This window comes from Streptomyces sp. CNQ085 (assembly GCF_022614595.1).
Lineage (GTDB): Bacteria > Actinomycetota > Actinomycetes > Streptomycetales > Streptomycetaceae > Streptomyces.
Window position 1 is genome coordinate 7054 of sequence record NZ_JAJFAU010000002.1, and the last position, 40500, is coordinate 47553.

Here is a 40500-nt window from a genome sequence, read left to right on the forward strand (position 1 = left end):
CCCCCCCCCCCCCCCCCCCCCCCCCCCCCCCCCCCCCCCCCCCCCCCCCCCGTTCCGTCCCCGGCAGTCCGGGTGGGTCAGTCGCGATAGGCGCCCTCGGGCGCTTCGCGCAGCAGACAGGTGAGCCGGGCGCTGCACACGCGGCGCTCCCGTTCGTCGGTGACGGCGATCTCGTAGGTGGTGGTGGACCGGCCGCGGTGGACGGGGGTGGCGGTGCCGGTGACGGTGCCGGAGGTCAGCCCGCGGTGGTGGGTGCAGTTGAGGTCCACGCCGACGGCGATCTTGGTGGGGCCGCCGTGCAGCATGGCGCCGACGGAGCCGAGGGTCTCGGCCAGCACGGCCGAGGCGCCGCCGTGCAGCAGTCCGTAGGGCTGGGTGTTGCCCTCGACGGGGAGGGTGCCGACGACCTTCCCGGGGGCGGCGTGGGTGATGACCAGGCCCATGCGCTCGCCGAGGCGTCCGGCGGAGAACAGGGCGGGCAGGTCTATGCCGAGCCCGGCCCACTGGTCGAGGATCCCCTGGGGGAAGACGGTGCTGGTCGGCTCGCCCATGGGCGTGTGGCTCCGATCGTCGTGCCGGGGCCGGTGGGGCACGGCCGTGCGGCGGGTGATGGGTGTGCTCTACATCGTCTTACTTATCAGAGGATCCGTCGGGCTCCGGGGCGGGAGTGAGGCGGATCACCACGGACTTGCTGGCGGGGGTGTTGCTGGTCTCGGCGGTGGCGTCGAGGGGGACCAGGACGTTGGTCTCGGGGAAGTAGGCGGCGGCGCAGCCGCGGGCGGTGGGGTAGTGGACGACGCGGAAGCCGGGGGCGGTGCGCTCGCGGCCGTCGTCCCATTCGCTGGTCAGGTCGGCGCAGGAGCCGTCGGGCAGGCCCAGGTCCGCGGCGTCGCCGGGGTGGACGAGGACCACGCGGCGGCCCCCCTCGATGCCGCGGTAGTGGTCGTCGAGGCCGTAGACGGTGGTGTTGTACTGGTCGTGGGAGCGCAGGGTCTGCAGCAGCAGACGGCCGGGCGGCAGGTGCGGCCAGGCCAGCGGCGCGGCGGTGAAGTTGGCCCTGCCGGTGGCGGTGGGGAAGCGGCGCTCGTCGCGCGGGGCGTGGGGCAGAGTGAAGCCGCCGGGGCGGGTGACGCGGGCGTTGAAATCGGCGAAGCCGGGGACGGTGCGGGCGATGCGGTCGCGGATCGCGGCATAGTCGGCCTCGAACTCCTCCCAGGGCACGGGGTGGGCGGGGCCCAGGACGCGGCGGGCCAGCCGGCAGACGACGGCGGGCTCGGACAGCAGGTGCTCGCTCGCGGGGGCGAGGCGTCCGCGGGAGGCGTGGACGACGCCCATGGAGTCCTCGACGGTGACGAACTGCTCCCCGGAGGCCCGCACGTCGCGCTCGGTGCGGCCGAGGACGGGCAGGATCAGGGCGCGGGTGCCGGTGACGCAGTGGGAGCGGTTGAGCTTGGTGGACACGTGCACGGTCAGCCGGGCCCGCCGCATCGCGGCCTCGGTCACCTCGGTGTCGGGGGAGGCGGCGACGAAGTTGCCGCCGAGGGCGAAGAACACCTTCGCCCTCCCGTCGCGCAGGGCGCGGACGGCGTTCACCACGTCCAGGCCGTGCTCGCGCGGCATGGGGACGCCGAACTCCCCCTCCATCGCGTCCAGCAGGGCCTTGGAGGGCTTCTCGACGATGCCCATGGTGCGGTCGCCCTGGACGTTGCTGTGGCCGCGCACCGGGCAGACCCCGGCGCCGGGGCGGCCGACGGCGCCGCGCAGCAGCAGGAGGTTGACGATCTCGCGGATGGTGGGCACGGCGTGCCGGTGCTGGGTCAGGCCCATGGCCCAGCACACCACGGTGCGCTCCGAGGCCAGCACCAGTTCGGCGGCGCGGTCGATGTCGGCCGGGGCGAGCCCGGTGGCGCGCAGCACGTCGGCGGGGTCGGTGGCTCGGGCCGCGGCGGCGAACTCCTCGTAACCGTGGGTGTGTTCGCGGACGAAGGACTGGTCCACCCCGTCCTCGGCCTCCAGCACCCGGCGGCACAGCTCGCGGAAGAGCACCTGGTCGCCGCCGATGCGGATCTGCAGGAACAGGTCGGTCAGCGGCGTGCCGGGGCCGGTCAGGCCGCGCAGGGTCTGCGGGTTGTCGAACCGCTCCAGACCGGCCTCGGGCAGCGGGTTGACGGTGATGATCCGTGCGCCGCCCCGCTTGGCCCTCTCCAGCGCGGAGAGCATGCGCGGGTGGTTGGTGCCCGGGTTCTGCCCGGCGACGATGATCAGATCGGCGCGGTGGAGGTCCTCCAGGAGCACGCTGCCCTTGCCGACGCCGAGGGTCTCGGTCAGGGCGGCGCCGGAGGACTCGTGGCACAGGTTGGAGCAGTCGGGCAGGTTGTTGGTGCCCAGGCAGCGGGCGAGGAGCTGGTAGAGGAAGGCGGCCTCGTTGCTCGTGCGGCCGGAGGTGTAGAAGACGGCCTCGTCGGGCGAGTCCAGGGCGCGCAGTTCGCCGGCGACGATGTCGAGGGCCTCGTCCCAGCCGATCGGCTCGTAGTGGCCGGATCCCTCGGCCAGGTACATCGGACGGGTGAGGCGGCCCTGCTGCCCCAGCCAGTACCCGGAGCGCGCCGCCAGGTCGGCCACGGGGTGCTCGGCGAAGAACGCGGGGGTCACCCGCCGCAGCGTGGCCTCCTCGGCGACGGCCTTGGCGCCGTTCTCGCAGAACTCCGCGGTGTGCCGCCGCTCCGGCTCGGGCCAGGCGCAGCCGGGGCAGTCGAAGCCGTCCTCCTGGTTGACCCTCAGCAGGGTCAGCGCGGTGCGCCGCACCCCCATCTGCTCCCCGGCCGCGCGCAGGGACCGGGCGACGGCGGGCAGCCCGGCGGCACGGCGGCGCGGGGGACCGGTCCGGGGGGCGTCCTGGACGGGGTCGACGGCAGGCGGCTTGCGCTTCATGGCCGCAGATCCTGCCACGCTCCACCGGGACGCGACAGTGGCTCCAGGACGGCCCGTGAACCGGTGTCGGTGGTGCGTGGCAGGATCGGTGCGTGGCCAAGAATGCATCGAAAGCGACCGCAGCGAACTCCTCCGATCCGCCCGAGCCCCAGGACAGGCGTCTGCTCCTGCTGGACGGGCACTCCCTCGCCTACCGAGCGTTCTTCGCTCTGCCCGAGGAGAACTTCTCCACCACCACCGGGCAGCCGACGAATGCGATCTACGGGTTCGCCTCGATGCTGGCGAACACGCTGCGTGACGAGGACCCCACCCATCTGGCGGTCGCCTTCGACGTGTCGCGCACGACCTGGCGCACCGAGGAGTTCACCGAGTACAAGGCGAACCGTTCCAAGTCGCCGGAGGGCTTCAAGGGGCAGGTGGAGCTGATCGGCGAACTGCTGGACGCGATGGGCGTGCGGCGGTTCGCGGTGGAGGGCTTCGAGGCGGACGACGTCATCGCCACCCTGGCCACGCAGGCGGTGGCCGAGGGGTTCCACGTCTCGATCGTCACCGGCGACCGCGACTCCTTCCAGCTCGTCAACGACGCGACGACGGTTCTGTACCCCACGCGGGGTGTGTCGGAGCTGACCCGTTTCACCCCCGGGAAGGTGGAGGAGAAGTACGGCCTGACCCCCGAGCAGTACCCGGACTTCGCGGCCCTGCGCGGCGACCCGTCGGACAACCTGCCCGGTATTCCCGGGGTGGGCGAGAAGACGGCCGCGAAGTGGATCAGGCAGTTCGGCTCCCTGGCCGAGCTGCTGGAGCGCGCCGACGAGGTCAAGGGCAAGGTCGGGGAGAAGCTGCGCGACCATCTGGACAGCGTCCGGCTCAACCGGCGGCTGACGGCGCTGGTGTGCGACGTGGAGCTGCCGGCCGGCCCGTCGGACCTGGTGCGGGCGCCGTACGACCGGGGGGCGCTGGATGTGGTGCTGGACGCCCTGGAGTTCCGCAACACCGGCTTCCGCGACCGGTTGTACGCGGTCGACCCGGGCGCGTCCGGCCGGGAGGAGGCGGCCCCGGCGGACGGCGTGGAGGTCGACGGTGTGGTCGCCGGCGCGGGGGAGCTGGCACCCTGGCTGGCCGAGCACGCCGCCTTTGGAGCCGATCCGCTGGGCGTGACCACCGTCGACAGCTGGAAGCTGGGCTCGGGCGGCGTCGCCGAGATCGCCCTGGCCACCGGGCGGGGCCCGGCCGTGTGGTTCGACCCGGCCCGGCTGGACGAGGCCGACGAGCGGGCGTTCGCGGCGTGGATCGCCGACCGGGACCGGCCGAAGGTGATGCACGACGCCAAGGCGGTGATGCGGGTCTTCGCCGAGCACGGCTGGAGTGTCGCCGGTGTCACGATGGACACCGCGCTGGCCGCCTACCTGGTGCAGCCGGGCCGCCGCTCGTTCGCCCTGGAGGCGTTGTCGGTGGAGTTCCTGGGCCGGGAGCCGGCCCGGCCCGCCGAGAGCAGCGGGCAGCTGGCGCTGGGTGCGGACGAGGAGGCCGAGGCGGACGCGCTGATGGCCCGTGCCCGCACCGTCGTGGACCTGGGCGGAGCGCTGACCGGGCGGCTGGCGGAGGTCGGCGCGTCCGGTCTGCTCCAGGACATCGAACTGCCGACCTCGGGCCTGCTGGCGCGGATGGAGCGGGCAGGCATCGCCGCGGACCGCGAGTGGCTGGGCCGTATGGAGCAGCAGTTCGCCGCGGCGGTCCAGCAGGCGGTGCGCGAGGCGCACGCCGCGGTGGGACACGAGTTCAACCTCGGTTCGCCCAAGCAGCTGCAGGAGGTGCTCTTCGGCGAGCTGGGCCTGCCGAAGACGAAGCGGACCAAGACCGGCTACACCACGGACGCCGACGCGCTGACCTGGCTGGCGACGCAGACCGAGCACGAGCTGCCGGTGGTCATGCTGCGCTACCGCGAGCAGTCCAGGCTGCGCACCACCGTCGAGGGTCTGATCAAGACGATCGCCGCCGACGGCCGCATCCACACCACGTTCAACCAGACGGTCGCCGCCACCGGCCGGCTGTCCTCGACCGACCCCAACCTGCAGAACATCCCGGTGCGCACCGACGAGGGCCGGGCCATCCGGCGGGGCTTCGTGGTCGGCGAGGGTTACGAGTCGCTGCTGACGGCCGACTACAGCCAGATCGAACTGCGGGTCATGGCCCACCTGTCGGAGGACGAGGGCCTGATCGAGGCTTTCACCTCCGGCGAGGACCTGCACACCACCGCCGCCTCCCAGGTCTTCGAGGTCCCCAAGGAGCGGGTGGACCCGGAGATGCGCCGCAAGATCAAGGCCATGTCCTACGGGCTGGCCTACGGGCTGTCGGCCTTCGGCCTGTCGCAGCAGCTCGGCATCACCGCCGACGAGGCGCGCAGGCTGATGGACGCCTACTTCGAGCGTTTCGGCGGGGTGCGCGACTACCTGCACCGGGTGGTGGAGGACGCCCGGGCCACCGGTTACACCTCCACCATCCTGGGCCGCCGCCGCTACCTGCCCGACCTCAACAGCGACAACCGCCAGCGCCGCGAGATGGCCGAGCGGATGGCGCTCAACGCCCCGATCCAGGGCACCGCCGCGGACATCGTGAAGATCGCGATGCTGAAGGTGGACCGGGCGCTGGGCGAGGCGGAGCTGCGCTCGCGCATGCTGCTCCAGGTGCACGACGAGATCGTGCTGGAGGTCGCTCCGGGCGAACGGCAGGTGGTGGAGGAAATGGTGCGCCGTGAGATGGCCGGGGCCGTCCGGCTGAGGGCGCCGCTGGACGTCTCCGTGGGCTCCGGCGAGAACTGGGAGGACGCCGCCCACTGAGGCGGCCGCGGCCGACGGACACCGGAGGCGTTCGCGGGGCGGCCTGCCGCGAGGAAGGGTGGACGGCGGTGAACGTCCGGTGGAACGGTCGTGTGCGTTGCCGCTTCGTCCTCGGGTGTGGTGGATCGGGTGCCGAACTTGCCGTAGTGTCCCGCTCGTCAACCCCTCGCGGGGAGGCGGTGCGGCCGAAGCGTGGACACGCGGCGGGTGCCGGGCGAACCGGACGGGCACAGGACGTACGCAACCGTACAGAGCGCCCGAGGGGCGCCGCACGCGGAAGGTGCGGCGAGGCGGCGCGGGACAACAGCGTGGAGGGTCTGGCAGATGACGGCTCGGCGGCTCGTGGGCAGGGTCCGAAGGGGCGTTACCAGCACCGCGGTGGCGGCGGCGGCGATGGCCGCGCTCACCGCCTCGCAGGGGCCCGGCCTGGAACTGGTGCAGCCTGGTGGCAGGGAGACGGCCGGTTCCCCGGAGAATCCCGACCTCCCCGCGGACGGTGACTCCCCCTACCACACCGATCTTCCGCCGCTGGTCAAGCCGGACAAGCCCGGTTCCTCCAGCGACCTGCCGGACGTCACCGGCCCCGCCGAGTCCGGCATACCCGCCACCGTTCTGGCCGCCTACAAGCGGGCGGAGCGGAGCCTGGGGGAGGAGCGGCCCGGCTGTAATCTTCCCTGGCAACTCCTGGCCGCGATAGGTAAAGTCGAGTCCGGGCAGGCACGTGGCGGAGCCGTGGACGCCCAGGGCACCACCCACAAGCCGATTCTGGGGCCGGCGCTCAACGGTGTGGGCTTCGCGCACATCTCGGACACCGACGGTGGCGCGTACGACGGCGACACCCGTTACGACCGGGCCGTCGGGCCGATGCAGTTCATCCCGTCCACCTGGGCCGGCTGGGGCGCGGACGGCAACGGAGACGGCCGCAAGGACCCGAACAACATCTACGACGCGGCCCTCGCCGCCGGGCGCTATCTGTGTGCGGGCGGCAGGGACCTGTCGGACCCGGCCGACCTGGAACGGGCCATCCTCAGCTACAACCGGTCGCGGGAGTACCTGCGGACGGTGCTGTCCTGGCTGGACTTCTACCGCAAGGGTGTCCACCAGGTTCCCGACGGCGAGGGGGAGCTGCCCGACAGCCCCGGCGCGGGCAACGAGTCGCGGCCGGTCGGCGAGCCTGCGGATGACTCCAACGGATATCCGGGCGACAAGGGTGGCGACGGCGGCGGTGAGAAGGGCGAGGACGAGAAGCCCTCGCCGAAGCCGCCCGTCTCCGAGGAAGGTACGGTCACCCCTCTCCCGCCCGGGGACTCCGAGGAGCCGGGCGACCCGGAGGAGCCGGAGGAGCCGGAGGAGCCCGAGGAGCCGGGCGACCCGGAGGAGCCGGAGGAGCCCGAGGAGCCGGGCGACCCGGAGGAGCCGGAGGAGCCGGAGGAGCCCGAGGAGCCGGGCGACCCCGAGGAACCCGAGGAGCCGGGCGACCCGGAGGAGCCGGAGTGCCCGGTGGACCCGGAGGAGCCCGGCGAGAGCACCGAGGAGCCCGCGGGCTCACCTTCCCAGGCCCCGACCGGGGAGCCGGGCGAGGATCCCGAGGACTCGGAGGAGCCCGAGGACCCCGAGGACCCCGAGGATCCCGAGGACTCGGAGGAGCCCGGAGAGGACGAGGAGAACCCCTGCGGGGACGAGGCCCCCGATGGCTCGGAGAACCCGGACGAGCCCGGGGAGGGTGAGGACGGCAGCGGACAGCGGGACGAGGACCGGCAGGCCCCCGCTCCGACCGCCGACGCCACCGTCCAGGCCCGCCAGGAGGACTGAACCGGCGGCCGCGGCACCGCGGCCGCCGCTCAGCGCCCCCGTCCGGAGGTCCTCCGTACCGCGGCGGTCGTACGCCCGGTCGGTTCCGCGGTCGCCGGATCCTCCGGCCAGGGGTGCTTGGGGTAGCGGCCGCGCAGTTCGGCCCGAACCGACCGGTAGCCGTCGCGCCAGAACGACGCCAGGTCCGCGGTCACGGCCGCCGGCCGCCCCGCGGGCGACAGCAGATGCACCAGCAGCGGCACCCGGCCGCCCGCCAGCCGGGGCGCCTCCCGCCAGCCGAACAACTCCTGGAGCTTGACCGCGAGTACCGGCCGCTCACCGCCGTAGTCCACCCGTATCCTCGAGCCCGAGGGCACCTCGATCCGTTCCGGCGCCAGTTCGTCCAGCCGGGCCGCGTCCCCGGAGGCCCAGGGCAGCAGCGCGTTCAGCAGCCGTCCGGCGTCCGCGCGCTCCAGATCGGCCCGTTGCCGCGCCGGCCCCAGCACCCCGTCCAGCCACTCGTCCGCCCGGCCCAGCAGCGCCTCGTCCGACACATCCGGCCACGGGTCGCCCAGCTCCCGGTGGAGGAACGCCAGCCGCCGCCGCAGTGACCCGGCCTCCCCGGTCCAGCGCAGCAGCCCCAGGCCCTCGCGCCGCAGCCCCTCCAGCAGGGCCGCCCGCACCGGCGCGGGGCCGGGGTCGCGCAGCGGGCGGGAGGACAGTTCGATCGAGCCCAGCCGTTCCACGCGCCGGGCCACCACATCGCGCCGCCCGGCGGACCAGCCAACCTCCTCGGCCTCCGAGTGCAGCGCCCCGGCAGCCTCCCGCGCCGTGCCCTCGTCGACCGCCGCGGCCAGCCGTATCCGCGCGGAGGCGGCTCCCACAGGCCGGTCCGCGACGGCGACCGCCAGCCAGGAGGCGTCGCGCAACGCTGAGCCGGGGGTGAGTTCGGCGCGGGTGCCGGAGGCCATCAGATACGCCCGATCGCCGCGTGAGCGCGCCACCCGTTCGGGGAAGGCCAGCGCCACCACCAGCCCGGCGGCCGTGTCGTCGGCCGCCTCGGCGGAGCCCGCTCCGCCCCGCCCGCCGGGCAGGGAATCCTCCAGCCGGCGCGCCTCCCGGCGCCAGCGGGCGGCGTACGCGTCCCGGCCCCGGCGCGCCACACCGCCGCCACCTCGTCGCCGTACTCCCGCGGCGGCTCCTCGCTCAGCAGCGCCACCACCGCGGCGGCCCGCCGCTTTCCCACCAGGGGGGCGGCGTCCAGGAGGGCGCGCGCCAGCCGGGGGTGCAGGCCCAGCGCGGCCATGGCCTTCCCGCGTTCCGTGGCCCGCCCCCGCGCGTCCACGGCACCGATGGCCCGCAGCACCTCGCGGGCCGCCGCCATCGCGCCCTGCGGAGGCGCGTCGGGCAGCGCCAGCCCGCGTGCGTCCGGGTCACCCCAGCAGGCCGCCCGCAGTGCGAAGGCGGTGAGGTCGGCGACGGCGATCTCGGGGGAGGGGAAGCGCGGCAGCCGCTCGTGCTCGGCCTGAGGCCAGCAGCGGTAGACCACTCCCGGCGCCTCGCGACCGGCCCGCCCGGCGCGCTGCCGGGCCGAGGCCCGCGAGACCCGCACCGTCGCCAGCGCGCTCAGCCCCCGGGCGTGGTCGGTACGCGGTTCGCGGGACAGCCCCGCGTCCACCACCGTCCGCACCCCCGGCACCGTCAGGCTGGACTCGGCCACCGCCGTGGCCAGTACCACCCGCCGCCGCCCGGCCGGACCCGCCAGCACCGCGTCCTGGACGGCGGCCGGAGCCCGACCGTGCACCTGGAGCACCTCGGCGGCGGTCCCGCCGCCCAGCAGGGCGGCCACCCGGGCGATCTCCCCGGTCCCCGGCAGGAAGCACAGCACGTCGCCCTCCTCCTCCCGCAGTGCCCGGCGCACCGTGTCCGCGACGTGCTCCAGCAGGGCCGGGTCCACCCGTGTGCCGTGCGCGGGCCGCACCGGGCGGGCTGGGGGCGCCCACACCACCCGCACCGGATGGGAGGCGCCGGACGCCTCCACCACGGGCGCGTCCAGCAGCCGGGCCCAGGCCCCGGTGTCGGTGGTGGCCGAGGCGGCGACCAGACGCAGCCGTGGCCGCAGCGCGGCGCGTACGTCCAGCAGGAAGGCCGCGGCGGTGTCCGCGTCCAGGTGCCGCTCGTGGCACTCGTCCAGCACCACCGTGTCCACCCCGGGCAGCTCCGGGTCCCGCTGGAGCCGCTGGAGCAGCACACCGGTGGTCACCACCTCCACCAGGCACCCGGAGCCGACCGCCCGCTCCCCGCGCACGGTGAACCCGACCCGCTCACCGACGGCCTCACCCAGCAGCCAGGCCATCCGCCGCGCCGCGGCCCGCACCGCGATCCGGCGCGGTTCGGCGACGAGTACGCGCCGTGCCGGAGCCCCTTCCCCCGGACCGGCGAGCCCGGCCAGGGCGAGCGGCACCAAGGTGGTCTTGCCCGTGCCCGGAGGGGCGCACAGTACGGCCGCCCCGCGCGTGTCGAGGGCCGCCTCCAGCGCGGGCAGGACGGTTCGTACGGGCAGTTGGCGCAGGGTATCGGTCCGCGGGGGCATGCCCCCATCCTCGCAGCGCCCGGAAGACGCCCGGGGAGCCCTGATGGATCACCGGTCCCGTTCGCAGACGAAGATCGCGGTGCCCGGGATCAGCCGGCCGCGCAGCGGCGACCAGCCTCCCCACTCCCGGCGGTTCCACCCGGGCCACTCCGGCTCCACCAGGTCCACCAGGCGGAAGCCGGCGGCGACGAGGTCGCGCACGCGGTCGCCGAGGGTGCGATGGTGCTCGACGTAGACGGCGCGCCCCCGCTCGTCCTGCTCCACGTAGGGGGTGCGGTCGAAGTAGGAGGCGGCGGCCGTCAGCCCCCCCGCCCCCGGTTCGTCGGGGAACGCCCAGCGGATCGGGTGCGTCACGGAGAACACCCACCGGCCGCCCGGCCGCAGGACGCGGCGCACCTCGCGCAGCACCCGCACCGGATCGGCGACGAAGGGCAGCGCACCGTAGGCGGAGCAGGCCAGGTCGAAGGAGCCGTCGGCGAAGGGCAGCGCACCGGCGTCGGCCTGCACCAGGGGGAACGCCGGGGCGGCGCCGTCGATGCGCAGCGCGTGCCGCAACTGCCGGTGCGAGATGTCCAGTGCCACCGGGCGCGCTCCGCGCGCCGCCAGCCAGCGCGAGCACTGCGCCGCCCCCGCGCCGACCTCCAGCACCGTGCGGTCGGCCAGCCGCTCGGCCGGGCCCAGCAGACCGGCCTCCTCCTCGTCCAGGCCTTCCGGGCCCCACACGAAGCGGTCGTCGCCGAGGAAGCCGCCGTGCTCGCGCTGGTACTCGTCGGCGTTCCGGTCCCACCAGCCGCGGCTGGCCCGGCTGCTCTCGGCGGCGTCCGCGTCGCGGCGGGCCGCCTCCGGCTCTGGTTCGCTCTCTCGGTTCATCTCGCCCGTCGTCGTAGCCTTCGGTTCCGGTGCGCGGCCGGAGCGGACCGGAGTGTGAGGAGCCGGAGAGCGCCGGCGGGCCTCCGGGGGAGGCGGAACCGGCCGCGGAACCGGCGACTTGTGCCGGATATGGGGTTAATGCCCCGTGTGTCCTCTTTCGCGCATTGACCCTGCCCGACCGCCCCCGTATGCTACAAGTTGCGCTGCGGGCCTGCGCGCCTCAGACGGAGCAGGTCGCGCTCGCATCTGTTGTATGTCCCCTCGGTTGTCGAGGTGCTCATGGTTTCCTCGGAGATCTTCGGTGGAGCACCTCTCAGGCTGTCCGGCTTCGGCAGTGCGATACGGGCTCTCGGCGTAGCAGTACCTACGACTTCAATGTCCGTACCGGAGCCCTTTTCCACATGACGAGCAGCACCGAGACCACCGTGACCACCCCGCAGGTTGCGGTTAACGACATCGGTTCCGAGGAAGCCTTCCTCGCCGCGATCGACGAGACGATCAAGTACTTCAACGACGGCGACATCGTCGACGGCGTCATCGTGAAGGTCGACCGGGACGAGGTCCTGCTCGACATCGGCTACAAGACCGAAGGCGTCATCCCTTCCCGAGAGCTGTCGATCAAGCACGACGTCGACCCGAACGAGGTCGTCGCCGTCGGTGACGAGATCGAGGCCCTGGTCCTCCAGAAGGAGGACAAGGAGGGCCGCCTGATCCTCTCGAAGAAGCGTGCCCAGTACGAGCGGGCCTGGGGCACCATCGAGAAGATCAAGGAAGAGGACGGCATCGTCACCGGTACCGTCATCGAGGTCGTCAAGGGTGGTCTCATCCTCGACATCGGCCTCCGCGGCTTCCTGCCGGCCTCCCTGGTCGAGATGCGCCGTGTCCGCGACCTCCAGCCGTACGTCGGCAAGGAGCTCGAGGCCAAGATCATCGAGCTGGACAAGAACCGCAACAACGTGGTTCTCTCCCGCCGTGCCTGGCTGGAGCAGACCCAGTCCGAGGTCCGCCAGACCTTCCTCACCACCCTCCAGAAGGGCCAGGTGCGGTCCGGCGTCGTCTCCTCGATCGTCAACTTCGGCGCCTTCGTGGACCTGGGCGGCGTGGACGGTCTGGTCCACGTCTCCGAGCTGTCCTGGAAGCACATCGACCACCCGTCCGAGGTCGTCGAGGTCGGCCAGGAGGTCACGGTCGAGGTCCTGGACGTCGACATGGACCGCGAGCGGGTCTCCCTGTCGCTCAAGGCGACCCAGGAAGACCCGTGGCAGCAGTTCGCCCGGACTCACCAGATCGGCCAGGTCGTGCCCGGCAAGGTCACCAAGCTGGTGCCGTTCGGTGCGTTCGTCCGCGTCGACGAGGGCATCGAGGGCCTGGTCCACATCTCCGAGCTGGCCGAGCGCCACGTGGAGATCCCGGAGCAGGTCGTCCAGGTCAACGACGAGATCTTCGTCAAGGTCATCGACATCGACCTGGAGCGCCGCCGGATCAGCCTCTCGCTGAAGCAGGCCAACGAGTCCTTCGGCGCCGACCCGATGGCGGTCGAGTTCGACCCGACCCTGTACGGCATGGCCGCGTCCTACGACGACCAGGGCAACTACATCTACCCCGAGGGCTTCGACCCGGAGGCCAACGACTGGCTGCCGGGTTACGAGAAGCAGCGCGAGGAGTGGGAGCGCCAGTACGCCGAGGCGCAGCAGCGCTTCGAGCAGCACCAGGCGCAGGTCCTCAAGTCCCGCGAGGCCGACGCCCAGGCCGAGGCCGAGGGTGCCGGCGGCGGTGCCCCGCAGGGTGGCGGCGGCGGCACCGGTGGTGGCGGCGGCTCGTACTCCTCGGAGTCGGGCGACAACTCCGGCGCCCTGGCGTCGGACGAGGCCCTGGCGGCCCTCCGTGAGAAGCTCGCGGGCGGCCAGAGCTGAACCGCAGGCCCACCGCGGTCGGCAGGCCGGCGCGTGGAAACCCGCGGTAGCGCGTGAAGCAGGGCCCCCTCCCCTCCCGGGGAGGGGGCCCTGCGGCATCCTCCCCGGGAGGGGGCGGCCCGGCGCCGGGGAGCCGGCCGAGGACGGCACGATGCGTTGCCGAAGAGGTCTTCTGGTCGCCCGGTCGGGGGAATGCGCATGAGGCTGTGAATGTTGCCGACAGACGGAAGCGACACGGAGGAGCGACGAAAGTGCTGGACCCGCAGGGTTTGTACGCATGGGATCCGACCGGCCTGACGGAGGCCCAGGAGGTCGTCGGCGAGCCGGGCGGCGCCGGGCTCGTCATGCTCTACCACTTCGAGGGCTTCATAGACGCCGGCGAGACAGGCGGGCAGATCGTCGAGGCACTGCTGGACCACGGCCCGCGCACGACCGTCGCCCGCTTCGACGCGGACCGTCTCATCGACTACCGCGCCCGCCGCCCGGTGATGACCTTCCGGCGCGACCACTGGGCGTCCTACGACACCCCCCGGCTGGAGCTGCGGCTCCTGCGGGACGACACCGGCACCCCCTTCCTGCTGCTGGCGGGCCCCGAGCCGGACGTCGAGTGGGAGCGGTTCACGGCCGCCGTACTCGAGATCGTCGAGCGGCTCGGTGTGCGGCTGTCCGTCGGCTTCCACGGCATCCCCATGGGGGTGCCCCACACCCGTCCCGTCGGCCTCACCCCGCACGGCAACCGCCTCGACCTCACCCCCGTACGGGACACCCCCTTCGACGAGGCGCAGGTCCCCGGCAGCGCCGCCTCGCTGCTGGAACTGCGGCTGGCCGAGTCCGGCCACGACGTACTGGGTTTCGCCGCGCACGTCCCGCACTACGTGGCCCGCTCCACCTACCCCGACGCCGCGCTGACCGTGATCGATTCGATCACCGCGGCCACCGGACTGGTGCTGCCGGAGACCACCCGGGCGTTGCGCAAGGACGCGCACCGCGTACAGGAGGAGATCGAGCGGCAGCTCGCGGAGGGGGACGGTGAGCTGATCGCGGTCGTCCGCGGGCTGGAACAGCAGTACGACGCCGTGGCCGGGGCCGAGACACGTGGCAGCCTGGTCGCCGAGCCCGCCGAACTGCCCTCGGCGGAGGAGCTGGGAGAGGTCTTCGAACGTTTCCTGGCCGAGCGCGAGAGCGGGGACGGAGGCGCCGACGACGCGGGAGGCTCCCGGCCCTGACCGGGCCCCGCCCGCGCTCGGATAGGCTGGCGGCAGCCGCCGCGGACGATCCCGCGCGCGGCACACGGCCCCGCCGTCCGGCGCGGGGCGTGGCGCGGGCACGGACACATGTGGAGGCGCGGCCATGCTCTCCGTGGGGCTGACGGGCGGGATCGGCGCGGGCAAGAGCGAGGTCTCGCGGCTGCTCGGCACGTGTGGTGCCGTGATCGTCGACGCCGACCGGATCGCCCGTGAGGTCGTCGAGCCGGGCACCGAGGGGCTGGCCGCGGTGGTCGCCGAGTTCGGCGAGGAGGTCCTCGCCCCGGACGGCACCCTGGACCGGCCCCGGCTCGGCTCGATCGTCTTCAACGACCCGGAGAGGCTGAAGGCGCTCAACGCGATCGTCCATCCTCTGGTCGGGGCGCGCTCGGCCGAACTCCAGCGCGCCGCCGGCGAGGACGCGGTGGTCGTCCACGACGTGCCGCTGCTGACGGAGAACGGTCTCGCGCCCCTGTACGACCTGGTGGTCGTCGTCGACGCCTCCCCGGCCACCCAGCTCGACCGGCTGGTGCGGCTGCGCGGCATGGAGGAGGCCGACGCCCGCGGCCGGATGGCCGCCCAGGCGACGCGCGAGGAGCGGCTGGCGGTCGCGGATGTCGTCATCGACAATGACGGCCCCCTGGAGAAGCTGGAGCCCCGGGTCGCCGAGGTCTGGCGGCGGCTGAGGGAGCGCGCCGGCGGGCGCGCCTGAGGGGGGTGGGCGTCCCGCGGCCGTGGCGCCGTGCTTGGCCGCCTCCCGCTCCGGGAAGAATCCCAGTACCAGGGCGGCAGGGAATACGCCCGTGCGGCGGCGCGTTGCCGTGGCGGTACACCAGGACGTCCCACGGGTGTCCTCGGACGTCCCGTAACGTCCCGGAACAACCCCCGTACCCCGAAGAACCCGTGATCCCGCGGTCAGCACGACGCGGCCGATCCCGGTCGAGGAGGCGTCGACGTGCCCGAGACCACGCCCGAGACCCATGTCATCCAGTACCGCGCCGCGGAGCAGTTGCTGGCCGCCCGCGATCCCAGGGGCGCGCTGAAGCTCCTGGAGTCCGTCGTCACGGCCTTCCCGGAGAAGACGTCCGTCCGCTTGCTGCGCGCCCGTGCTTTCTTCCTCAGCGCCCAGCTGCGCGCCGCCGAGGAGGAGTTCCAGGTCGTTCTGGAGCGCGAGCCGGACAACTCCTTCGCGCACTTCGCCCTCGGTCGCACCCTGGAGCGCGCGGGCCGCGACGAGGAGGCGCTGCGCCACTTCCGCCTGGCGGCGGCGCTGGACCCCCGGCCGGACTTCTGGGAGGCGGCCCGCTTCGGCGACCGCGCCGCCTGACCGCCGTCCTCCGCCCGCCGGGGGAGGGCAGTCGGATGCCGCCCCGGGCGCCGGGGAAGAATGGGCGGTGGGCCCGGCTCCGTCCACAGCGCCGGGCCCACCGCCCACACCCGCCCCGACCCTGGACAGCCCGTGCCGATATCAACCCTCCGCCCGGTCTCCGCCTCCGTTCTCGCGCTGGGCGCCGCCCTGTTCCTGACGGGCTGTGAGTCGGTCGACCTCGAAGTCCCGTCCCCGGGGCCGGAGTCCGGACCGTCCGCCGGACGTGCCGTCAGCCCGCTGGAGAACGAGGAGGGCACCGATCCGGGACTGGCGCCGGTCTCCTCCGCACAGGGCCGTGAGAGGGCCCGCGAGATCGTGTCGGAGCTGGCGACCAAGGGGCGCGGGCCCAGGACGGGCTACAACCGCGACGAGTTCGGCTACGCCTGGATGGACACCGCCGATGGAGTGCCGCTGGCGCGCAACGGCTGCGACACTCGCAACGACCTCCTCGCCCGCGACGGCGAGGAGCTGCGATTCCGCTCCGGCTCCGACTGCGTGGTCATCGCCATGACGCTGGCCGACCCGTACACGGGCAAGGAGATCGCCTGGAGGAAGCAGGACGCCGCCGAGGTGCAGATCGACCATGTGGTGCCGCTGTCGTACGCCTGGCAGATGGGCGCCGCGCGCTGGCCGGAGGACAAGCGCGAGCGGCTCGCCAACGACCCGCTGAACCTGCTGCCGGTCGAGGGCCGCGCCAACTCGGTCAAGGGTGACTCCGGTCCGGCCTCCTGGCTGCCGCCGAACAAGCCGGTCCGCTGCGCCTACGCGGTGCGCTTCGCGCAGGTGGCCCTGGAGTACGAGATGCCGGTGACGGCCGCGGACAAGGAGACGATGCTGCGGCAGTGCGGGGGCTGAGGCCCGCGGCGCGGGAAGGGGGGCCGTGGCGGGCGGTCTGGCGGAGAGGGCCGGTTTTCCCCAGCATGAGGGTGTACCCGACAGCACCCACCGGCACCGTCCCCACCGGGAGGAACCATGAGACGCCCGCCCGTCCCCACGACCGTCCTGGCGTTACTGGCGGCCTTGGCCACCGTGCTCCTGGGCGCCCCCACCGCTTCGGCGGCGCCGACCGCCGTGCGCGGCGGCGACGTACTGTACGACGACCGGGGCCGTTACTGCGTGGTGGCCTTCAACGCCCGCCGCGGTAGTGAGTACCATGGCATTCTCGCGGGCCACTGCATGGGGGCGACGGCCGCCACCTGGTACGCCGACGCGGCGCGGACCGTACCGGTCGGCACCACCGGGGCCGGGAGCTTCCCCGGTGACACCTACGGGGTCATCCGCTACACCAACACTTTGCTGGCCTACCCCGGAGAGGTGAGTCTGGGCGGCGGGGCCGCCCGGGACATCACCGGGGCCGCCTCTCCCCGCGTGGGCCAGTCCGTCTGCCACATGGGCCGGGTCAGCGGGCTGCGCTGCGGCACGGTCAACGCGGTCAACGTCACGGTCAACCACCCCGGCGGCACTCTCCACGGGCTGTTCAGATCCAACGCCTGCTCGGAGGTGGGCGACGAAGGAGGCCCCGCCTTCTCTGGCACCACGGCCCTCGGCATCATCGTGGGTGGCAGCGGCAACTGCGCCTTCGGCGGCGTCACGTACTACCAGCCCGTCACCCAGATCCTGGCCGCGCACGGGCTGACTCTCTACTGAAGCCCTCGGACGCGGCCGTGACCGTCGTACACCGGCAGGCAACCGGCCGGGGGCGAACCGGCCGGCCTTCTCGCAGGAGACCGTCGTCCGCGCGGACGACGCCGCGGGCGGGCGGTGTGCGCGGACGGGTCAGCGGGTCGCGGGCGGCGGCAGGTGACCGCACAGCCGCGGGCAGACGACCATCCGCCCGGCCGCGGTTCCGGACCGCGGGCGTCCGGTGTGTTCCCTCCCGGCAGCCGGACGGCACCGCGTCCGGAGGGGGCGCCGGTGGAGAAGTCCGTTGAGACGGCAGAGCCGGTGCGGGGATCGGGACGGGGAACGAGGGGAAGGCGACACCCTCACACCGTATCGGCCCCGGCCCGCCTCCGGGCGCGCCGGGTGGGGACCCGCGCACCGGCCGAGCGGAGTGCGGGACTTCCGCCGTGCCGGCGGACCGCGTCGGCCGACACGTGGCCGCCCGGAAGAGGCTCGCCGGGACGCACGGTCACGAGACCCTCGCCGTCCACCACGTACCGGAACGACTGCCGGGTCCGCAGGGGCATGCCGGGGGAGGTGGTCTGCCGGACAGTGTTCCCGGAGGCGAAGTTCCCGGAGGCGGAGGGGGCGCTGCGCACGGGCGTGTGCTCCCCGGAATCCGCCGGCCGTGCCGAGGCGCCATGTTCGGCCCGGCCGATCGGACGGTCTGGTGCGAAGGGCCGGTTCCCCTCAGAATCGGGGCACCGGCAATACCTGCCGGTGCCGTCCCATCGGGAGGAATCATGAGACGTCCGTCCGTACCCCCGACCGTTCTGGCGTTACTGGCGCTCCTCGCCGCCGTGCTCCTCGGCGCTCCCGCGGCCTCCGCCGCACCCGCGCCGGCTTCGACCACCGTGGGCAGCGGCAGCCTGCTGTACAGCAGCGACGGCCACCGCTGCAGGGTGTCCCTCAACGCCCGCGGGGGCAGCGAGTACTACGGGCTCGTCCTGGGGCACTGCATGGGGGCGACGGCCTCCACCTGGTACGCCGACGCGGCGTGGACCGTGCCGGTCGGCACCACCGAGGCCAGGAGCTTCCCCGGTGACGACTACGGGATCATTCGTTACACCAACACCTCGCTGTCCTACCCGGGCGGGACGGGGTTCACGGGAGTCTCCAGCCCCTCGGTCGGCCGGAACATCTGCCATCAGGGCTCGGCCACCGGGCCCCGGTGCGGCCGGGTCACCGCGGTCGGCATCACGATCGACTACGGAGGCGGCCCCGTTGACGGACTGTTCGTCTCGAACGTCTGCTCGGATTATTTCGACAGAGGTACCCTCGGGTTCTCGAACACCAGGATCCTCGGCATCATCGTGAGTGGCAGCGGTAGCTGCGACTTCGGCGGCGTCACGTACTACCAGCCCGTCCTCCCGGTCCTGGCCGCGTACGGGCTGAATCTGTACTGAGGCCGGTGGTCCACCGGGAGGAGCGGCTCGGGGCATCCCGTCCGGGCGGGAGCCCCTGGCCCCGGGGCCTGTCCGGACGCACGGGACTTACGCCGCGTCGGCCGGGAGCGGTGCCGGTATCCTGCCTCCGTGGCTGAGGAAGAGGCGGGGGCGGCCGGCGGGCCCGGGGACGTCCCGGGGAACGGGGGGCCGGCCGCGACGACACAGGCGCGGGCGGACGAGGTGGGCGCCGTGCGGACGGCCTACGAGCCCGACCCGGACGGCGACCCCGACCCCGGAGAGATCGTCTGGACCTGGGTGCCGTACGAGGAGATGGACGGACGGGGCAAGGACCGGCCCGTTCTGGTGGTGGCGCGTGAAGCGGCCGGCACCCTGCTCGCCGTCCAGCTCTCCAGCAGACGGCGGGACGGCGAGCACGACTGGGTACCGCTGGGCTCCGGCCCCTGGGACCGCTCCGGGCGGGACTCGTGGGTGGACCTGGACCGGGTGCTGCGTGTTCACCCGCAGGGCATGCGGCGCGAGGCGTGCGCACTGGACAGGGCGAGGTTCAACCGGGTCGTGCACAGCCTCCAGCGGCGGTACGGCTGGCGCTGACCCGGGCGCATACTGGCCCGATACGGCACGACCGACCCACAGTACTGCCGGTGGATCTTCACCGACCCGGCCCGGCAGGGGCCGGAGCCGTGGGACGGCGTGCGCCGGGTGGTGGTCGCGGGGTCGCCACGCCCGCTTGGTCTCCAGCCCGCCGCCGCTCTCCACCGCCCGGTGGCACGGAACCACGATCGGCAGCGGGTTGGACCCCATGGCGGCACCCACAGCGCGGGCCGTGCCCGGCTCACCGACGCGGTCGGCCAGGGCCCTGGTGGCCGCCTCCGTGCCGTACGGCACGGAGGCGCCGGGATCCCGCGGCGGGGCGGGCTGCGGGGCGGTCAGGAGGCGGAGGAGGGGAGCCCCGCCTCCCGGGCCTCTTCCGGCGCTGTCTCCTCCACGCCGTCCCGGACGACGTCCGGGTAGTTGGAGATGATCCCGTCCACGCCCATGGCGGCGACCCGGCGGGCCGCCTCCGCGCTGTTCACCGTCCAGGTGAAGACCTCCAGCGGCTTGCCGTGGGGACCCTTGAGCGCGTGGACCTGCCGTACGTACTCCTCGGTCAGGGTGGTGTGGGGCGGGTTGATCTGGTCGCTGAACCGCGCGTACCGCGGCAGTTCGCCGACGGCGGGGGTGCCCAGGAAGCCGGTTCTGACGGCCGGCGCCTGATCGTGCACGGCCCGCACCGAGTCGGCCCCGAAGCTCTGGATGACCAGCCTGCTCCGTACGTGCCGCTGGTCCAGCCAGCCCTCGCCGCGCAGCTCGCCCAGGATGTCGGCCTCGATGCCCGGGTAGAGCTCGGGCCGCTTGATCTCCAGCAGCAGGTTCTGGCCGGTGCGGTCCAGATGCCGCAGGTACTGCTCCAGGGTGGGCACCCGCTCGCCGGCGTACAGCGGGTCGAACCAGCTTCCCGCGTCCAGCCGGGCGATCTCGGCGGCGGTGAAGTCCGCGACTCTCCAGGGCGCGCGGCCGGGGAAGACCTCCTCGACATCGGTGGTGCGGCTCAGAGTGGCGTCGTGCATCACGACGAGTTCGCCGTCCCTGGTGCGCTGCACGTCGTTCTCCACCCACGTGACGCCCAGGGCGCGGGCGGCGTCGACGGCGGCCAGGGTGTTCTCGGGCGCGTAGCCGGAGGCCCCGCGGTGCGCGACCGGGACGGGGGGCTGCGCCGCCGGAGCGGCGGCCCGCGGGGTGTCCTCCGGTTCGGCCCGGGGAGCGGACTGGGCGGAGGCGGCGGACAGGACGAGCGCGCAGAGGCCGGCGAGTGAACCGGTGACGATGGCAGCGGGGCGCAGGGACACGGGGGACTCCTCACGTCTTCGGTGCGCTGGTCCCAGAAGCATTCCGGCATCGGCGGCCGGTTACATGGGCGGGGAGTGGACAGAACCTGAACGCTTCACGGAAAGTCCCCGCCGGCGGCCGTACGGCCGGGAATCACACACCACCACCGATGTCGGTGGAGGGACGTAACGTGGGGGACATGCGGCCCCAGACCCAGATCGAACGCAGGACGGCGCCCTTCGAGGTCGTCAGCCCCTACCAGCCCAGCGGCGACCAGCCGGCGGCCATCGACGAGCTGGCCGGGCGCGTCACGGCCGGCGAGAAGGACATCGTCCTGCTGGGCGCGACCGGCACCGGCAAGTCGGCGACCACCGCGTGGATGATCGAGAGGCTCCAGCGGCCGACTCTGGTGATGGCGCCGAACAAGACGCTCGCCGCCCAGCTCGCCAACGAGTTCCGTGAGCTCCTGCCCAACAACGCCGTCGAGTACTTCGTGTCGTACTACGACTACTACCAGCCCGAGGCGTACGTCCCGCAGACGGACACCTACATCGAGAAGGACTCCTCCATCAACGAGGAGGTCGAGCGGCTGCGCCACAGTGCGACGAACTCGCTGCTCACCCGGCGCGACGTCGTCGTGGTCGCCTCCGTCTCGTGCATCTACGGCCTGGGCACGCCGCAGGAGTACGCCGACCGGATGGTGTCGCTGAAGGTCGGGGAGGAGATCGACCGGGACACGCTGCTGCGCCGCTTCGTCGACATCCAGTACACCCGCAACGACATGGCGTTCACCCGGGGCACCTTCCGGGTGCGCGGCGACACGGTCGAGATCTTCCCGGTGTACGAGGAGCTGGCCGTCCGCATCGAGATGTTCGGTGACGAGATCGAGGCCCTCTCCACGCTCCATCCGCTCACCGGCGAGGTCGTCTCCGAGGACCGGGAGCTGTTCGTCTTCCCCGCCTCCCACTACGTCGCGGGCCCCGAGCGCATGGAGCGGGCCGTCGCGGGGATCGAGGCGGAACTGGAGGAGACCCTCGTCCGCATGGAGAAGCAGGGCAAGCTGCTGGAGGCGCAGCGGCTGCGGATGCGGACGACCTACGACATCGAGATGATGCGGCAGATCGGCACCTGCTCCGGCATCGAGAACTACTCGCTGCACATCGACGGCCGTGAGAAGGGCTCGGCGCCGCACACTCTGCTCGACTACTTCCCCGACGACTTCCTGCTGGTCATCGACGAGTCCCATGTCACCGTCCCGCAGATCGGCGCCATGTACGAGGGCGACGCCTCGCGGAAGCGGACCCTGGTCGACCACGGTTTCCGGCTGCCGTCCGCGATGGACAACCGGCCACTGAAGTGGGAGGAGTTCCAGGAGCGCATCGGGCAGACGGTCTATCTCTCGGCGACCCCGGGGCAGTACGAGCTGTCGCGTTCCGACAAAGTGGTGGAGCAGATCATCCGCCCCACCGGCCTGGTCGATCCGGAGGTCGTGGTCAAGCCCACCGAGGGCCAGATCGACGACCTGGTGCACGAGATCCGCACCCGCACCGAGAAGGACGAGCGCGTCCTGGTCACCACGCTGACCAAGAAGATGGCCGAGGACCTGACCGACTACTTCCTGGAACTGGGCATCCAGGTCCGCTACCTGCACAGCGACGTGGACACGCTGCGCCGGGTGGAGCTGCTGCGCGAGCTGCGCGCCGGCGAGTACGACGTGCTGGTCGGCATCAACCTGCTGCGCGAGGGACTGGATCTGCCGGAGGTCTCGCTGGTGGCCATCCTCGACGCCGACAAGGAGGGCTTCCTGCGTTCGGGCACCTCCCTGATCCAGACCATCGGCCGCGCGGCGCGCAACGTCTCGGGCCAGGTGCACATGTACGCCGACAAGATCACCCCGTCGATGGCCAGGGCCATCGACGAGACCAACCGTCGCCGGGCCAAGCAGATCGCCTACAACGAGGCGAACGGCATCGACCCGCAGCCCCTGCGCAAGAGGATCGGCGACATCGTGGCGACGATCGCGCGCGAGGAGGTCGACACCCGGGAACTGCTGGACAGCGGCTACCGCAAACCGGGTGCGGGAGAGGAGCGCCGGGCCAAGGCCCCGGTGCCCGACCTCGGCCGTGCGGCCGGCGGAAACGGCGACGGTGCGCGGGGCGGAGGAGGCGGGAGCCGGGGGGCCGACGGTCCCACCGACCGGCCCGCCACGGAACTCGCCGAACTCATCGAGGAGATGACCGAGCGCATGCGGGCCGCGGCGGCCGAGCTGAAGTTCGAGGTGGCCGCCCGGCTGCGTGACGAGGTCGGCGAGCTGAAGAAGGAGCTGCGGCAGATGCGGGAGGCGGGCCTGCGGTGAGACGAGGGCGCCACGGGGCGGCGGGGCAGGGGGAAGTGTTGCAGGAACGACACAAAGCCCGGCCGCCCCGTCCTCGCCGCCGACGGCGGTGCGTAGGGTTCGTGGCGGTCGCCCCGGACGGCGGCCGATCGCAACGGCTGGAAAGAGGGGAACGCACGTGACGGTCAACTTGTCCAAGGGACAGGCGGTCAGCCTGCAGAAGTCCGACGGGGGCACCCTGACCGCGGTGCGGATGGGGCTCGGCTGGCAGGCGGCCCCCCGCCGCGGACTGTTCGGCCGGCGCACCCAGGAGATCGACCTGGACGCCTCGGCGGTGCTCTTCGCCGGTCAGCAGCCGGTGGACGTCGTCTTCTTCCGCCACCTGGTGAGCGACGACGGCTCCGTGCGGCACACCGGTGACAACCTCGTCGGCGGCGCCGGGCAGGGAGGCGACGACGAGGCGATCCTGGTGGACCTCCAGCGGGTTCCGGCCCATATCGACCAGATCGTCTTCACCGTGAACTCCTTCACCGGCCAGACTTTCGCCGAGGTGCAGAACGCCTTCTGCCGGCTGGTGGACGAAACCAACGGTCAGGAGCTGGCGCGCTACACCCTCACCGGCGGCGGCCGGCACACCGCGCAGATCATGGCCAAGGTCCACCGCCAGGGCGAGGGCTGGCAGATGACCGCCCTGGGCACTGAGGCCAACGGCCGCACCTTCCAGGACCTGATGCCCTCGATCACACCCCTCCTGTAGGGCGCGGCGAGGCCGCGGGAGGACCGGGCCGGGCCGGGACGGAGCACAGCGGAACACACGCGGGAGGGGACGCGGCGACGGCGGCGGAAATGGTCCGGGGGCGGAGTCCGGCGCGGCGCGCGAGCCGCCCGCCACGGGTCCGCAGGGCGTCGCCCCGGCGGCGCCGGACCGACCCGCCGCGTCGACCCGGTACAGATGGCGGTGCGCACCCGTGCCGACGACGCGCTCCCGCCGGACGTGAACACCGCCGGGCAGTTGCCCGATCATCCACGGCTTCGACGACCGTGCCGTCACCCGGCTGCGCTACCTCGCGGACGAAGGGCCCTCCGTCGGGGTACATCTGATGATGGTCGCCGACCGGGAGGAGACGCGGGAGGGGAGTACGGCCCCGTGCCCGACCCGCTGTGGCGTTCGCCGCTGAGTGTCATCCCCGTACCCGACGATCACCTCGCCGATCTCCGGGTCGCTCACGCGTGGACGTACGAGCCGCCTCCGCCGCCCCCGGGCAGCCGGACCCTCTCCCGGATACCGGGGCGGGTGGCCCAGGCCCGCCCGCGGCACGGGCGCTGACAGAGCAGGTCCGCACCCTTCGCTTTGCCTTTTCTTGGCGCTGCTTTACTCTTCCTCGAGCGGAGGGGAGTACTCCCGTATGCGGCGTTCCCGTCAGTACGGGCCGGGTGTGACCGGCCCCGGGGCGCCGGCCCGCGGGCCATCGTGCCCCGGGCGGAGGAGACCTCCGGCAACCGGAGCCGGAGGATTCCTGCATGGATGTTTCCACGACCACCTGGGTGCTGACGATCGTCGGTCTGTGCGCCCTCATCGCCGTCGACTTCTTCATCGGCGGACGCAAGCCGCACGAGGTCTCCATGAAGGAGGCCGGCACCTGGACGATCGTCTGGGTCGTCCTGGCGATCCTGTTCGGCGCGGGTCTGTACGCCGTCGGCGAGAGCCGGGCGGCGGGCGAGTTCGCCGCGGGCTACATCACCGAGAAGTCGCTCAGCGTCGACAACCTCTTCGTCTTCGTCCTGATCATGGCGAAGTTCGCGGTGCCCACCATCTACCAGCAGCGCGTGCTGATGGTCGGTGTGCTCATGGCCCTGGTGATGCGCGCGATCTTCATCGCGGCCGGTGCCGCGCTGATCTCCACCTTCTCCTGGGTCTTCTTCATCTTCGGCGGCTTCCTCATCTGGACGGCCTGGAAGCTGGTGCGCGAGGCCCGCGCCGAGGAGCAGGGCCACGAGGAGGAGGCGTACGAGGAGAACCGCCTGCTGAAGCTGGTCGAGCGGCGCTTCCCCTCCACCTCCCGGTACCACGGCACCAAGCTGTTCGTCGTCGAGAACGGCAGGCGGCTGATGACGCCGATGCTGATCGTCATGCTGGCCATCGGCAGCACGGACCTGCTGTTCGCCCTGGACTCCATCCCGGCGATCTTCGGTCTGACCCAGGACCCGTACATCGTCTTCACCGCCAACGCCTTCGCCCTGATGGGCCTGCGCCAGCTCTACTTCCTCATCGGCGGACTCCTCAAGAAGCTGGTGCACCTGTCCTACGGGTTGTCGATCATCCTCGGCTTCATCGGCGTCAAGCTGGTGCTGCACGCCCTCCACGAGCAGGGCGTGCACGTCCCGGAGATCTCCACCCCGGTGTCGCTGGCCGTCATCTGCGGTGTTCTGGTCGTCACCACGATCACCAGCCTGCGCGCCTCCCGGAAACTGGGGCGCGAGGAGGAGCAGGCCGCGCCGCGCGGCTGACCCGGTACGTCCCGAAGCGGCGGTACGGCCGGGCCCCGCGCCCGGCCCTACCGCCGCCGCGCATCAGCGCACCACCACGACCCGCCGCTCCCGCCGCTCGCCGCTCACGGCCACCGCCACGGTCACCGTCCCCGGTCGCAGCCCCGTCAGGGTGCCCGCCACCGGGTCGAGGAGGGCGACACAGCCCGCCCGGGCCCGCGCCCGCCCCGCAGCCTTGGTGCACAGGCCCCGCGAACCGGTCCAGTCCGCGCTCAGCGGCCAGCCCACCGGCACCGTGCGCGTCGCGCTCCCGCCGCCCTGGACGACCGCTGCGGACACCCTCGCCGGTGCACCGCCGACCGGCACGGTCCCGGGCGCGGTAAGGGAGAGTCCGTCCACATGGGGGCGCGTTTGGACCGAGATCCAGTCCTGGCCGGAGCCCTTGTCGATCCCGACCAGGGACCAGCCGCTGAAGCCGCCCTCACCGGCGGGCGCGGCCGGCGCCTTGCCCGCGTTGCCGTTGACCAGGTACGGCACACCGTCCACCCGGGAGGAGTGGAAGACGCCGGCATGCGCCCCGACGAACACCGCTCCCTTGCCGGTGCGGCGGCGGAAGCCGCCGAGCCAGTCCTCCAGGAGGTCCGCCTCCAGCCGGTCGGTCAGCCGGCTGCCCCGCTGCGGGGTCGGATCGCGCGGCGGTACGTGGGCCAGTACCACGACCGAGCCGATCGCGTCGTCCTGCGCGGCGGAGTCCAGGCGCTCGCGCAGCGCCAGGATCTGCTCCCAGCCGCCGCCGCGCAGGGTCAGCGAGGAGGTGTCGAGGGTGATCAGGCGCGTGCCCTCGTGGTCGAAGGAACGGTGGGTGTCGCCGAACTCCGCGCGGAAGTTCCCGATGGAACCGCCCATCACCTCGTGGTTGCCCGGCACGTAGTACCAGGGCACCTCCTCCCCCAGTTCCTCCTCGAGCACCCGGCGGGCGAAGGCGAGGTCCTCGGGCGAGCCCTCGTCCACCCAGTCGCCGTTCACCACGGCGAAGTCGGGCCGGGCCGCCCGCACCTCCCGCAGGGTGCGCCGGGCCATGCGCACCGCTTCGCCGCCCGGATCGCGGGCGACGAACTGGGCGTCGGAGACCACCGCGAACCGCCAGTCGCGCCCGGCCGTGTCCGCGGCCGTCGAGATCAGCGGGTCCCGGTGGGGTCCGGCGGCGGGCAGGTCGACGTCCGGCGGGGTCCGGGCCGTCAGTCCGTCCAGGACGACCTCTCCGCGGTAGAGCTCGCCGGGCCGGGTCTCGGCCAGATAGAACCGCCGGACCTTCAGCGGATGGGTGACGCTCTCGGGCACCTCGAAGATGATTCGTCGCCAGCCGGTCCAGGTGACGTGCGGGCCGCGCAGTATCTGCGAGGTCCCCTCGGCGTCGGTGAGGTGGAGCGAGGGCCATGCGCCGTGGCCGTCGCCCTTCAGCCACAGGGTGAAGCTCTGCGGCTGGCCGGTGACGGGGATCCGCTCCGGGGGGTTGGCGTAGGCGGCGCGGGTCGCGGTGGACCGCGTGAAGTCGTACTCCATCCGCAGTCCGGCGCCCTCGTGCCCGGCGAGGTCGGCGGACAGGGAGCCGGAGGCGCGTGCGGCGCTGAAGGTCCACCGTCCGGCATCGTCGAAGCGCGCCACGTCGCGGTCCGTCAGGCCGATGGTGACGGCCAGGACCGTCTTCTTCCCCGCGACGGTGGCCCGGACCAGCCCGGAGGCGGACCCGCCGCCGCCGGTGGCGGTGACGGTGAAGCCGCCGCGCGGGGGATCGGGGGCGATGCGCAAGAGCGAGCGGTCGTAGTCGAGCGCCACGTCCGAGGGGGCGATGGGGGCGCTGCGCCCCTCGGCGTCGAAGCCGGTGAAGCCGAAGGGGGCCTTGGCACCGGGCCCGGGGAGCCCGACCCGCTCCCGGGTCGGGGCGATCCGCCGCAATGGGCCCAGCACCGTCAGAGCGGCGGAGCCGCGGGCGTGGCCGCGGCGAGCGACGGCCTCGGCCGTTCCCGTCGCGCGGGCGTGGAAGACGCCGTCGCGGTCCACCCGGCCGACCTCGGGGCGGGAGCTGTGCCAGTGGGGCGCCGCATCCGCCGGACGACGCTCCGCCGGCCCGTCCGCCGGCCCGTCCGCCGGGCCGTACGTCTCGTCGTGGCCTGCGGCGGTGAGCGCGCGGGTCAGACCGGGGAAGACCCGCTCCGGGTGGCCGTCGGGGACGTTGTCCGCCGAAGGGGCCTCGGCCGGCTCCGCGGCCGTCTCCACCCAGAAGCCCTCCAGGTTCCCGCTGCCGTCGGGGGCGGTGACGGCCAGCCCGTTGGGGACCTCCCGCTCAAAGCCGTCGGAGGGGCTGTTCTCCACCCGCGGGGCGTCCGAGCCGGGCTCGCGGACGATCAGCGTCGAGGAGCCGCCGCCGTCGAGGTTGAGCGCGTTGTGGGCGCCCAGCCCGTCCATCATCACGGCGAGTTCGGTGAGGGTGACGCCGCCGGACGCGGCCTGGCGGCCGTCCACGGTCAGCACGTGCATCGTGGAGCCGTCCCGGGAGAAGCCCACGGCGGTGCGGGGAGCGGCGGTGTTGTTGGGCTGCCCGTCCCAGTTCCGCGGCTCGCCGTCCTCGACCAGCACGCCGCGTCCGCCGACCGCGGTGCGGGGCGTCTCGCCGCCGTCGGTACGCAGCCCGTACTCCCAGCTCACCGGATCTCCCGGAGCCAGCGCGGCCAGAGCCCTCGCGCCCGCGTCCCGGCCGAGCAGCACGGTTGTGCCCTCGGGCACCGGGCCGCTGCCGGGGGAGTCCTCCACGCCGGTGACCCGGCCCCCGGAGACGGTGACCTCGGTGACCTGTGACGCGCCGTCCATGGCCAGGGCGCGGTCGGCTGCGCCCCACCGCGCGTCGTAGGCACCGATGCCGTCGGCAGGGACGTTCGCGGCGTTGTAGGCGGCCAGCGACTCGGTTCCGCCGGGCAGGGTGAGGACGCCCTCGAAGTACAGACCGAGGACGCGGCCCGCGCCGTCCGCACCGAAACCGGCCGCCTCGTGGACGCCGGGGGCGGGTGAGTGGGTGATCTCGCCGTCGTCCAGGCCCGGGCCGAGCGGGGCGCCGGTCTGTTTGATGTCGAAGAAGTCGGCGTTGAAGGCGGCGATGGTGCGGCGCCCGGGGCCGGGGTCGTGCGCGGCGGCCAGTTCGGAGACGGTGGCGCGGTCGGAGACGGAGCCCGGTGACAGGTAGTCGACCCGCGTGCCGCCGTCGAGATCGACGCTGAGGGCGTCGGCGCGCAGCCACTTGTCCGGCTCCAGCCGGTCGAACGAGGTCAGTGTGGTGCCGGGCGCCACGGGCCGCACAGTGCGGGACAGCTCCATGCCGGTGCCGGTGCCGGTGCCGGTGCGTAGGGGAGGGGAGACCGGAGCGGCGGCCGGGGTGGTGGCGGGGGCGGCGGCGACCGGCGGCGCCAGTCCCAGCCCGAACGCGAGGACGGCGGCGAGAGGGACCGAGGTCCGCCCGGAGACTCTTCTGGCCTGCGACCTTCGCGACACGACATCACCCACGGACACTGCGAGGGAGCACGCGCTTTCTGCGCGTTCAGCGCCACAGGGTGGCAAGGCCGCCCGGTCCGCGCCAGAGGGCGTGCGCGAACATCGCCGGAACAACACGTTTTCCCCGTGCTTCCGCTGGACCGAATGGACGCACGGGGAACGTAGGGGGCGCATCGAGCCGGAATGCCGGGTCCGGACGTGTTCAGCCGCCGGGCCCGGCTGTTCCGGCCGTGTCAGTCGTCGGGTCCGGCGACGAGTCGGCCGCCTCGGACCTCGACCGGGACCGCGGGAAGCGGCGCGTCCGCCGGACCCGCCAGTACCTCGCCGCTGGTGGTGTCGAACAGGCTGCCGTGGCAGGCGCAGTCGGCCTCCAGTTCCTCCACCGAGGTCAGCACGCAGCCCGCGTGGGTGCACACGGCGCTGAACGCCTTGTACTCGCCCTCGGATGCCTGCGAGACCACCAGCTTCTTCTCGCGGTACAGCCGGGCGCCGCCCACGGGGACGGCATCGGCCGCGCCGAGGTCCACGGGCGCGGTCGGGACCGCCGGAGCCCGCCCGCCGCCCCCGCCGGAGCATGCGGTCAGACCGAGGCCCGCGGCCCCGGTGAGGGCCGCGCCGCACAGCACGGTGCGGCGGCCGGGCGAGCCGGGGAGGTCGCCGCTCATGGTCGCACTCTCCTCTCGGCCGCTCACGGCCTCAGCGGCAGGACGTCCTGGAGGAACTTGCCGGTGTGACTCCCGGGCACCACCGCGACGTGCTCCGGGGCGCCCTGGGCGACGACCGTGCCGCCGCCGCTGCCGCCCTCCGGACCCATGTCCACCACCCAGTCCGCGGTCTTGACCACATCGAGGTTGTGCTCGATGACGATCACCGTGTTGCCCTTGTCCACCAGTCCGGACAGCACCTCGATCAGCTTGCTGATGTCCTCGAAGTGCAGGCCGGTGGTCGGCTCGTCCAGGACGTAGACCGTGCGGCCGGTGGAGCGCTTCTGAAGCTCCGAGGCGAGCTTCACGCGCTGCGCCTCACCACCGGAGAGCGTGGTGGCGGGCTGGCCCAGCCGCACGTAGCCGAGGCCGACGTCGTTGAGGGTGCGCAGGTGACGGGCGATGGCGGGCACCGCCTCGAAGAACCCCAGCGCCTCCTCGATCGGCATGTCCAGCACCTCGGCGATGGACTTGCCCTTGTAGTGCACCTCCAGGGTCTCCCGGTTGTAGCGCGCTCCGTGGCAGACCTCGCACGGCACGTACACGTCCGGCAGGAAGTTCATCTCGATCTTGATGGTGCCGTCGCCGGAGCAGTTCTCGCAGCGGCCGCCCTTGACGTTGAAGGAGAAGCGCCCCGGCAGGTAGCCGCGTACCTTCGCCTCCGTCGTCTCCGCGAACAGCCGGCGCACATGGTCGAAGACGCCTGTGTACGTGGCCGGGTTGGAGCGGGGGGTACGGCCGATGGGGGACTGGTCGACGTGCACGACCTTGTCCACGTTCTCGTCGCCCTCCACCCGCACATGCCGGCCCGGCACCGACTTCGCGCCGTTCAGCTCGCGGGCCAGGTGGGTGTAGAGAATGTCGTTGACCAGGGTGGACTTGCCCGATCCGGAGACGCCCGTGACCGCGGTGAGCACTCCCAGCGGGAACGACACGTCGATGTTGCGCAGGTTGTTCTCCTTGGCGCCGCGGACGGTCAGCATCCGCTTGCGGTCCACCGGGCGGCGCTTCTCCGGAGTCGGGATGGCCTTCCGCCCCGACAGGTACTGCCCTGTCACCGACGCCTCGTTGGCCAGCAGCTCCTTCAGCGGGCCGCTGTGCACCACCTCGCCGCCGTGTTCGCCCGCGCCCGGGCCGATGTCCACCACCCAGTCGGAGGTCTTGATGGTGTCCTCGTCGTGCTCGACGACGATCAGGGTGTTGCCCATGTCCCGCAGCCGCACCAGTGTCTCGATCAGCCGGTGGTTGTCGCGCTGGTGCAGGCCGATGGACGGTTCGTCCAGCACGTAGAGCACGCCCACCAGGCCGGAGCCGATCTGGGTCGCCAGCCGGATGCGCTGCGCCTCGCCGCCCGAGAGCGTCCCGGCGGCGCGGTTGAGGGAGAGGTAGTCCAAACCGACGTCGACCAGGAACCGCAGCCGCTCGTTGACTTCCTTCAGGACCCGCTCGGCGATGGCCTTCTCGCGCTCGCTGAGCTCCATGGCGCTCAGGAAGTCGGCGCACTCGCTGATCGACATCGCGGAGATCTCGGCGATCGACCTCCCCTGCACCGTCACGGCCAGGACGATCGGCTTGAGCCGTGTGCCCTCGCAGGAGGGGCAGGGCACCTCGCGCATGTAGCCCTCGAAGCGCTCCCGGCTGGAGTCCGTCTCCGCCTCCGAGTGCCGGCGCCGCACGAACGGGACCGCGCCCTCGAAGGCCGTGGTGTAGGACCGCTCCCGCCCGTAGCGGTTGCGGTAGCGGACCTCGATCTGCGTGCGGTGGCCGTTGAGCAGGGCCTTCCTCGCGCGCTGTGGCAGTCCGCCGAAGGGGATGTCGGTGCGGAACCCGAGCGCGTCGGCCAGGGCGCCGATCAGCCGCCCGAAGTACTCCTTGCTGTGACCGTGCGACCAGGGGTGGATCGCGCCCTCGTCCAGCGACTTGTCCGGGTCGGGGACGACCAGCTCCGGATCCACCTCCATGCGGGTGCCGATACCGCCGCACTCCGGGCAGGCGCCGAAGGGGGAGTTGAAGGAGAACGAGCGCGGCTCCAACTCCTCGAACGACAGGTCGTCGTAGGGGCAGTACAGGTGCTCGGAGTACATCCGCTCGCGCTGCGGGTCGTCCTCGTCCAGGTCGACGAAGTCGAGGATCACCATGCCGCCGGACAGGCCCAGCGCGGTCTCGACGGAGTCGGTCAGGCGCCGCTTGGCGCTCTCCTTGACCGTCAGGCGGTCGACGACCACCTCGATCGTGTGCTTCTCCTGCTTCTTCAGCTTCGGAGGGTCGGAGAGCTGGACCGTGGCGCCGTCCACCCGGGCGCGGCTGTAGCCCTTGGTCTGCAGCTCGGCGAAGAGGTCGGCGAACTCGCCCTTGCGCTGGCGCACCAGCGGGGAGAGGACCTGGAAGCGGCTGCCCTCCGTCAGGGAGAGCACTTTGTCCACGATCGCCTGCGGGGACTGCCGGGCGATCGGGCGCCCGCACTCGGGGCAGTGCGGCTTGCCGACCCGGGCGAACAGCAGCCGCAGGTAGTCGTAGACCTCCGTGATGGTGCCGACCGTCGAGCGGGGATTGCGGGAGGTGGACTTCTGGTCGATGGAGACCGCCGGGGACAGGCCCTCGATGAAGTCCACGTCCGGCTTGTCCATCTGCCCCAGGAACTGCCGGGCGTAGGAGGACAGCGACTCCACGTAGCGGCGCTGTCCCTCGGCGAAGATGGTGTCGAAGGCGAGCGAGGACTTGCCCGACCCCGACAGTCCGGTGAAGACGATGAGGGAGTCGCGGGGGAGGTCGAGCGAGACGTTCTTGAGGTTGTGCTCGCGAGCCCCACGGACGATGAGACGGTCGGCCACGCCGATTGGCACCTTTCGTGCGGGATGTAGGGGCCGGGCACCTGCCCGGAGCCCCTGCCCAAGGGTATGGGGTAGCGCCGCCGTGGTGTCGTGCCCGGGGCGCATCACGAGCCTATAGCACATGTATTCGATTTATGGGGCTTCCTTGCCTTCTTCACCCGAAGGAGTGGCGGGGATAGCTTTGGATCATGACTGCGCCCGCCGCCGGCTCCGCCGGCCCCACTGCCAATCCCGTCGCCGACACCGCAGCTCTGCGGGAGTCCACCGACCGCCTCCTGGCCGCCGTCCGGAAGCTGGACGACACCGCCCTGGCCGCTCCCTCGAAGCTGCCGGGCTGGACCCGCGGCCACGTCCTGGCCCATCTCGCCCGCAACGCCGACGCCCTGGTCGACGTACTGGCCGACCGGCCCATGTATCCCAGCGCCGAGGCCCGTGAGGCCGACATCGAGCGCGACGCTCCCCGCCCCCTGGCGGCCCAGCTGGAGGACCTGAGCACCAGTGCCGCCCGCCTGGACGAGGCGATGGCCGGGCTTGCCGGCGAGCGGTGGGGCGCCACCGTCGAACTGCGCAACGGCGTCACCGACCTCGCCTCCTCCCTCCCCTTCCGCCGCCGGATCGAGATCGAACTGCACCACGTCGACCTCGGCATCGGGTACGGACTGGCGGACATGCCCGCCTCCTTCACCGACCGCGAGCTGGAGAACATGGCCAGGCGGTTCGCGGGGCACCCCGGTGTGGAACCCGTGGAGCTGAGGGCGGAGGACGGCCGGGTCCTGCGCACCGGCCGCGCGGCCGGGCAGGGGGAGACGGCGGTGACCGTCGCCGGCTCGCCCACCGCGCTCGTGGGCTGGCTCACGGGCCGCACCGACGGCACCGGACTCACCGCCTCCGCGGCGGACCTGCCCACGCTGCCGCCCCTCTGACACACTGATCGCCGACCGCGCCCCCTTCCGGAAGGAGCCGCACAGCCCATGCCGTACACAGGAAAAGTCGCGGTCGGCGGTCCGCCGGACGTCCACGAGCTGACCGGCCTGGTGATCTCCAAGGTCGCGGTCGGCCCGATGGAGAACAACGCCTACCTGCTGCGCTGCCGTGCCACCGGCGAACAGCTCATGATCGACGCCGCCAACGAGCCCGACACCCTGCTGGGCCTCATCGGCGAGGACGGCATCGGCTCGGTCGTCACCACCCACCGGCACGGCGACCACTGGCAGGCGCTCGACGCCGTCGTCCGGGCCACCGGCGCGCGCACCTGCGCCGGGCGCTACGACGCCGAGGGCATCCCGGTGCCCACCGACGTGTCCCTGGAGGACGGCGACGCCGTGACCGTCGGCCGCGTCACGCTCACCGCCCGCCACCTGCGGGGCCACACTCCGGGCTCCATCGCCCTGGTCTACGACGACCCCCACGGCCATCCGCACCTGTTCACCGGCGACTGCCTCTTCCCCGGCGGCGTCGGCAACACCCACGGCGACCCCGGGGCGTTCACCACCCTGCTGAACGATGTGGAGGCCAAGCTCTTCGGCGAACTTCCCGACGAGACCTGGGTCTATCCCGGCCACGGCGCCGACACCACCCTGGGCGCCGAGCGCCCGCACCTGGCTCGGTGGCGCGAACGCGGCTGGTGACGGGCCCCGCACGGCATGCGAGGGCGGGGCGCGCCGCCGCATCCCCCGCGCGCCGCGGGCCGCCAGTAAGGTGGGCGTCATGGCAGACCCCTCCAGCTACCGCCCCAGGCCTGGAGAGATCCCCGACTCCCCGGGGGTCTACAAGTTCCGCGACGAACACGGCCGGGTGATCTACGTCGGGAAGGCGAAGAGCCTGCGCCAGCGCCTGGCCAACTACTTCCAGGACCTGGCCGGCCTCCACCCGCGCACCCGTACGATGGTCACCACGGCTGCCTCCGTGGAGTGGACGGTGGTCTCCACCGAGGTCGAGGCGCTCCAGCTGGAGTACTCCTGGATCAAGGAGTTCGACCCGCGCTTCAACGTCAAGTACCGCGACGACAAGAGCTACCCCTCCCTCGCGGTGACGATGAACGAGGAGTTCCCGCGCGTGCAGGTGATGCGCGGGCCCAAGAAGAAGGGCGTGCGCTACTTCGGTCCGTACGCGCACGCCTGGGCGATCCGCGAGACTGTGGACCTGATGCTGCGCGTCTTCCCGGTGCGCACCTGCTCGGCCGGGGTCTTCAAGCGCTCCGCCCAGATCGGCCGCCCCTGTCTGCTCGGTTACATCGGCAAGTGCTCGGCGCCCTGCGTCGGCCGGGTCGACGCCGGGGAGCACCGGCGGCTGGCCGAGGAGTTCTGCGACTTCATGGCCGGGCGCACCGGCGCCCACCTGCGCCGCCTGGAGCAGGAGATGCACCGGGCCGCCGAGGGAATGGAGTACGAGAGGGCCGCCCGGCTGCGCGACGACGTCGAGGCGCTGAAGCGGGCGATGGAGAAGAACGCCGTCGTCCTCACCGACGCCACCGACGCCGACCTGGTCGCGGTCGCCGAGGACGAGCTGGAGGCGGCAGTCCAGATCTTCCACGTCCGCGGCGGCCGGGTGCGCGGCCAGCGCGGCTGGGTCACCGACAAGGTGGAGGAGGTCACCACCGCCGGCCTGGTCGAGCACGCCCTCCAGCAGCTCTACGGCGAGGAGAGCGGCGACGCCGTGCCCAGGGAGGTCCTGGTCCCGGCCCTGCCCGATCCGGTGGAGCCGCTCGCGGCCTGGCTGGCGGGCCGGCGCGGCGCGGCCGTGGACCTGCGGGTGCCGCGGCGCGGTGACAAGCGCGCACTGATGGAGACGGTGCGGCGCAACGCCCGGCAGGCCCTGGCCCTGCACAAGACCAAGCGCGCCTCCGACCTGACCACTCGCTCCCGCGCGCTGGAGGAGATCGCCGAGGCACTCGGGCTGGACTCGGCCCCGCTGCGCATCGAGTGCTTCGACATCTCCCACCTCCAGGGCGAGGACGTGGTGGCCTCGATGGTGGTCTTCGAGGACGGCCTGGCCCGCAAGAGCGAGTACCGCCGCTTCCAGATCAAGGGCTTCGCCGGCCAGGACGACGTCCGCTCCATGCACGAGGTGGTCTCCCGCCGTTTCCGCCGCTACCTCCAGGAGAGGCAGCGCACGGGCGAGTGGGCCACCGGGGAGGACCTCGCGGCGGAGGACTCCGGAACCGGGGGGCCGGGGAGTGTCCCGGACGGGCCGGCGCCGGCCGGGGAGCGGGAGGGGAACAGGCCGCCGAAGTTCGCCTACCCGCCGCAGCTGGTCGTGGTCGACGGCGGGCAGCCGCAGGTCGCCGCCGCACGGCGGGCCCTGGACGAGCTGGGGATCGACGACGTGGCCGTGTGCGGGCTGGCCAAGCGTCTGGAGGAGGTGTGGCTGCCCGGCGAGGACGACCCGGTGGTCCTGCCCCGGACCAGCGAGGGCCTGTACATGCTCCAGAGAGTCCGTGACGAGGCGCACCGTTTCGCCATCCGCTACCAGCGCGGCAAGCGGTCGCGGGCGATGAGGGCGAGCCCGCTGGACGCCGTCCGCGGCCTCGGGGAGTCCCGCAAGCAAGCTCTGGTCAAGCACTTCGGCTCGGTCAAACGGCTGCGCGCCGCCACCGTCGAGCAGATCTGCGAGGTCCCCGGCGTCGGACGCAAGACCGCCGAGGCCGTCGCCGCGGCCCTGGCGCAGGCGGCCCCGGCCGCTCCGGCGGTGAACACCGCCACGGGTGAGATCCTGGAGGACCGGGAAGGCCGGTAGGACACCGGCGATCTACAGGCGGAACGCCACAGGTGGGAGGGGGAGAGCGCGATGAACGAGCACATGGGAACGGCAGACGGAGCGCAGGTGGGCACGGGTACGAGTACGGGTGCGGTGGCCGACACCGCGGGGAACGGAGGCGACACCGCCGCCATCCCCGAACTGGTGATCATCTCCGGTATGTCCGGCGCGGGCCGCAGCACCGCCGCCAAGTGCCTGGAGGACCTCGGCTGGTTCGTGGTGGACAACCTGCCGCCCGCCCTGATCCCGACCATGGTCGACCTCGGCGCCCGCTCGCAGGGCAACGTGGCCAGGATCGCCGTCGTCGTCGACGTCCGCGGCCGCCGCTTCTTCGACAACCTGCGCGAGTCCCTGGCCGACCTCGACGCCAAGCACGTCACCCGCCGGATCGTCTTCCTGGAGGCGTCCGACGACGCCCTGGTGCGGCGCTTCGAGTCGGTGCGCCGCCCCCACCCGCTCCAGGGCGACGGGCGCATCGTGGACGGCATCGCCGCCGAGCGCGACCTGCTGCGCGAGCTGCGCGGCGACGCCGACCTGGTCATCGACACCTCCGCCCTCAACGTCCACGAGCTGCGGGCCAAGCTCGACGCCCAGTTCGCCGGCGAGGAGGAGCCCGAGCTGAGGGCGACGGTGATGTCCTTCGGCTACAAGTACGGTCTCCCCGTCGACGCCGACCTCGTCGTCGACTGCCGCTTCCTGCCCAACCCGCACTGGGTGCCGGGACTGCGGCCGTACACCGGTCTCAACGAGGAGGTCTCCCAGTACGTCTTCAACCAGCCCGGCGCCAAGGAGTTCCTGGACCGCTACGCCGAGCTGCTCCAGCTCATCGCCGCCGGCTACCGCCGTGAGGGCAAGCGCTACGTGACCGTCGCGGTCGGCTGCACAGGCGGCAAGCACCGCAGCGTGGCGATGTCCGAGAAGCTGGCCGCCCGGCTGGCCGCCGAGGGCGTCGAGACCGTCGTCGTGCACCGCGACATGGGACGCGAGTGATCGTCCGCACCCGCAGACCGCGGCGCCTGGTCACCACCCGCAGAGCCCGCGGCGGGACCCCGAAGGTGGTGGCGCTCGGCGGTGGCATGGGCCTGTCCGCCTCGCTGGCCGCGCTGCGCCGGATCACCCGCGACCTGACCGCCGTGGTCACCGTCGCCGACGACGGCGGCTCCAGCGGGCGGCTCCGCGACGAACTGGGAGTCCTGCCACCCGGCGACCTGCGCAAGGCCCTGGCCGCGCTGTGCGGCGACGACGAGTGGGGCCAGACCTGGGCCCGGGTCATCCAGCACCGCTTCGTCAGCAGGGGCGACCTGCACGAGCACGCGGTGGGAAACCTGCTGATCGTCGCCCTGTGGGAGCAGCTCGGCGACCACGTGCAGGCCCTGGACCTGGTGGGCAAGCTGCTGGGCGCGCACGGCCGGGTGCTGCCGATGTCCGCCGTCCCGCTGGAGCTGCGGGCCCTGGTGCGCGGCCACGACCCGGCGCGCCCGCGGGAGGTCACCACCGTCCGGGGCCAGGCCACCGTCGCCCTCACCCCCGGCGAGGTGCAGCAGGTGCACCTCGTTCCGCACGACCCGCCCGCCGTCCCCGAGACCGTCGAGGCGGTCCTCGACGCGGACTGGGTGGTGCTCGGCCCCGGCTCGTGGTTCTCCTCGGTCATCCCCCACCTGCTGGTCCCCGAACTCCTCCAGGCGCTCACCGAGACCAGGGCGCGCCGTGTGCTCTCGCTCAACCTCGCGCCGCAGCCGGGAGAGACCGACGGCTTCTCCCCGCAGCGTCATTTGGAGGTTTTGGCCCGACACGCCCCTAAACTCACCTTCGACGTGGTGCTGGCCGACCGGGCCGCCGTGCCCGACGAGGAAGGCCTCCGCGACGCCGCCCGGCGCCTCGGCGGCACGGTCGAGCTGGCGCCGGTGGCCGCCCCGGGAGGAGCCCCCCGGCACGACCCGGAGCTGCTGGCCGCCGCGTACGACCGGATTTTTCGAATGCATGGAAGGATCGGCCCATGGCGATGACGGCAGCGGTGAAGGACGAGATCTCCCGGCTACCCGTCACCCGGACCTGCTGCCGGAAGTCGGAGGTCTCCTCCATCCTGCGGTTCGCCGGCGGACTGCACCTGGTGAGCGGCCGCATCGTGATCGAGGCCGAGCTGGACACCGGCATCGCCGCCCGCAGGCTCCGCAAGGACATCCTGGAGATCTTCGGCCACGCCTCCGACCTGGTGGTCATGGCCCCCGGCGGGTTGCGCCGCGGCAGCCGCTACGTCGTACGGGTGGTGGCGGGCGGTGACCAGCTCGCCCGGCAGACGGGGCTGGTCGACGGCCGCGGCCGCCCGGTGCGCGGTCTGCCGCCCCAGGTGGTCTCCGGGGCCACCTGCGACGCCGAGGCCGCCTGGCGCGGCGCCTTCCTGGCGCACGGCTCGCTCACCGAGCCCGGACGCTCCTCCTCCCTGGAGGTCACCTGCCCCGGCCCCGAGGCCGCCCTCGCCCTCGTCGGCGCCGCCCGCCGCCTGCAGATCGCGGCCAAGGCGCGCGAGGTGCGCGGTGTGGACCGGGTCGTCGTCCGCGACGGCGACGCCATCGGCGCGCTGCTGACCCGGCTGGGAGCCCACGAGTCGGTACTGGCATGGGAGGAGCGGCGGATGCGCCGCGAGGTGCGGGCCACCGCCAACCGCCTGGCCAACTTCGACGACGCCAACCTGCGCCGCTCGGCCCGCGCCGCCGTCGCCGCCGGGGCCCGTGTGCAGCGCGCGCTGGAGATCCTGGGCGAGGAGGTGCCCGAGCACCTGGCCGCGGCCGGCCGGCTGCGCATGGAACACAAGCAGGCGTCCCTGGAGGAGCTGGGGGCGCTGGCCGACCCGCCGCTGACCAAGGACGCCGTGGCCGGGCGCATCCGGCGGCTGCTGGCCATGGCCGACAAGCGCGCCGCCGACCTGGGAATCCCGGGCACCGAGTCGAACCTGACGGAGGAGATGGTCGGCTGAACGGGCTCCGGGAGCCCCGGTCGTCCGTCCCGTCGTCCCCGCACACCGTGTCGCCGGGGCCCGCGGCCGGGTACCGGGGCCGCCCGGATGTCTGCCGGGTGCCTTCGCGGGTGCGCCCTGCCACCGGTGCTCCACACCGCACACGGCGGGTGGCCGATGTCACTCGCGAGCACCCGGCGCGGTAGGGTCGGAAGTGGTCGGGGACATCCCAAACAGCTTCGCCGGTGTCCACACCGGCGTACCTAGCGAGGAGATCGGTTCGTGACGATCCGCGTAGGCATCAACGGCTTCGGCCGCATCGGACGGAACTACTTCCGCGCCCTTCTGGAGCAGGGCGCGGACGTCGAGATCGTCGGTGTCAACGACCTGACCGACAACGCGACCCTTGTCCACCTGCTGAAGTACGACAGCATCCTGGGCCGTCTGAAGCAGGAGGTCAGCCACACCGCCGACACCATCACGGTGGGCAGCCAGACCTTCAGGACGATGGCCGAGCGCGACCCGGCCGCCCTTCCGTGGGGTGAGCTCGGCGCCGACATCGTCATCGAGTCCACCGGCATCTTCACCAAGCGCGAGGACGCAGCCAAGCACCTGGCGGCCGGCGCGAAGAAGGTCCTCATCTCGGCTCCGGCCAAGAACGAGGACATCACCGTCGTCATGGGCGTCAACCACGAGGCCTACGACGCCGAGAAGCACCACGTCGTCTCCAACGCCTCCTGCACCACCAACTGCGTGGCGCCGATGGCCCTGGTGATGGACGAGAACTTCGGCATCGTCAAGGGCATGATGACGACCGTCCACGCGTACACCAACGACCAGCGCATCCTGGACTTCCCCCACAAGGACCTGCGCCGGGCCCGCGCCGCGGCCGAGAACATCATCCCGACCTCGACCGGCGCCGCCAAGGCCACCGCCCTCGTCCTGCCGCAGCTCAAGGGCAAGCTGGACGGCATCGCCATGCGCGTCCCGGTCCCGACCGGCTCGGTCATCGACCTCGTGCTGGAGCTCGACCGCGAGGCCGGCAAGGACGAGGTCAACGCCGCCTTCCAGAAGGCCGCCGAGGGCCGGCTGAAGGGCTTCCTGGAGTACACCGAGGACCCGATCGTCTCCTCGGACATCGTCAACTGGCCGGCCTCCTGCACCTTCGACTCCTCTCTGACCATGGTCCAGGGCAAGCAGGTCAAGGTCGTCGGCTGGTACGACAACGAGTGGGGCTACTCCAACCGCCTCGTGGACCTGACGGTCTACGTCGGCGAGCGGCTCTGACCACGCTGCCGGACGGCAGCGCCGAGACGTGACGCGGCGGGGTTCGCGGGGCGCGAAGAAGCGGCCGGCGGCCGCCGGTACGAGGATCCGCGAGGCGCATGGGGACGGCGGCGGCGGGA

At 72.8% G+C, this 40500-nt stretch carries 26 protein-coding genes and 4 pseudogenes; 21 read left to right on the plus strand and 9 right to left on the minus strand.

Annotated features, from left to right (window positions below; all coding sequences use genetic code 11):
• Positions 1-77: 77 nt before the first annotated feature.
• Both LJ221_RS00745 and LJ221_RS00750 read right to left on the minus strand, forming a co-directional pair.
• Positions 78-551, minus strand: a complete 474-nt coding sequence (locus LJ221_RS00745) for a PaaI family thioesterase (protein ID WP_241712763.1) — start codon at positions 549-551, stop codon at positions 78-80.
• Between the two features lie 79 nt (positions 552-630).
• Positions 631-2931: an FdhF/YdeP family oxidoreductase gene (locus LJ221_RS00750; protein WP_241712764.1), complete on the minus strand. Its 2301-nt coding sequence runs from the start codon at positions 2929-2931 to the stop codon at positions 631-633.
• Between the two features lie 92 nt (positions 2932-3023).
• On the opposite strand from LJ221_RS00750, the gene polA reads away from it, so the two are divergent.
• Entirely contained in the window at positions 3024-5768 is a 2745-nt protein-coding gene (polA, locus tag LJ221_RS00755; RefSeq protein ID WP_374228340.1) for a DNA polymerase I, read from the plus strand.
• A 324-nt stretch (positions 5769-6092) separates the two neighbouring features.
• Positions 6093-7580, plus strand: coding sequence for a lytic transglycosylase domain-containing protein (locus LJ221_RS00760; RefSeq protein WP_241712766.1), 1488 nt, complete (start codon positions 6093-6095; stop codon positions 7578-7580).
• Positions 7581-7609: 29 nt separating this feature from the next.
• Here LJ221_RS00760 and hrpB read toward each other — a convergent pair.
• Both hrpB and LJ221_RS00770 read right to left on the minus strand, forming a co-directional pair.
• Positions 7610-10152: pseudogene (gene hrpB / locus LJ221_RS00765) on the minus strand (ATP-dependent helicase HrpB).
• A 48-nt stretch (positions 10153-10200) separates the two neighbouring features.
• Positions 10201-11022 carry a class I SAM-dependent methyltransferase gene (locus tag LJ221_RS00770; RefSeq protein WP_241712768.1) on the minus strand — a complete coding sequence of 274 codons (822 nt, stop codon included), beginning with the start codon at positions 11020-11022 and terminating at the stop codon, positions 10201-10203.
• 401 nt (positions 11023-11423) lie between these two features.
• On the opposite strand from LJ221_RS00770, the gene rpsA reads away from it, so the two are divergent.
• From rpsA to LJ221_RS00810, 8 genes are all read left to right on the plus strand, one after another.
• Positions 11424-12935 carry a 30S ribosomal protein S1 gene (gene rpsA / locus LJ221_RS00775; RefSeq protein WP_241712770.1) on the plus strand — a complete coding sequence of 504 codons (1512 nt, stop codon included), beginning with the start codon at positions 11424-11426 and terminating at the stop codon, positions 12933-12935.
• A gap of 251 nt (positions 12936-13186) precedes the next feature.
• Entirely contained in the window at positions 13187-14161 is a 975-nt protein-coding gene (locus LJ221_RS00780) for a PAC2 family protein (RefSeq protein ID WP_241712772.1), read from the plus strand.
• Between the two features lie 124 nt (positions 14162-14285).
• Positions 14286-14891 (plus strand): dephospho-CoA kinase, encoded by a 606-nt coding sequence (gene coaE / locus LJ221_RS00785; RefSeq protein ID WP_241712774.1) that lies wholly within the window; start codon positions 14286-14288, stop codon positions 14889-14891.
• Positions 14892-15134: 243 nt separating this feature from the next.
• A complete protein-coding gene (locus LJ221_RS00790) occupies positions 15135-15506 on the plus strand; it encodes a tetratricopeptide repeat protein (protein WP_241712776.1) in 372 nt (123 codons plus the stop codon).
• 132 nt (positions 15507-15638) lie between these two features.
• Positions 15639-16403: an HNH endonuclease family protein gene (locus LJ221_RS00795; protein ID WP_374228341.1), complete on the plus strand. Its 765-nt coding sequence runs from the start codon at positions 15639-15641 to the stop codon at positions 16401-16403.
• A 117-nt stretch (positions 16404-16520) separates the two neighbouring features.
• Positions 16521-17195 carry a S1 family peptidase gene (locus LJ221_RS00800; protein WP_241712778.1) on the plus strand — a complete coding sequence of 225 codons (675 nt, stop codon included), beginning with the start codon at positions 16521-16523 and terminating at the stop codon, positions 17193-17195.
• A gap of 758 nt (positions 17196-17953) precedes the next feature.
• Positions 17954-18616 carry a S1 family peptidase gene (locus LJ221_RS00805; RefSeq protein ID WP_241712780.1) on the plus strand — a complete coding sequence of 221 codons (663 nt, stop codon included), beginning with the start codon at positions 17954-17956 and terminating at the stop codon, positions 18614-18616.
• A gap of 129 nt (positions 18617-18745) precedes the next feature.
• Positions 18746-19210, plus strand: coding sequence for a type II toxin-antitoxin system PemK/MazF family toxin (locus tag LJ221_RS00810; protein ID WP_241712782.1), 465 nt, complete (start codon positions 18746-18748; stop codon positions 19208-19210).
• A gap of 132 nt (positions 19211-19342) precedes the next feature.
• On the opposite strand, the pseudogene LJ221_RS23355 reads toward LJ221_RS00810, so the two are convergent.
• A pseudogene (locus LJ221_RS23355) lies at positions 19343-19522 on the minus strand (methylated-DNA--[protein]-cysteine S-methyltransferase); the annotation flags it as partial.
• 23 nt (positions 19523-19545) lie between these two features.
• Positions 19546-20547 (minus strand): glycerophosphodiester phosphodiesterase, encoded by a 1002-nt coding sequence (locus LJ221_RS00820; protein WP_374228342.1) that lies wholly within the window; start codon positions 20545-20547, stop codon positions 19546-19548.
• Positions 20548-20684: 137 nt separating this feature from the next.
• Between LJ221_RS00820 and uvrB the strand changes: the two genes are divergently transcribed.
• The 4 genes and pseudogenes from uvrB to LJ221_RS00840 all read left to right on the plus strand — a co-directional run bounded on the left by uvrB (position 20685) and on the right by LJ221_RS00840 (position 25328).
• Complete coding sequence (gene uvrB, locus LJ221_RS00825; RefSeq protein ID WP_247719453.1) at positions 20685-22841, plus strand: excinuclease ABC subunit UvrB; 2157 nt, start codon at positions 20685-20687, stop codon at positions 22839-22841.
• A gap of 157 nt (positions 22842-22998) precedes the next feature.
• Positions 22999-23577 carry a TerD family protein gene (locus LJ221_RS00830; RefSeq protein ID WP_241712786.1) on the plus strand — a complete coding sequence of 193 codons (579 nt, stop codon included), beginning with the start codon at positions 22999-23001 and terminating at the stop codon, positions 23575-23577.
• Positions 23578-23659: 82 nt separating this feature from the next.
• Positions 23660-24147 (plus strand): annotated as a pseudogene (locus LJ221_RS00835) (export associated protein); the annotation flags it as partial.
• A gap of 194 nt (positions 24148-24341) precedes the next feature.
• Positions 24342-25328 carry a TerC family protein gene (locus LJ221_RS00840; RefSeq protein WP_241712788.1) on the plus strand — a complete coding sequence of 329 codons (987 nt, stop codon included), beginning with the start codon at positions 24342-24344 and terminating at the stop codon, positions 25326-25328.
• A gap of 63 nt (positions 25329-25391) precedes the next feature.
• On the opposite strand, the gene LJ221_RS00845 is transcribed toward LJ221_RS00840, so the two are convergent.
• From LJ221_RS00845 to uvrA, 3 genes and pseudogenes are all read right to left on the minus strand, one after another.
• Positions 25392-28676, minus strand: a complete 3285-nt coding sequence (locus LJ221_RS00845; RefSeq protein WP_241712894.1) for a phosphodiester glycosidase family protein — start codon at positions 28674-28676, stop codon at positions 25392-25394.
• Between the two features lie 407 nt (positions 28677-29083).
• Positions 29084-29515: a Rieske (2Fe-2S) protein gene (locus tag LJ221_RS00850; protein WP_241712790.1), complete on the minus strand. Its 432-nt coding sequence runs from the start codon at positions 29513-29515 to the stop codon at positions 29084-29086.
• Positions 29516-29553: 38 nt separating this feature from the next.
• Positions 29554-32385 (minus strand): annotated as a pseudogene (uvrA, locus tag LJ221_RS00855) (excinuclease ABC subunit UvrA); the annotation flags it as partial.
• A gap of 188 nt (positions 32386-32573) precedes the next feature.
• Between uvrA and LJ221_RS00860 the strand changes: the two are divergent.
• The 7 genes from LJ221_RS00860 (at position 32574) to gap (ending at position 40381) form a co-directional block, all read left to right on the plus strand.
• Positions 32574-33308: a maleylpyruvate isomerase family mycothiol-dependent enzyme gene (locus LJ221_RS00860; RefSeq protein WP_241712795.1), complete on the plus strand. Its 735-nt coding sequence runs from the start codon at positions 32574-32576 to the stop codon at positions 33306-33308.
• Between the two features lie 48 nt (positions 33309-33356).
• Positions 33357-34013: an MBL fold metallo-hydrolase gene (locus tag LJ221_RS00865; protein ID WP_241712797.1), complete on the plus strand. Its 657-nt coding sequence runs from the start codon at positions 33357-33359 to the stop codon at positions 34011-34013.
• Between the two features lie 79 nt (positions 34014-34092).
• On the plus strand, positions 34093-36120 hold the full coding sequence (uvrC, locus tag LJ221_RS00870; RefSeq protein WP_241712799.1) for an excinuclease ABC subunit UvrC: 2028 nt from the start codon (positions 34093-34095) through the stop codon (positions 36118-36120).
• Between the two features lie 51 nt (positions 36121-36171).
• Positions 36172-37131, plus strand: coding sequence for an RNase adapter RapZ (rapZ, locus tag LJ221_RS00875; protein ID WP_241712801.1), 960 nt, complete (start codon positions 36172-36174; stop codon positions 37129-37131).
• Positions 37020-38147: a uridine diphosphate-N-acetylglucosamine-binding protein YvcK gene (gene yvcK, locus LJ221_RS00880; RefSeq protein ID WP_374228344.1), complete on the plus strand. Its 1128-nt coding sequence runs from the start codon at positions 37020-37022 to the stop codon at positions 38145-38147. Before rapZ ends, yvcK begins: the two co-directional genes overlap by 112 nt.
• A complete protein-coding gene (gene whiA / locus LJ221_RS00885; RefSeq protein ID WP_241712803.1) occupies positions 38138-39115 on the plus strand; it encodes a DNA-binding protein WhiA in 978 nt (325 codons plus the stop codon). The genes yvcK and whiA overlap by 10 nt, the downstream gene beginning before the upstream one ends.
• Before the next feature lie 261 nt (positions 39116-39376).
• Positions 39377-40381, plus strand: coding sequence for a type I glyceraldehyde-3-phosphate dehydrogenase (gene gap, locus LJ221_RS00890; RefSeq protein ID WP_241712805.1), 1005 nt, complete (start codon positions 39377-39379; stop codon positions 40379-40381).
• Positions 40382-40500 lie beyond the last annotated feature (119 nt).

Excerpts from the sequence above, each read along its gene's own strand:
- LJ221_RS00745 (WP_241712763.1), bottom strand. The coding sequence starts at position 551 with ATGGGCGAGCCGACCAGCACCGTCTTCCCCCAGGGGATCCTCGACCAG.
- LJ221_RS00750 (WP_241712764.1), bottom strand. The coding sequence starts at position 2,931 with ATGAAGCGCAAGCCGCCTGCCGTCGACCCCGTCCAGGACGCCCCCCGG.
- LJ221_RS00760 (WP_241712766.1), top strand. The coding sequence starts at position 6,093 with ATGACGGCTCGGCGGCTCGTGGGCAGGGTCCGAAGGGGCGTTACCAGC.
- LJ221_RS00770 (WP_241712768.1), bottom strand. The coding sequence starts at position 11,022 with ATGAACCGAGAGAGCGAACCAGAGCCGGAGGCGGCCCGCCGCGACGCG.
- rpsA (WP_241712770.1), top strand. The coding sequence starts at position 11,424 with ATGACGAGCAGCACCGAGACCACCGTGACCACCCCGCAGGTTGCGGTT.
- coaE (WP_241712774.1), top strand. The coding sequence starts at position 14,286 with ATGCTCTCCGTGGGGCTGACGGGCGGGATCGGCGCGGGCAAGAGCGAG.
- LJ221_RS00800 (WP_241712778.1), top strand. The coding sequence starts at position 16,521 with ATGAGACGCCCGCCCGTCCCCACGACCGTCCTGGCGTTACTGGCGGCC.
- LJ221_RS00805 (WP_241712780.1), top strand. The coding sequence starts at position 17,954 with ATGAGACGTCCGTCCGTACCCCCGACCGTTCTGGCGTTACTGGCGCTC.
- LJ221_RS00820 (WP_374228342.1), bottom strand. The coding sequence starts at position 20,547 with ATGCTTCTGGGACCAGCGCACCGAAGACGTGAGGAGTCCCCCGTGTCC.
- uvrB (WP_247719453.1), top strand. The coding sequence starts at position 20,685 with ATGCGGCCCCAGACCCAGATCGAACGCAGGACGGCGCCCTTCGAGGTC.
- LJ221_RS00840 (WP_241712788.1), top strand. The coding sequence starts at position 24,342 with ATGGATGTTTCCACGACCACCTGGGTGCTGACGATCGTCGGTCTGTGC.
- LJ221_RS00845 (WP_241712894.1), bottom strand. The coding sequence starts at position 28,676 with ATGGAGCTGTCCCGCACTGTGCGGCCCGTGGCGCCCGGCACCACACTG.
- LJ221_RS00850 (WP_241712790.1), bottom strand. The coding sequence starts at position 29,515 with ATGAGCGGCGACCTCCCCGGCTCGCCCGGCCGCCGCACCGTGCTGTGC.
- LJ221_RS00860 (WP_241712795.1), top strand. The coding sequence starts at position 32,574 with ATGACTGCGCCCGCCGCCGGCTCCGCCGGCCCCACTGCCAATCCCGTC.
- LJ221_RS00865 (WP_241712797.1), top strand. The coding sequence starts at position 33,357 with ATGCCGTACACAGGAAAAGTCGCGGTCGGCGGTCCGCCGGACGTCCAC.
- uvrC (WP_241712799.1), top strand. The coding sequence starts at position 34,093 with ATGGCAGACCCCTCCAGCTACCGCCCCAGGCCTGGAGAGATCCCCGAC.
- rapZ (WP_241712801.1), top strand. The coding sequence starts at position 36,172 with ATGAACGAGCACATGGGAACGGCAGACGGAGCGCAGGTGGGCACGGGT.
- whiA (WP_241712803.1), top strand. The coding sequence starts at position 38,138 with ATGGCGATGACGGCAGCGGTGAAGGACGAGATCTCCCGGCTACCCGTC.